This window comes from Paenibacillus herberti (assembly GCF_002233675.1).
Lineage (GTDB): Bacteria > Bacillota > Bacilli > Paenibacillales > Paenibacillaceae > Paenibacillus_O > Paenibacillus_O herberti.
Genome location: NZ_NMUQ01000001.1, coordinates 2,548,676 through 2,606,346, shown reverse-complemented (window position 1 = coordinate 2,606,346; position 57,671 = coordinate 2,548,676). Strand labels below are relative to the sequence as shown.

The 57,671-nt window shown below is 49.8% G+C and carries 51 protein-coding genes and 2 pseudogenes (2 of these 53 running past the window's edge); 35 read left to right on the top strand and 18 right to left on the bottom strand.

Annotated features, from left to right (window positions below):
• Both pyrH and CGZ75_RS11855 read left to right on the top strand, forming a co-directional pair.
• A protein-coding gene (pyrH, locus tag CGZ75_RS11860) for a UMP kinase (protein WP_176444817.1) crosses the window boundary here: on the top strand, positions 1-82 show its end. The gene continues 653 nt to the left of window position 1, outside the view; only the last 82 of its 735 coding nucleotides appear in the window; its start codon lies beyond the left edge, outside the window; it ends in the stop codon at positions 80-82.
• A 444-nt stretch (positions 83-526) separates the two neighbouring features.
• Positions 527-790, top strand: a pseudogene (locus tag CGZ75_RS11855) (bacitracin ABC transporter permease); the annotation flags it as partial.
• Positions 791-855: 65 nt separating this feature from the next.
• Here the strand turns inward: CGZ75_RS11855 and CGZ75_RS11850 are convergent.
• The 4 genes from CGZ75_RS11850 to CGZ75_RS11830 all read right to left on the bottom strand — a co-directional run bounded on the left by CGZ75_RS11850 (position 856) and on the right by CGZ75_RS11830 (position 4,702).
• Entirely contained in the window at positions 856-1,293 is a 438-nt protein-coding gene (locus tag CGZ75_RS11850) for an NUDIX hydrolase (RefSeq protein WP_089524344.1), read from the bottom strand.
• 9 nt (positions 1,294-1,302) lie between these two features.
• Positions 1,303-2,502, bottom strand: a complete 1,200-nt coding sequence (locus tag CGZ75_RS11845) for an MFS transporter (RefSeq protein WP_245850788.1) — start codon at positions 2,500-2,502, stop codon at positions 1,303-1,305.
• Positions 2,503-3,474: a radical SAM protein gene (locus CGZ75_RS11840; protein ID WP_089524343.1), complete on the bottom strand. Its 972-nt coding sequence runs from the start codon at positions 3,472-3,474 to the stop codon at positions 2,503-2,505.
• A 424-nt stretch (positions 3,475-3,898) separates the two neighbouring features.
• On the bottom strand, positions 3,899-4,702 hold the full coding sequence (locus CGZ75_RS11830) for a class I SAM-dependent methyltransferase (protein WP_089524341.1): 804 nt from the start codon (positions 4,700-4,702) through the stop codon (positions 3,899-3,901).
• 208 nt (positions 4,703-4,910) lie between these two features.
• On the opposite strand from CGZ75_RS11830, the gene CGZ75_RS11825 reads away from it, so the two are divergent.
• The 6 genes from CGZ75_RS11825 to CGZ75_RS11800 all read left to right on the top strand — a co-directional run bounded on the left by CGZ75_RS11825 (position 4,911) and on the right by CGZ75_RS11800 (position 13,790).
• Positions 4,911-6,686, top strand: coding sequence for a sulfatase family protein (locus CGZ75_RS11825; RefSeq protein WP_089524340.1), 1,776 nt, complete (start codon positions 4,911-4,913; stop codon positions 6,684-6,686).
• Between the two features lie 136 nt (positions 6,687-6,822).
• Entirely contained in the window at positions 6,823-9,309 is a 2,487-nt protein-coding gene (locus CGZ75_RS11820) for a glycosyl hydrolase family 95 catalytic domain-containing protein (protein WP_176444780.1), read from the top strand.
• Positions 9,310-9,470: 161 nt separating this feature from the next.
• The gene (locus tag CGZ75_RS11815) at positions 9,471-10,118 is read left to right on the top strand and encodes a response regulator transcription factor (RefSeq protein WP_089524338.1); all 648 of its coding nucleotides are present in this window, start codon (positions 9,471-9,473) and stop codon (positions 10,116-10,118) included.
• A gap of 25 nt (positions 10,119-10,143) precedes the next feature.
• Positions 10,144-11,496 (top strand): sensor histidine kinase, encoded by a 1,353-nt coding sequence (locus CGZ75_RS11810; protein WP_176444779.1) that lies wholly within the window; start codon positions 10,144-10,146, stop codon positions 11,494-11,496.
• A gap of 285 nt (positions 11,497-11,781) precedes the next feature.
• The gene (locus CGZ75_RS11805; protein WP_245850833.1) at positions 11,782-12,933 is read left to right on the top strand and encodes a glycoside hydrolase family 5 protein; all 1,152 of its coding nucleotides are present in this window, start codon (positions 11,782-11,784) and stop codon (positions 12,931-12,933) included.
• Entirely contained in the window at positions 12,933-13,790 is an 858-nt protein-coding gene (locus tag CGZ75_RS11800; protein WP_089524335.1) for a metallophosphoesterase, read from the top strand. The genes CGZ75_RS11805 and CGZ75_RS11800 overlap by 1 nt, the downstream gene beginning before the upstream one ends.
• A gap of 67 nt (positions 13,791-13,857) precedes the next feature.
• On the opposite strand, the gene CGZ75_RS11795 is transcribed toward CGZ75_RS11800, so the two are convergent.
• A complete protein-coding gene (locus CGZ75_RS11795; protein ID WP_089524334.1) occupies positions 13,858-14,655 on the bottom strand; it encodes a Cof-type HAD-IIB family hydrolase in 798 nt (265 codons plus the stop codon).
• 156 nt (positions 14,656-14,811) lie between these two features.
• On the opposite strand from CGZ75_RS11795, the gene CGZ75_RS11790 reads away from it, so the two are divergent.
• Together CGZ75_RS11790 and CGZ75_RS11785 are read left to right on the top strand one after the other, a co-directional pair.
• Positions 14,812-16,230, top strand: coding sequence for a S41 family peptidase (locus CGZ75_RS11790; protein ID WP_089524333.1), 1,419 nt, complete (start codon positions 14,812-14,814; stop codon positions 16,228-16,230).
• 432 nt (positions 16,231-16,662) lie between these two features.
• Entirely contained in the window at positions 16,663-18,369 is a 1,707-nt protein-coding gene (locus CGZ75_RS11785) for an RICIN domain-containing protein (protein ID WP_089524332.1), read from the top strand.
• A gap of 163 nt (positions 18,370-18,532) precedes the next feature.
• Here CGZ75_RS11785 and map read toward each other — a convergent pair whose 3' ends face one another.
• Together map and CGZ75_RS11775 are read right to left on the bottom strand one after the other, a co-directional pair.
• Positions 18,533-19,282, bottom strand: a complete 750-nt coding sequence (map, locus tag CGZ75_RS11780; protein ID WP_089524331.1) for a type I methionyl aminopeptidase — start codon at positions 19,280-19,282, stop codon at positions 18,533-18,535.
• A gap of 193 nt (positions 19,283-19,475) precedes the next feature.
• Complete coding sequence (locus CGZ75_RS11775; RefSeq protein ID WP_089524330.1) at positions 19,476-19,685, bottom strand: hypothetical protein; 210 nt, start codon at positions 19,683-19,685, stop codon at positions 19,476-19,478.
• A gap of 124 nt (positions 19,686-19,809) precedes the next feature.
• Between CGZ75_RS11775 and CGZ75_RS11770 the strand changes: the two genes are divergently transcribed.
• Positions 19,810-20,919: a M24 family metallopeptidase gene (locus CGZ75_RS11770; protein WP_245850787.1), complete on the top strand. Its 1,110-nt coding sequence runs from the start codon at positions 19,810-19,812 to the stop codon at positions 20,917-20,919.
• Between the two features lie 147 nt (positions 20,920-21,066).
• On the opposite strand, the gene CGZ75_RS11765 is transcribed toward CGZ75_RS11770, so the two are convergent.
• Complete coding sequence (locus tag CGZ75_RS11765; protein ID WP_089524329.1) at positions 21,067-21,537, bottom strand: cupin domain-containing protein; 471 nt, start codon at positions 21,535-21,537, stop codon at positions 21,067-21,069.
• A gap of 156 nt (positions 21,538-21,693) precedes the next feature.
• Between CGZ75_RS11765 and CGZ75_RS11760 the strand changes: the two genes are divergently transcribed.
• Entirely contained in the window at positions 21,694-23,274 is a 1,581-nt protein-coding gene (locus CGZ75_RS11760; RefSeq protein ID WP_176444778.1) for a stalk domain-containing protein, read from the top strand.
• Positions 23,275-23,439: 165 nt separating this feature from the next.
• Positions 23,440-25,230 carry a B12-binding domain-containing radical SAM protein gene (locus CGZ75_RS11755; protein ID WP_089524327.1) on the top strand — a complete coding sequence of 597 codons (1,791 nt, stop codon included), beginning with the start codon at positions 23,440-23,442 and terminating at the stop codon, positions 25,228-25,230.
• Positions 25,231-25,453: 223 nt separating this feature from the next.
• On the opposite strand, the gene CGZ75_RS11750 is transcribed toward CGZ75_RS11755, so the two are convergent.
• From CGZ75_RS11750 to mnmL, 4 genes and pseudogenes are all read right to left on the bottom strand, one after another.
• The gene (locus tag CGZ75_RS11750) at positions 25,454-26,428 is read right to left on the bottom strand and encodes a type I phosphomannose isomerase catalytic subunit (protein ID WP_089524326.1); all 975 of its coding nucleotides are present in this window, start codon (positions 26,426-26,428) and stop codon (positions 25,454-25,456) included.
• A 41-nt stretch (positions 26,429-26,469) separates the two neighbouring features.
• Positions 26,470-26,871 carry a VOC family protein gene (locus CGZ75_RS11745; protein ID WP_089524325.1) on the bottom strand — a complete coding sequence of 134 codons (402 nt, stop codon included), beginning with the start codon at positions 26,869-26,871 and terminating at the stop codon, positions 26,470-26,472.
• A gap of 36 nt (positions 26,872-26,907) precedes the next feature.
• The gene (gene mnmM, locus CGZ75_RS11740; protein ID WP_089524324.1) at positions 26,908-27,501 is read right to left on the bottom strand and encodes a tRNA 5-(aminomethyl)-2-thiouridylate-methyltransferase MnmM; all 594 of its coding nucleotides are present in this window, start codon (positions 27,499-27,501) and stop codon (positions 26,908-26,910) included.
• A gap of 146 nt (positions 27,502-27,647) precedes the next feature.
• Positions 27,648-28,601, bottom strand: a pseudogene (gene mnmL / locus CGZ75_RS11735) (tRNA modification radical SAM protein MnmL/YtqA); the annotation flags it as partial.
• 337 nt (positions 28,602-28,938) lie between these two features.
• Here mnmL and CGZ75_RS11730 point away from each other — a divergent pair.
• Together CGZ75_RS11730 and trmB are read left to right on the top strand one after the other, a co-directional pair.
• Complete coding sequence (locus tag CGZ75_RS11730; protein WP_176444777.1) at positions 28,939-29,133, top strand: hypothetical protein; 195 nt, start codon at positions 28,939-28,941, stop codon at positions 29,131-29,133.
• A 167-nt stretch (positions 29,134-29,300) separates the two neighbouring features.
• Positions 29,301-30,074 (top strand): tRNA (guanosine(46)-N7)-methyltransferase TrmB, encoded by a 774-nt coding sequence (gene trmB / locus CGZ75_RS11725; protein ID WP_089524321.1) that lies wholly within the window; start codon positions 29,301-29,303, stop codon positions 30,072-30,074.
• A 119-nt stretch (positions 30,075-30,193) separates the two neighbouring features.
• Here the strand turns inward: trmB and CGZ75_RS11720 are convergent, their stop codons facing one another.
• Positions 30,194-30,763 carry a phosphatase PAP2 family protein gene (locus CGZ75_RS11720; protein ID WP_089524320.1) on the bottom strand — a complete coding sequence of 190 codons (570 nt, stop codon included), beginning with the start codon at positions 30,761-30,763 and terminating at the stop codon, positions 30,194-30,196.
• A 532-nt stretch (positions 30,764-31,295) separates the two neighbouring features.
• Between CGZ75_RS11720 and CGZ75_RS11710 the strand changes: the two genes are divergently transcribed.
• The 5 genes from CGZ75_RS11710 to CGZ75_RS11690 all read left to right on the top strand — a co-directional run bounded on the left by CGZ75_RS11710 (position 31,296) and on the right by CGZ75_RS11690 (position 34,608).
• The gene (locus tag CGZ75_RS11710; protein WP_089524318.1) at positions 31,296-32,540 is read left to right on the top strand and encodes a glycosyltransferase family 2 protein; all 1,245 of its coding nucleotides are present in this window, start codon (positions 31,296-31,298) and stop codon (positions 32,538-32,540) included.
• Positions 32,541-32,844: 304 nt separating this feature from the next.
• A complete protein-coding gene (gene infC, locus CGZ75_RS11705; RefSeq protein ID WP_141136726.1) occupies positions 32,845-33,342 on the top strand; it encodes a translation initiation factor IF-3 in 498 nt (165 codons plus the stop codon).
• 28 nt (positions 33,343-33,370) lie between these two features.
• Positions 33,371-33,571 (top strand): 50S ribosomal protein L35, encoded by a 201-nt coding sequence (gene rpmI, locus CGZ75_RS11700; protein ID WP_089524316.1) that lies wholly within the window; start codon positions 33,371-33,373, stop codon positions 33,569-33,571.
• 43 nt (positions 33,572-33,614) lie between these two features.
• A complete protein-coding gene (gene rplT / locus CGZ75_RS11695; RefSeq protein WP_089524315.1) occupies positions 33,615-33,974 on the top strand; it encodes a 50S ribosomal protein L20 in 360 nt (119 codons plus the stop codon).
• Between the two features lie 217 nt (positions 33,975-34,191).
• Complete coding sequence (locus CGZ75_RS11690; RefSeq protein ID WP_089524314.1) at positions 34,192-34,608, top strand: hypothetical protein; 417 nt, start codon at positions 34,192-34,194, stop codon at positions 34,606-34,608.
• A gap of 16 nt (positions 34,609-34,624) precedes the next feature.
• Here CGZ75_RS11690 and CGZ75_RS11685 read toward each other — a convergent pair whose 3' ends face one another.
• Positions 34,625-35,074, bottom strand: coding sequence for a GNAT family N-acetyltransferase (locus tag CGZ75_RS11685; RefSeq protein ID WP_089524313.1), 450 nt, complete (start codon positions 35,072-35,074; stop codon positions 34,625-34,627).
• A 582-nt stretch (positions 35,075-35,656) separates the two neighbouring features.
• Here CGZ75_RS11685 and ilvB point away from each other — a divergent pair.
• From ilvB to CGZ75_RS25220, 15 genes are all read left to right on the top strand, one after another.
• On the top strand, positions 35,657-37,402 hold the full coding sequence (gene ilvB, locus CGZ75_RS11680) for a biosynthetic-type acetolactate synthase large subunit (protein ID WP_089524312.1): 1,746 nt from the start codon (positions 35,657-35,659) through the stop codon (positions 37,400-37,402).
• Positions 37,399-37,890: an acetolactate synthase small subunit gene (gene ilvN, locus CGZ75_RS11675; RefSeq protein WP_089524311.1), complete on the top strand. Its 492-nt coding sequence runs from the start codon at positions 37,399-37,401 to the stop codon at positions 37,888-37,890. The genes ilvB and ilvN overlap by 4 nt, the downstream gene beginning before the upstream one ends.
• Before the next feature lie 187 nt (positions 37,891-38,077).
• Positions 38,078-39,070 carry a ketol-acid reductoisomerase gene (gene ilvC, locus CGZ75_RS11670; protein WP_089524310.1) on the top strand — a complete coding sequence of 331 codons (993 nt, stop codon included), beginning with the start codon at positions 38,078-38,080 and terminating at the stop codon, positions 39,068-39,070.
• Between the two features lie 93 nt (positions 39,071-39,163).
• Positions 39,164-40,708 carry a 2-isopropylmalate synthase gene (locus CGZ75_RS11665; RefSeq protein ID WP_089524309.1) on the top strand — a complete coding sequence of 515 codons (1,545 nt, stop codon included), beginning with the start codon at positions 39,164-39,166 and terminating at the stop codon, positions 40,706-40,708.
• Between the two features lie 495 nt (positions 40,709-41,203).
• Positions 41,204-42,286, top strand: a complete 1,083-nt coding sequence (gene leuB / locus CGZ75_RS11660; RefSeq protein ID WP_089524308.1) for a 3-isopropylmalate dehydrogenase — start codon at positions 41,204-41,206, stop codon at positions 42,284-42,286.
• A gap of 135 nt (positions 42,287-42,421) precedes the next feature.
• Positions 42,422-42,970 carry a peroxiredoxin gene (locus CGZ75_RS11655; protein WP_089524307.1) on the top strand — a complete coding sequence of 183 codons (549 nt, stop codon included), beginning with the start codon at positions 42,422-42,424 and terminating at the stop codon, positions 42,968-42,970.
• A gap of 417 nt (positions 42,971-43,387) precedes the next feature.
• Positions 43,388-43,687, top strand: a complete 300-nt coding sequence (locus tag CGZ75_RS11650) for a hypothetical protein (RefSeq protein WP_089524306.1) — start codon at positions 43,388-43,390, stop codon at positions 43,685-43,687.
• A gap of 144 nt (positions 43,688-43,831) precedes the next feature.
• Positions 43,832-44,257: a hypothetical protein gene (locus tag CGZ75_RS11645; protein ID WP_089524305.1), complete on the top strand. Its 426-nt coding sequence runs from the start codon at positions 43,832-43,834 to the stop codon at positions 44,255-44,257.
• 39 nt (positions 44,258-44,296) lie between these two features.
• Positions 44,297-45,178: an RNA polymerase sigma factor SigI gene (gene sigI / locus CGZ75_RS11640; protein ID WP_245850786.1), complete on the top strand. Its 882-nt coding sequence runs from the start codon at positions 44,297-44,299 to the stop codon at positions 45,176-45,178.
• Positions 45,175-46,719: an anti-sigma factor domain-containing protein gene (locus tag CGZ75_RS11635; protein WP_089524304.1), complete on the top strand. Its 1,545-nt coding sequence runs from the start codon at positions 45,175-45,177 to the stop codon at positions 46,717-46,719. Before sigI ends, CGZ75_RS11635 begins: the two co-directional genes overlap by 4 nt.
• A gap of 211 nt (positions 46,720-46,930) precedes the next feature.
• Positions 46,931-47,350 (top strand): ATP-binding protein, encoded by a 420-nt coding sequence (locus tag CGZ75_RS11630; RefSeq protein WP_089524303.1) that lies wholly within the window; start codon positions 46,931-46,933, stop codon positions 47,348-47,350.
• A complete protein-coding gene (locus tag CGZ75_RS11625; RefSeq protein WP_089524302.1) occupies positions 47,350-48,732 on the top strand; it encodes an ATP-binding protein in 1,383 nt (460 codons plus the stop codon). Before CGZ75_RS11630 ends, CGZ75_RS11625 begins: the two co-directional genes overlap by 1 nt.
• Before the next feature lie 106 nt (positions 48,733-48,838).
• On the top strand, positions 48,839-50,371 hold the full coding sequence (locus CGZ75_RS11620; protein WP_089524301.1) for a leucyl aminopeptidase: 1,533 nt from the start codon (positions 48,839-48,841) through the stop codon (positions 50,369-50,371).
• A 106-nt stretch (positions 50,372-50,477) separates the two neighbouring features.
• The gene (locus tag CGZ75_RS11615; RefSeq protein ID WP_089524300.1) at positions 50,478-51,440 is read left to right on the top strand and encodes an aldolase catalytic domain-containing protein; all 963 of its coding nucleotides are present in this window, start codon (positions 50,478-50,480) and stop codon (positions 51,438-51,440) included.
• 44 nt (positions 51,441-51,484) lie between these two features.
• Positions 51,485-51,631, top strand: a complete 147-nt coding sequence (locus CGZ75_RS25220; protein WP_176444776.1) for a hypothetical protein — start codon at positions 51,485-51,487, stop codon at positions 51,629-51,631.
• Between the two features lie 50 nt (positions 51,632-51,681).
• Here the strand turns inward: CGZ75_RS25220 and CGZ75_RS11610 are convergent, their stop codons facing one another.
• The 4 genes from CGZ75_RS11610 to CGZ75_RS11595 all read right to left on the bottom strand — a co-directional run.
• Complete coding sequence (locus CGZ75_RS11610; RefSeq protein ID WP_089524299.1) at positions 51,682-53,256, bottom strand: hypothetical protein; 1,575 nt, start codon at positions 53,254-53,256, stop codon at positions 51,682-51,684.
• 214 nt (positions 53,257-53,470) lie between these two features.
• Entirely contained in the window at positions 53,471-55,063 is a 1,593-nt protein-coding gene (locus CGZ75_RS11605; RefSeq protein WP_089524298.1) for a hypothetical protein, read from the bottom strand.
• 38 nt (positions 55,064-55,101) lie between these two features.
• Entirely contained in the window at positions 55,102-56,691 is a 1,590-nt protein-coding gene (locus CGZ75_RS11600; RefSeq protein WP_089524297.1) for a hypothetical protein, read from the bottom strand.
• 59 nt (positions 56,692-56,750) lie between these two features.
• Positions 56,751-57,671 carry the 3' portion of a hypothetical protein gene (locus CGZ75_RS11595; protein WP_089524296.1) on the bottom strand. It continues 660 nt past the right edge of the window, so the window shows 921 of its 1,581 coding nt (coding positions 661-1,581); its start codon lies off the right edge, out of view — the gene reads right to left on this strand; it ends in the stop codon at positions 56,751-56,753.

Genomic DNA, 57,671 nt, shown 5'->3' with positions numbered 1-57,671 from the left:
TTCAATGAAAGAAATTTGCGAAGGGAAAAATAACGGTACGATCATTAACAGCGAATCAGTGTTGGAGTTAGGAGAATCATAACCTTACCTGCTGAAGGAGCAGCTACCGCTCAAACAAGCTGCTCCTGGATTGCCGAACGGCCGTGTTCTGTTCACTTAACGCCTGTTTTTGAATGGAGACAGTCTTTATGAAGATGATTCATATACTCCTCCTTTGTTAAACTGAACAAAATGAAATCATGATATTTTCCTCGGTTGAAATCGCCCGCAATCGTATAACATCATCCTGCCAAAAGTAATTACTGTAATCTACTTCTTGCACAGGTATCCCTCCACTTATTGAATGATTGATACAAACACAAACAAAAAAATCAATACGTACTACGTACCGGATTCAGCTACAAGCAAAGGCGGTTGTCGGCAAAAAAGAAATGAGATTAAATAAAGGGAGCGGGTATAGAGAAATTAACGGGCATATCAAATGAGCTTCTTAGCGATGCCCCTGAATTTGCCGATGTTTATCGGCAGTTTCTTGATTTTGCGCAAGCTTGGTTTTACACAGAGCAATCTGCTGCGCGGCATCCGCTTCAAACAGCTGTTCAACTTTGGCATTCCGCTCATAGTCGGGCTGTCGCACAGTTATTTTGCGGTTAAATCCGGTTGGTTTTTCTTCGGTACGGAAATGCTGTGGCCTATGCTGATCGTTATGGCTTTGTACACGGCGCTTTATTCGACCTTCGGCGTTCTGTCCGTCGCTTATTATAAGCGGGTTATTAAAGACTCTTTATAAAACAAAGGATGCAGCTGCTTATTTGACTGCATCCTTTGTTAATTGTCGTCAAGACGACGAAAGATCTAGAAATCCCAGCCCATTTCGAAGTAATTGATACCCTTTAAATAACTCTGAATGGCATCCTGAACGAGAGGCATTGTTTCTCTTGGTAAATCATTTATCGGATACCAAGCATAACAGTTGTGTTTATGCGGTTCATTATTTCGCAAATCTCCACTCCATGAATCGCTGGTGAAAAACAGGTCGATGTATTCAGAGTGTTCGAGTTTGCGGTGAACTGAAACAACCAAGTCTAATTGTTTAGGTGCTAATTGAATATTGATTTCCTCTTGAACCTCACGAATTAACGCTGATTTAGCTGGTTCTTTTCCTTCAACGTGACCACCCGCCACGCCGAACAAACCGTCAGAAAAACCTGTTTGTTTTCTTTGCAAAAGAAGTACTTTTTTACCCTGGAGCAGTATCAGATTTACTGCACAGTGAAGTGAAAAGCGATTCATAGTCGGTGATCACATCCTGATGTTATAGTGGTTATGCCTTTGATTTCTTAATTTGAATCGCACGATGGCTTGAATGATTATAGCGACTATAACCAAAATAATATTGTAGTAAAATGGGGCAGTAATATTAATCTTTTCAATTAAAATACCAGCTATAAGCGGAGAAATTATAGCGCCTAATTCAGATAAAGATACCAGATTTCCTAAAAAGGAACTCCGAGTTTCATTTGGAATAACGTCTCCTATATGGGAGAAAAACGAATCAAGATAGCTTGCTCCCCCGATTCCGCCGATAAACATGCCTACATAAATGACCCATTTTTCAGTAAAAAAGAGAAAAAAGACAATTTCGATCATAATTAAAAATAGACCTAAAATACAAAACAGGAGGCGATCTTTTAGTATATCCGATAATTTCCCAATAAAAGGAGCTGATAAAAATGTGGATAACCCTACAATTGTAAATGCAAGACTGATTTCAAAGGTGTCCCATCCTAAACGATATTTAGCATAAAGCGAAAAGTAGGTTAAAAAGATCGCATATGCACTCATTTCAATAAAGTGAACACTTGAGTATAAAAGAAGTTGACGGTTCAAGTTCTTTTTAGCGGGTGCTGTCTTCATGGTATTGAATAATGGATGGTTTGATTTAGGAAAGCTTATGTTTGAAACGGCGATAAGAGATAAAATAGCCAACCCTGCAACGATAAAAAAAGGCATTGATATCGAAAAATAGAGGATGATAACGCCGCTTAGAACCGGCCCCAAAATCATTCCGGCACCTTCGCTGCTGCTTATATATCCGTTTAATTTGCCGCGATTATTATCACTGCTTAATTGATTAATCGTAATCCGAACAAACACGCTTAAACCAATAGCTGCCAATCCCTGAATCAGCCTTAAAACGGCCAGCAGCCAAAAGTCATTTGCCAATGGAAAAGTTAACATACATATGATTTCAGCGCAAAGAAGTCCAATGCCTAATTGTTTTGCCCCGATTTTTTCATAAAGTTTACCGATGATCCCTCCGCCAAGGAACCTCCCCAAATAAAATAACGCAAACAGGATGCTCATGCCAAAAGCAGAGATACCGTATTTTTCGATATAAATTGCAAAAAGCGGGAGTATCATGCTCCCACTCATATTAGCAACAAGACTTATTATGATCATACAAAAGATATTACGGCTTAAACCATACTTCAATTCCACTTAAACACGCTCCTTCAAAAGCGTGCCGGGCATTGGTTCGCCTTTCATAAATGCTCCGACCCATAAAGGAATGAAGTTTTCAAGGTCGCCTTCGTTTTGAAGATATGGTTTTAAATCAATTCTTAGATCATTTCTTAACAAGCAAGGCTGGGCAAAACCCTCAGGATCTACGCAAATGGACCAAAAACCTTCAACGCAAGCTGAACGTAACGGGCAGGATTGACAAGTCCCAACATATGAACTACCAAGGGCATTATCCATGAGTTTAACGGAAGTATTTTCAAAATCAATGACTCTCAAATTCACACCGATTCCAGAGCTATTTACCTTTTCTATGCCTCCCTGCTTAATAAGCTCAGAGGCTAAATCATTTGTGCTTAGCCGTTTGTCGGTATATGTGGGTCTATTGTAATCCGTCCAAACTAATTCCAATATTTCAATATCTATTTGAATTTCACGTGCGAAGTTAATAATGTCCAATATTTCATGTTGATTTTCGGGCATGAGTAAAGTGTTTATTTCTACCTCTGGAAATAAGGTATGTGCTTTTCGGATACTTTCCTTTACTTCATCAATACATTTTAGTCTTTCGATTTTCCACATGGTATCATTGCTAAAGGCATGTAATGAAATTTTCACTTTATCAATGACTTTTTGTTTTAGAGAATTAATTTTTTTATTCAAGAGGACGCCATTAGTAGCTAGAACTACTTTAAACTCTTCTGCGCTATGATAGGGGATTGTGTTTAAAATCGGCTCAAGTTTTGGAGAAATTAAGGGCTCACCACCTGTAAAGTATAATCTGCTAATACCTAAACGTATTAGTCCTTTAACAAGCATAATATATTCTTCAGTTGAGCATATATGCTTTTTATGTTTCAGAGAGTTATCTTCTTCGACTTCAATTGGGGAAGCAGAACCTTCATTATGACAAAACCAGCATCGGGCATTACATGTTGTGGTAAGGGAAATCCTGAACCTTCCCGTCTTTTTCTTTAAAGAACTTGAACTCTTCTAAAAGCTCTGAGTTTTTCACAATTATCTCTCCGATCTTTTTAGAATGAGGAGCGACAAATGATTCTTGCTGCATAAGGATAACTGTATTCTAGAGTTCGAAACTTATGTTCTTATCTGAAAAAATAAGGTGGGAACAATGCGTGCGAATTTCCTTTACCGTCAACCGCGCATACAGCTTCTCGGTTTTGAAGCTGGGATCGGTCTGGCTCTAGCTGTCTACGATGGCCCGAATGTTTGTCAACAGGTTAGGAAGTTGGTAATCGTATTTCGACTCACCGAGAACATTCGTGCAACGAGTGTTGCTCCACCTCTTCTCAATGCTTTCGATAACTTGGCGAACAGCTTTCGTTTTTTTGCGCCGCTCAGGGAAGGCATTTTTCTATAGTTTTCTTGCCTTAATCACAAGGGTTACAGGAAGCATCTTTGCTTTTTTCGCAAAATCGTCGTTGATTGACTGCATAATCTCATCATCAGATTCTTCAATCATTTGCTCGATTAAAAATCTCGCTTTTGCCAGTGCATTCACAAAGGTCGATAGTTTACGATCCGATAACGATAGCGTACTTTCGCCAAGAGTTACCGAGTACCAAGATTCATCAAAATAGCATTTTTTAAAAACAAGCCGATCTTTTTCTGTACCAACACATTTGTGTATCGGGTGAGACCAACTGAAAATAAATACCCCGTCTTTTTTCAGGTAAGAAGCAATCCGGCGGAAAGTTCCCTCCAGGTCGGTCGTCCAGCCTATGGCATAAATGGAATAAACAAAGTCAAAATAATTTTCCGGTATGCCACATTCCTCTTCCATTGGAGAACAAACTAATGCAGCTGAAAGACCATGTGCGGTCAAAAGCTGTTTTGTCTTTTCGATTTGGCTTTCCGATAAATCCATGCCCCATAGTTCAGATGCATTGCGTTGCCCAAGATATTGCAAAGATTGACCGCTGCCGCATCCTATTTCTAGTATCGTTTTTCCCGAGACATCGCCAAAAAGCTGGCACTTTTCTTCGGAGACAAATGCTCCATAGAACGGAAGTGCGGTTGCTCCTAAAATATCGGTTCCTTTTGTATCCCAAAATAAGCTGTTTGTTTCATGAATACTGCGCTTATCCATGTCGACCGAGATGGCACCAATTTCACTACCGCCTATCATTTTCGTTCTATGAACAGTATTCTTGTCCATGCCGTCGTCCTCCCAAAATAAGATGCAATGTAAATAAATAATCCAAGATGCAGAACGCTTTCAAGGTGTTTTCATGTATAGAGATATTCTTTTATCTCATTAATGCTTTGAAATTCGATGGCCTTATAATTTGCCACTAGACATCATGTGCTTTTCAAAAATTAATCCACATAAACTAGCTTAAAAACCCAAGGGTGATTCCACCATTATGAATACTCAACGAACACCACAGAAATTTGCGAAGAAGCCTAACTTCCTTGTCATTTTAGTGGATGAGGAAAGGTATCCTCCGATATATGAAAGCCAAGAAATTCAAGCATGGCGCAAACAGAATTTTCTCGCTCAAGAGTTTTTGAAAACGCATAGTCTGCAATTCCACAGACATTATATCGGCAGCACGGGATGTTGTCCGAGCCGGTCTACTTTGTTTACCGGCCAATATCCATCTCTTCATGGCGTCAGCCAAACCGTTGGAGTCGCCAAAGAATCCTTTGACTCCGATATGTTTTGGCTGAATCGGAATACAGTGCCTACGATGGGGCATTATTTTCGCGCTGCCGGTTATCAGACCTATTACAAGGGCAAGTGGCATATTTCAAATGAGGATATCATTACGCCAGCAACGCATGACAGCATCCCAAGCTACAATTCGTTAACAGGTGTTCCTGACCCTACACGGGAACAATTATATTTCAAGGCTAATCGCTTGAATGATTACGGTTTTTCGGAATGGATTGGTCCCGATCCCATTGGCAATAACCCGCGCAATTCAGCTTCTTCCGCTGCTTTCGGGTTAAGCGGCAGAGACGAGGTATACGCAGCGGAAACCATTGAACTCATTAAGTCTCTGGATGACAGGCACAGCCAAAGCCAACAAAGGGATAATCAGCCTTGGCTCATTGTGTCTTCCTTTGTTAACCCGCATGATATTGCACTTTATGGAGATCTTAGCGCGCGACTTCCTACTTTTAAATTCGAAGTAGACCCAATGCCTGCCGTTGAACCTCCTCCAACTCGATATGAAACATTAATGACCAAACCGCGCTGCCAAGCGAGTTATCGGGACACCTACCCAGTAGCTTTTCAGCCTATTACCGATCAATCGTTTTACCGCCAGCTCTATTACCAATTGCAAAAAAATGCTGATCATCAAATGATGAAGGTGCTTGATGCTCTTATCCGGTCTTCCTTCTATGAAAATACAATTATTATTTTTACATCAGATCATGGAGATCTGCTTGGGGATCATGGAGATCTGCTTGGGGCTCATGGCGATCTTCATCAAAAGTGGTACTGTGCTTATGAGGAATCCACGCATGTTCCTTTTTTAATTCATAATAAACTTCTATTTCCGCAACCAAGGAGCCTTCAATCGCTCACCAGTCATGTAGACCTTTTGCCTACGATGCTTGGACTGGCGAATATTGAAATCTCTGAATTACAGAGCAGTTTGCAAAATAGCTTCAGTGAAGTCCGACCCTTTGTCGGCCGTGACCTTAGCCCGCTGATTGTTGAGACGAATCAAACCTTAGTGATGGAAACGCCGATTTATTTCATGACGGATGACGATGTAACCCGCGGTCAAAATCAAACAAACGTATTGGGAAGACATTACTCGTCTGTTGTCCAACCAAACCATGTCGAGACTGTGATAGCCCCGCTATATCGTAATAACAAACAAGAAATCTGGAAATTGTCCCGTTACTTCGACAACGTCGACTTTTGGAGCCAGCCGGGGGTAATGGATAACATCTCACAGCCCATTGGAGATCCGGCTTTAGGGCAATGGGAAACGTTAACGAAAACTCAGCCGGTGCCTGATGAATATGAGCTTTACAATTTAACAGAAGACCCGCTTGAGATGTACAATCTCGCTCATCCCACTCTTGCAACGCCGTATACGAGAAGGATCCAGCAGGGGATGATTCTTTTGCTTATCGAGCAGCGCAGTCAAAAACGGCTTTATCCTGCTCAGCCTAAGTAAAGCTCGGGAATCAGCCGTCGCTCTCCGGATTGGCTTATATCAAAATAAAGTATAATAATGCAAGAATATGACTCTTAATTATCCTAAAATTGCTGTTATGGTATAGATGAGACAAATTACAAAGGGAGGTGTTCCATTGGAAACACGCGGTATACATTCAAATTCTCCTGCGACTCAATGGAAGGACGGCATGGTTAGCGGTAATGGTCTGCTCGGCGTTATTGTTTATGGCGATGCCTTAAAGGACACCTATATTTATCAGAACACGAAATTTAACGTTCCTAACGATGGCGTTCGGCAGGCTCCTGATGTAAGCGCTATCCTTAAAGAGGTCCGTGATTTAACCTTGTCCGGAGAAGGCAAGTTAGCCGCATTAAAATCCTCCGCTGCAGCTTCGGCATGGCTGCGGCAGCATACGGGTAACGAAGAAGCAGATTGGGATATCGTGCACACGTATTCCTTTCACCCCGGTTATAAGGCAAGGCTGGATGTAACTTCAAGCGGCTCCATGACGCAGTATGACCGATGGACTAATTTTGAGACAGGCGAAATTGGCGTGGAATGGCAGGATGATCAAGGAACTTGGATTCGAAAAACCTTTGTCTCCAGAACCGATAATGTCATCGTAACTTTTATGGAGAAGCCAACCGGCACCGCTTCTTTTGATGCTTCCATTGGGATCGATGTGGAATCTATGCCCAATTTTGCGAAATCAAAAATCATGGTTAAAAAAGCAGTTGCCTTGGATGGAGATTATTTGGCGCTTAAAGGAAAATACACGTCCTATCCCAATTCGCCGCTCAAAAACGGCGGTTATGCAGGCGTGACTAAAATCTTGACGGACGGAAGCAAGCTAGCCAAAGATGGAATCGTTACCATAACGGGGGCGACACAGCTTGTTATGTTGACGGTTTTGGATCGTCTGGAAGACAATTTTGAATTAACGGACCCCGCTATCGTGAACCAGCTGCTTGAGGAGCTTAATGCAGTTGTTAGCAAATACACAACCAACGGTTCTTTTGACTATACGGCAATGCTCTCCTCTCACGCCGCCATACATGGGGAGATGATGAACCGCGTCTCTCTACATTTGGAAAGCGGTCCGAATGAACGCAGCCTCACAAGCGAGCAGCTTATAGCTCTGCAAAATGAGAACAACAAAGAGCTGAACCAGACTTTGGTTGAAAAAATGTTCGATTCCGGACGCTACGCCTACATCTCATCGAGCGGTTACAATCCTCCTCGACTGATGGGGCTTTGGACCGGAGAATTCATGCCGGAGTGGAGCGGAGACTTTACGACGGACGCTAACGTAAACCTGCAGATTGCTGGAGGTAACATTGGCAATACGCCGGAGGCGATGGAGAGTTATATCAATTTGATTATGCGCAATATGGATGACTGGGAATTAAATGCGGAACGTATTTTAGGCATTCCCAATGCGATTCTTGCGCCGCCTAGGACGGATGGCGACGGCGATCCATTAACGCATTTTTCTATAACGGATGGTTTTCCGGGTCAGTATTGGATCTCCGGCGCGAGCTGGCTCCTGCTTCCTTTTTATGAGTATTACTTAACCTTTGGCAATCAGGCCGTTCCAAACGGCAAAGGCGAGAAGGAACCGATTTTGGATATTCTTTATCGCACGCTGACTAAACTTGGCAACTTCTATGAAGGGTTCTTGACCGAAGACTACGTAGACGACCAAGGAAAATACATCTTTGTTCCGACATATTCGCCTGAAAATCGTCCTGCGAACAGAAACTCAACTCTTCAGCCAAATTCAACGATGGATATCGCGTCTGCGAGGGATGCGCTGCTGATGTTGATCGAAGTTTCTAAAACGGTTGATCCGGCCAGCGATGTGTCAAAGTGGCAGCGCTTATTGGATCGATTGCCCCACTATCGGTACAACACGGACGAATCCATCCAGGAATGGGCGATGGAAGGGATTGAGGATAACAACTACCACCGTCACATTAGCCATTTGTATCCTGCATGGCCGTCATTGGAATCGAATAGCACGGATGATGCAGAGCTCAAACGGGGCATTATTCAAGCGTTGGACAACCGAATTCAAAATGGAGACGAAAGCGCCGTACATGGACTTGTGCATAAAGGCCTTGTCGAAGCGCGGGTTCATCGGGGAGAAGGCGTTTATGAATCGCTGCTGCCGTTGTTCACGGAAAGTTATATTTTCAGCAGCTTAATGATGTCGCATAATGATCACTTTTCCTCTGTCTACTGTACGGACGGACCCATTACGATTCCAGCAGTCCTTATGGAAGCGTTGGCTTATTCCGACGCTAATTCTATCGTGTTTTTGCCTGCGCTTCCGGCTGCATTTGCCAAAGGAGAAATCAAAGGGCTTCGAGCAAGAAATCGAACAACAATTGCTACGTTGAGATGGGATATATCCAACCGGACCATTCATGCCGTGTTACGTTCGGATATCGATCAACAGATCCGCGTATCCAGCTTATTCGGGATCGGTGAGATTCAGGCCTCCGGAGCATCCATCTCCATCGTTCCTGACAAAGCTAATACGCGTTTGCTTTCCTTGCAGGCCCATCAAGATGCATCGATTTTGATTTCTTGGCCTGTTCTTCAAGTGCAGAGTTAAGCTGCTCTCAAATTAATTGTTCACTATAGTTCGACGGAGTCCGGTTCGCTGATAAACAGCGGGCCGGACTTTTAAGTTTTAAAACTCATTTCCCTCGATTATCGTCCTAAAAGAATGCGCATTCTAACCTTAACGCAAGAATATATTGGAGGAAGCTGAACATGAACGTTCTCATTGCGGACGACGATCCCGACATGCTGGGCATCGTGTCCGCTTATTTTCGCAAGGAAGGCTTTCGCGTTCTTCCTGCCCGAAACGGGCAAGAGGCGCTGGAGCTGAGCGAGGAGCATAAAATCGATCTGGCCATATTGGACTGGATGATGCCGCAGCGAAGCGGAATTGAGGTATGCCGGGAGCTGAAAAGGCAGCAATATGCCAAGGTCATTCTTTTGACAGCCAAAAGCGCCCAGGACGACGAGCTCAAAGCGCTTGAGAGCGGTGCGGATGATTACGTGCGCAAGCCGTTTGAGCCGCGGATTCTTATTTTGCGCGCCAAAAAACTGCTGCATCTGGAGGACGCCGTAACGCTGGGAAGCTTGCGGGTCGACTTGAGAGGCGGCAAAATCTACAGGGAAGGCGCGGATTTGGAGGCCACAACAAAGGAGTTCCAAATCCTGAAATGCCTGATTGAGCATAAGGGACAAATTCTCAGCCGCAAGGCGCTGCTCGATCAGGTGTGGGGGTACGATTATTTGGGAGAGGAAAGGACGGTTGACACCCACATTCGCAGGCTGAGGGAAAAGGTGGGGGAAAGCCTCATCAAAACGCATCGGGGCAGCGGATACAGCTTGGGCATGCCGGATGAGTAGGCTGGGGCGAAAGCTGTTTTGGCGAATGGCAGCCATGCTGGCCGTTGTATTTATTGTTTCCGCACTGATCAATACGTACTTTTTGCCAAAGTATTTGCTGTATGAGAAAAAAACGGCTCTGGCGGAGCTAGCTGACATTGTTACTCATAGCGGCCCAACCGAATTGAAGCGGCAGGAGCAGGAGCTGGAGCGGCAATATGGCGCGACCATTGTCAGCGCGGAGCTTCAGACGAATCTGGACGAGCTGAACGATCGGCTGCTGCGGTTGCTTAATGCGGATGGCGTATCGTTATCCAGGTTTTGGCTGGCGGAAGAAGGGCTGGACCAACTGCTGCAAAACAAACCGGTGTATAGGCTTTATAGCCAAACTAAGCTGAACACGAGCTTTCTCGTTACCTTTCTGCGGACGGATGACCGGATTGTCGTCATTGGCTCACCCGTAGCGCATTCAAGTCAATCTCTGCATGCCGTCAACAGCTTCAACGCCTGGATTGCCGCTGGAGGAATGTTATGCGCTCTTGGATTGGCATGGCTCATAGCCAGAGGAATCGTTCGCCCGTTGGAGAAGCTGTCTCGCAGCGCCGAAAGCATTGCCCGGCTTGATTTTCAGAAAACCGACGTTCGTACAGGGGATGAAATTGAGTTGTTGGCGGACAGCATCAACGGGATGAGCGATAAGCTGAAGGAGGCCCACGGTGCGCTGGAGGAGCGGAATATCCGGCTGCAGGGATTTATTTCGGATATTTCGCATGAGTTCAAAACTCCGATTGCGCTCATCAAGGCTTATGCCTCCGGCATTCGGGACGGGCTTGACGACGGCACTTATCTGGATGTAATCGACCGGAAAGCGGATGAGATGTCCGGGCTCGTCGACCGGCTGCTTCTGCTGGCCAAGCTGCAGCATGAGCCGTACCGGATCACGGCGTTTTCGTTCCGGGAGCTGCTGGATGAGGCGCTGGAACCTTATCGAGCTGCCGCTGAGCAAGCCGGAATTCGATTTAACGTAGAGGCCCAGCCCATTTCTCATCCGACAGTGATGGGGGACCGAGACAAAATCGCCGTTGTGCTCGACAATTTTATTAGCAACACGCTTAAATACTCGGCAGGACCTGATGTGCGCATCGAGCTAGTCGATGAAGGCGAGCGCCTTTATTTTACTATTCGCAATGCTCTCGGAAGCTGGAACGGTCAAGATCCTGGCTTGCTCTGGCAGCCTTATTACGTGTTGGAAAGCTCCCGCAACAGAGCGCTAAGCGGCACGGGACTGGGGCTTTCCATCGTCAAAACGATTCTGGAAAAACACGGCGCTCCGCATGGAGTGCAGGTGGAGGACGGGGAGATCCGGTTTGATTTTTCTCTGCCGTACGATAGGGGATGAGAAGAGGCATGGCGGCTATTTTTTCCTTCATGCCTTTTTTGTCAAACTGGCGTAACAATGGAGGGGTAAGATCATATCCGAGGTGATTCAATTATGTTATTTACGACTAAAAAAACCGGATGGGCCTTAGCCAAAAACAGTGTGCTGGCGTTGTCCCTCCTGGCTATCGCAGCGGGCTGCGGCACAAACAACGGAGCCGGAATCAATTCCGGCAGCGTGCCGAATCCGGCGGAGACGAAAGCTCCTGTGGAGCAAAGCGCCGATAAAGAGACCGTTTCGGAGAAAATGGCTTTTTGGAACGAGCAGCGCAAAGGCGCCAACTTTATGAATTCAACATCGCTGCCCGGCAACTATGCCGCAGCCAAAGAGCAGGGACTCGAATTCATTCGGGTCGCGCCGGACAAATGGAGCAAGGAAAGGGAGTTTTTATTCGAAGACAAGCCGGACAAAACGCCGGATGTCGATTTTTTGATTGGCAGCTCGGATAAGTACGAAGGGCTTGTCGAGGAGGATTTCCAGAAGTTGAAGGCGGATCTGGATGCGGCAGAAGCGAGCGGCACGAAGGTGGTGCTCACGGTGCTTAGCCTGCCCGGCAATCAGTGGAGACAGTTCAACGGCAGGAAAAACGACGACCGGATGTGGAAGAGCCTGGAGTATCATAAACAGGCGGCACAGTTTTGGAAGGATCTTGCCGAACGGCTGAAGGATCATCCTGCGATTGTCGGATACAATCTCATCAACGAGCCGCATCCGGAAACGGCGACAGGCTTTGATGATTTCTGGGTGGAGGATTACGAGGCATGGTATGCCAAACAAGAGAACACAGCGGCCGATCTGAATTTGCTGTACAGCGAAATCGTCAAAGCAGTGCGCACCGTAGACAAGGAAACGCCGATTATGCTGGATTCCGGTCTCTACGCTACTCCTTGGGCGTTTAAATATTTGAAGCCAATCGACGATCCTAATATGCTGTATGCCTTCCATATGTACGAGCCGTATGAAATGACTAGCCAGAACAAGAATAAGGGGTTCACCTACTCCTACCCTGGGACGGTCAAAGTCGGCGGATCAGAGAAGGAAATGAACTTTAACCGCGAGGCGCTGGAGAAGTTCCTGGAGCCGGTCGAGCAATGGGCAAAAGAGAACAATATTCCGACAAGCCAGATTATCGCCTCGGAATTCGGAATCAATCGGATGGTGAAAGGAGCCGATCAGTACATGGCCGATCTGATCTCCATTTTCAACGAGAAGGGCTGGCACTGGTCGTTCTATGCTTTCCGCGAAGATACATGGGATGGCATGGATTATGAGATGGGAACAAAAAGTCCGAATTGGAAGTATTGGGAAGCGATTGAAAAGGGCGAGCTGCCCGAGCGCAACCCGAAGGATGCAGACAACCCGATCTGGAACGCCATATCGGATGATTTAGCCAAATAATGGGCCGGAAAATCGCTTTTATCTTTGCTCTGACTCTGTTCCTCCTGGTTGGCACCGGCTTTTACGCTTGGAAAATCGAGCCTAAATCCTTATCCGTGACGGAGATTGAAGTAACCAGCAAACAGCTGGGCGATTCTCTGAATGGAATTCGGATCGTTCAGTTTTCGGATACGCAACTAGGCGAATCCTTTACGGCGAAACAGCTTGGCAAGCTGGCTGAACGCATTAATTCCCTAAAGCCCGATCTCGTGGTGTTTACCGGCGATTTAATTGACCATTACACCCAATACGGATTGAATAATCGTAAGCAGGCTCAAAAGGCGCTGGTCGCCATTCAAGCTCCGCTCGGTAAGTTTGCCGTGTATGGAAACCATGATCGGGGCGGGGGCGGAAGCGGGAGATACGAGCGATATATGGAAGAAGCGGGTTTTAAGGTGCTTGTGAACGAGGTTTATCCCATTGTCACCGCTGATGGCGACAGGCTGGTATTGGCTGGACTGGACGACTTTCTGCTTGGCAAGCCCAAACCGGAGACTACGCTGGAACAGCTCCGTAAGGATGACTTCAATCTCCTATTGGCACATGAGCCCGATCCTGCGGATCGGTTCAGCGAATATCCGATTGATCTTCAGCTTTCGGGACATAGCCACGGCGGACAGGTGCGAATTCCGTTTCTGGACCCGCTTGTTACAACCTCGTTGGCTGAAAAATATGTGGCAGGCCAGTATGAGCTTCCGGGCAAGTACCGCCCGATGACGCTATATGTCAACCGGGGCATCGGAACGACCCGAATGCCGCTGCGTTTGTTCACCAAGCCGGAATTGACAGTGATTCGTTTGTCGGCGCAGGGTAATTGAATGACTAAAAGCGCGAGCAACAGGGGGAATAATCCTGAGCTCGCGCTTTTTCGCGTCGATTAATGATTTATTTATTCAAAATAAATTTCTCTACAACATGCGCAATGCCGTCCTCGTTGTTGGACAACGTAATATAATCAGCAATTTCCTTGAGTGATGGTTGTGCGTTGCCCATCGCTACGCCGAGGCCGGCGGCCATCAGCATTTCGCGATCGTTCCAGCCGTCGCCCATGGCGATCGTCTCTTCCATCGTGCAGCCGATATGTTCCGCAATGAAGCGCAGCGCATGCCCTTTTGTGCCTTCTTTGTGCATGAACTCAAGGTAGTGGGCTTTAGACTTGGTCATATGCAATCGGTCGCCGATCAGCGGCTGAAGCTCGTCAATTGCCGCATCGAGACGATCAGGATCGTCAATAATGAGCATTTTGAGCAGCGGCTGTTTCAGCAGCGAAGCAAAATCCGGCTCTACGTTATAAGGAATATTGGATTGTCGCGCGTAGTCACGGACCTTCTCGTTGTCCTCGCGGACATAAAGCTTGTCATCGACATATAGCTGCAAATGCAGGCCATTGTCCAGGCAGTATTGATTGAGCTCGACAGCGGCATCGCCCGGAACGGCGCGCTCGTACAGCACTTTGCCGTCCAGCAGCGTTTTGACTAGCGAGCCCTGATACGTAATGATCGGCACGTTGAGCTGTAGTCCTTCGGCAACTTGCCGAGCGGAAGCAAACATGCGGCCTGTCGCCAGTGTGACCGTCACTCCGCGGTCTAGTGCGGCCTTCAGTGCGGTGCGGGTTGCAGGAGTTACTTCTAGATTATCGTTTAGCAAAGTGTCATCTACGTCAATTGCAATCAGCTTGTACATGTCTCTCTCCAATCTTCTCTCTGTTGATCTAGTGGTCAGGTTCATTGTACCGGACGAAGCGTAGGGGGAACAAGCCTGCCTTAAATTGAATGCTCCCTGCAAATAGGATAAAGTAGGTAAGAGTAAGGCCTACGGGCGGAAGCGGAGAGAACAGTCATGAGAGAGCGCAGTACAGCTGCAAGGCAGCGGTTAATTACATGGTGTGTAGTTGGAGCAGCAGCGGCGCTGATTGTCGGATTCACGGCAGGAAGGCTTTCTATGCTCTTTCAATATCCGGTTATGAAGGAGAAGGTGTTCAGCAACTTCAATGCCGCCTATAAAGAGATTAAGTCCGAGTATCTGTTTGATACGAAGCCGGATGCACTCATGAACGGCGCGACGAAGGGCATGCTGGCCTCATTGGAAGATCCTTATTCGGTCTATTTGCCGGGAAGTGAAGGCCAAGACTTCGTACAGAGTTATCAGCCTGAGTTTGTCGGCATCGGTGTACAGGTCAGAGAGGAAGAAGGACGCTTCCTTATTGACACGGTCATTAAAGAAACACCTGCGGATAAGGGCGGCGTGCTGGCTGGCGACGAGTTAATCAAGGTGGATGGTACCGCACTTGAAGGCTTCAGCATGGAGAAGCTTGTGGCTATTTTACGTGGGGAAAAAGGGACGAAGGTCAAGGTCACCTTGGCTCGCGCCGGAAACCCGGAGATGACGATCGAGCTGACGAGAGCTCCGATTCCGGTCACAACGGTGACGCATGCGATGCTGAAGGACGGAATCGGACAGATTACGATTTCCAGATTCGCCGAATCGACGGCCAAGGAGTTTGATAAGTCGTTGAAGGCGCTCCAGGACAAAGGGATGAAGGAGCTCGTCGTGGATTTACGTTCAAATCCAGGAGGTTTGCTCAACCCGACGATCGACATTGCGAGCCGTCTCATTCCGAAAGGAAAACTTATCCTTGAGGTTGATTATAAGGATGATAAAAAGGTGCAGAAATACAGCTCCAAGCAGGAAAAGAAATTTGATCTGCCGATAGTTGTGCTTGTAAATAGCCAGACGGCTAGTGCAGGCGAAGTTCTCGCGGCGGCGCTCAAGGAGTCCGGCGGCGCGACCATTATCGGTACTACGACGTTCGGCAAGGGCATCGTGCAGAGCTTTGGACAATTCAAAGACAAATCCGTGCTGAAGCTGACTGAGGCGGAGTGGAAAACTCCTGCTGGTAAGTCGATTCACAAGAAGGGCGTTGAGCCGGATCAAAAGGTCGAGTTACCAGCCTATGCATCGCTGCCGATGTTGCCTACCGGTGAGGAGATGAAGCAGGGCGACTATGGCGATTTTGTCAAAACGCTTCAAACGATGCTGGAAGCGCTCGGCTACGGAGCTGCGCCAGTACCTGGTGTGTTCGCCGAGCAGACTGCGGAGGCAGTGCGTAGTTTCCAGAAGAGCAGCGGACTCGAGGCCAATGGCATCGTGAGCGATCGCACCTCCTATGCGCTGATGGAGCAGCTGCGTGAACAGCTGCAGAAGGATGATCCGCAGCTGAAGGCTGCTCTCGCGAAGCTTGGTGAAGCCGGCAAGTAGGCTCCTCATTGGCGAGTCTTGCCGGAGCAGAGCAGCATAAGGCAGACCAGCTGGAGCGAAGCTGCCGGATTAAATTATAAAAACCGTAACAGCGGGCATTTCCGCTCGTTACGGTTTTTTTTGACCTCATTTCGGGTTAGAAAAGGCTTTTGCTCCAGCTCGGTCATTGAACGTTCGAATTCAATACGACAAAATTATTGTCGAAAAAAACAAAATGTTTGTCGAAAAAATTATACCTTTTATATATAAAAACGAATTAAGATAAGTATGCGATATGTAAGCGTTTGCAAATTGGCAATCACACGCATATCTCAAATCACTAGGGAGAAGTGAAGGTATGACTAGCTTAATGAGAGGTGGGAGATGACATAGTAACACTCGTAAAGTTTGCTAGCGTAGGGGATCATTTATGAATGTATAGGAGGCGTTATAATGATGGTAATAACGAAATCAGAATTCAAGTATTCAAAGAAACTGTTGGCCGTGTTCATGTTTTTGCTATTCGCCGCATCTTCATTAATATTCGTCCAATCTGCCCAAGCCGCACCCGTTGAAATCGTTAATAATTCCAACTGGTTGGATACGGACGGAAATCAGATTTTGTCGCAAGGCGGCTTTGTTTTTGAAAAAGATGGCACCTATTATTGGTACGGTATGGATTACTCCGGTTACCCCGGTATTAAAAAAATAAACATGTACTCCTCAACGGATCTTAAAAATTGGACTAAACATGCGAATATCGTTGATTTCACTACCATTAACGCAAAGCTGAATGCCATTGGCGATACGACTACGAAGCAATTCGCGAATAGCCAATGGATTGGAAGGCCAATTGTCGCGTATAACACTGTGACTTCCAAGTATGTGCTGATGGCTGAATGGGGCAGCTCGGACGGGAACCGCAATAAAATTACTATTTTTACAAGTGATACGCCAAATGGGCCGTTTACGTATGAAAAGCACATTACCAAGCCAGGCGGTTACAATATGGGTGATCTTGGTTCCATTTTTACGGATGATGATGGCAGTACCTACATTACCTACACGATTGATTATAATAGCTGGGATGTTAATGGTGGACTTCAAATCAGTAAACTGTCACCAGACTTTATGAATTTTGATGAAATTACGAAAACGTTCGTATCAAACGGACCGTATAAAGAAGCTACAACATTGTTCAAACGCGGTTCCACGTATATCATGTTGGCTTCTACTACGCATGGATGGGCTTCCAGTCAGACCTGGTGCTATTCAGCGAGCAGCTTATCTGGAACTTGGGCAGCGCCTTATATTTGCGCAACAGCTCCGAACTCAAGTGATTCTTTCGACACGCAAGTGGATCAAGTATTGCCCATTCACGGTACGGAAGAAACCATGTATATGTATATTGGCGACAGATGGAACAATTTTACGGGAGGAAGCACGGGAGTTGGAACAATTCAGTGGTACCCGCTTACATTCAGCAGCTCAGGAGCGCCTACCATTAACGGTTATAGCAAGTGGTCGTTAGATGAGGCGGCAGGGACTTGGTCCATTCCTCCCGTTAATATTGACGTTACAAAAACATATTCCATCATTAACCGTCTTACCGGGAAAGCTTTGGGAATCGTCAATAACGGGACAACAGATGGCGATAAGGTAGAGCAGCGCACCTACACAGCAGCAGCCAGTCAAGCTTGGAAACTCGTAGATGTAGGCGAAGGATATTATCAATTAAGAAACGTGAATAGCGGATCAAATATAACAGTGGGAAATGCTTTAGCCGATGGAGCACAGACCTCGATATGGACCAGCAGCCCGTCCACATCTCAGCAGTTTAAGTTGCTTAATGCGGGCGACGGCTATATAAAACTCATGAACAGATACAGCAGTAAGGTGCTTAGCATTACCGGCGGTTCCACAGCGGACGGCGCGTTAAATATTCAAACGTCGGTATCGAATGGGCTGTCCCAATATTGGAGTTTCATAGAAGTTCCTCCAGTAGTAATTACGCCAATCGTTTACGAAGCGGAGTTGCTATCGGCAACCACATCATCTGGGGATTTACAGGGGAACTTTAACGATACGGCTACTGGGAAAAATGTTTCATCAAGTAACTATAATCTGGCCTATGATTCGATTAAATTAGTTAAAAACTGATTTCCCATGACAGACAGAGCGATGAGAACTGCGTGTATGGGCGAAACCACAGGAGCGGGAAATAAAAAAACACTAAGTATTAACTTAGTGTTTTTCGTTATACAACGGAAACCTCAATTGCCCTCAACAATCCACTTGCTTAGTTCTTTGCCTGTCATGCAGATTATTGCTGTGTCAAAATGAGCGCACCGCCTTCGCGGACAACAAGCGTATGCTCGTACTGTGCGGAGCGCTTGCCGTCAAACGTGCGGCAGGTCCAGCCGTCGGAGTCGATGAACATTTCGAAGGTGCCTTCGTTGATCATCGGCTCGATTGTCAGCACCATTCCCTCTTTCAACCGGAAGCCCTTGCCGGGCTTGCCTACGTGAGAGTAGCTCGGCTCCTCGTGCACTTCCGCGCCGACGCCATGGCCGAGCAGGTCACGCACAACGGAGAAACCATTGCTTTCCGCATGTTTTTGCAGCGCGTGCATGACATCGCCGATGCGATTGCCGGGCACTGCTGCAGCGATGCCGATGTCCAGGCATTCCTTGGTCACCTGCATCAACTTGCGGGAGCCATCTGGGATGTCGCCGATTGCATACGTCCAGGCCGAGTCCGAGACCCAGCCGTCGGCTTTAGCGACGATATCGATGGTGGCGATATCGCCGTCTGCCAGAGGTGTGTCGTTCGGAAAGCCGTGGGCAATAACATCATTGACCGATGCACATGTGGCGTATTTGTAACCCTTGTACCCAATCGTATAAGGGGTGGCGTCCTGGCTGCGGATATAATCTGCGACTAGTCGCTCAATATCCATGGTAGTCACGCCGGGGCGAATCATGGCGGCTATTCTACGATGGCATTCCGCCACAATTTCTCCTGCGCGCCTCATCTCGGATATTTGCTCCGGAGAATATAGTTTGATTGACATAACCTTCCTCACTTTCTGTTCCTTGCTTTACTTGCTCCTCTCCCTAACTTACTCCTGAGGAAGCTGTCCGGTCAATATGGGCTACTCAGCTTATTGCCAGCAAGCGAAAAGCCGGACATAAGTCCGGCAGGGGTATTGCAGAGACGGCTGAGTAAAAGGTAGTTTATATAGCCGAGTCAATGCAATGGGAAAATCAACGGGCTTTCCCGTCCTCGCTTTCATCTTTTAAGGGGGAGGGGGTAAGCTTCCGAGTATGGTCATCGCTTAGATAGCTTTCGTTCTTGCGGTCTCCGCGGCGTCTGCCCCATAAAACAAGCAGGACGAGAAGGAGAATGATAGCAATGATTCCGACATTGAAAAATCCGCCCAGAAACAGGATCACATTTTTGACAGATTCATTCATAATTAATTCACCTCAATTTGTAACTTACCCTCTGGGCACGGGTTCTACTCGTAAATCGATGTTGATATGTTACAATTATTGGACATCATTCACGGCCTTCATGGCTGTCAGGAGGAGCCTCATTATGAATCATTCCCCATATAAACACAGATTTCTGCACATCATGCAAACGGTAAAGGCATCTGGTTCCAATAGAGCCATTTTCACTTCACCAGCCACCATATTTTATTTAACAGGTTTTTACTGCGAGCCGCATGAGCGCTTCATGGCATTAGTTGCTGAACCGGGACGGGATGGTTATGTTTTGTTTGTACCGGCACTGGATGAGGAGAGCGCTCGTGGCGCCGCATGTGTCGAAAAGCTACTGCCCATTCGCGATACGGACCAGCCTTACGCGATTTTTGAGAGTGCCTGCGGGGACCGCGATTCAACACAAATCGGCGTAGAGAGTTCCCATCTTAGCTACGCTAATTACATACAGTTTGCGGCGGTTTATCCGGCTGCAAAGTTCCGTGATGCGGGAGCGCTGGTGATGAGCTTGAGGCTTGTGAAAACGGCGGATGAGATTGAACGCGTCAAGGTCGCGGTCAGTCTGGCGGAGCAGGTCATGGAGGCGGCAGTTGCCAAAGCACGTCCCGGCGTGACGGAGCTTGAGCTGAACGCCGAAATTGAATACCGGATGCGCGTGCTCGGTGGAGACAAGCCAGCATTTGAGACCATCGTGCTTGGCGGTGTTCGTACCGCGTTGCCGCATGGCCGTTCCAGCAGCTACAAACTACAGGAGAACGACTTCCTGATGATCGATATGGGTGTATTCAAGGACGGATATTGCTCCGATATAACCCGAACTTTCCTCATCGATGAAGGTACTCCTTCTCAGCATCGTATCTATGAATCCGTGTTGAAAGCGAACCGGGCTGGCGTTGCCGCTGTCAAAGCTGGCAGGCCTTTGAAGGAAGTCGACCTTGCCGCCCGCTCGGTTATTGAAGAGTATGGGTTTGGTTTGTATTTTAACCATCGGACGGGTCATGGCATGGGCTTAGAAATTCATGAGCAGCCTTCCTTGCACGGAGAGAACGAGCAGCTAATGCAGCAAGGATTGTTGTTCACAATCGAGCCCGGCGTGTACATCCCTGAGCTGGGCGGCGTGCGGATCGAGGATGATGTGTATATTGGAGAAAACGGCGAGGCGCAGGTGCTGACCTCCTATTCGCGGGAATTGACCCGGTTGTAGAAGTAAAGTAATGAGATGTGGCTGATTGAGAAACCGGGGTGATTTCGATATCAAGCTATTGTACTGATCGGCCCCAATAATTAAGGAGCCGTCTCGAAGTCATCTAACGATGACTTCGAGACGGCTCCTTTTTAATACATATAATGTCTAGCTGTCCGCTTCCACAACCAGAGAGAAGTCATCATAGTGGAAAGCAGGAGCGACGATGCAGGTGACAAATACCGGCTCGTCACCCAGTGGACGGGCCATTTGCCAAGCTCCGGCAGGAATGAGCGCCTGAGGGGCCTGATCATTTGCGATATCGAGACCAAGCACGAGCTTTTGTTGCGCCTCTGGCTTGTCGCCAAGGCCACCGATAGTCAGCTCTAGCGGGCCGCCTGAATGGAACAACCACAGCTCGTCCGAAAGCACTTTATGCCAAGCGGATTCTTCGCCGGGATGCAACAGGAAATAGACTGAGCTGGCAGCTGCACGTGCTCCGGAATAAGGAGCTCCGAGCACTTCATGCGGAATCTCGTAGGAAGCCTTCCACATTTCCTTGAACCAGCCGCCTTCGATATGCCGTTCCATGCCGAGCAGTTCGACGAACGGAGAGAGAGAAGATGAAGATTGAGTCATGGAATGATTCTCCTATTCTAATGGGGTGTAACAACTATAGCACGGGCTAGCAGCGGTTTCCAAACCCGGATTGGTTTGGTGGACAACACAAGACGACAGATGGTAAGATACTGGAAGTTTAGAATTTTGCTAGATTTGAAAAGAGGGAATTATCCATTGACTATTATTAAACCGAATGAATCTTTTATTCGTAGAATGGGCACCATGCTGGCAATTCCATTACTGGCCGGAGCGCTAGTCGCTGCACCTGTCGCTTCCGCAGCGGCAACCACTGCGAAGCCATACGCTAAGTCAACCTCGACGGCGTCTGCGACGGTCAAGAACGGAGCAATCACCGTCATTATGGACGGTAAGAAGCTGGCCCTCAAGTCACAGCCATTGCAGAGCAAAGGCAAAATTTTGGTTCCGATGAAAGATATTTTCAAAGCGTTGGGAGCTTCTGTCACCTGGGAGCCGACTACACGGACGATCATTGCAACTAGCGGCGGATATATGACGATGACGCTTCAAGTTGGAGCTTCGCAAGCAGCAGTGAACGGCAAGAGCGTCAAACTTGATGCCCCGGCTACTTTGCGCAATGGTGTTACATACGTACCAATTCGCTTCGTCGCGGAGACGCTCGGGGCGCTCGTCAAATGGGATTCCGCAGCCCGCACGGTCAGGATTCAATCGGCCGAGGCACAGCAGCTGGAAGCAATGGAAAAGGAAGAGCGGGAGCGCTTGGAGCGCCGCCTGTCAACGGCAGCCATCGTGGCGCTAAATGACGACAGCGTCGTTATGATCCGCACGGATTATGGACAAGGCAGCGGAGTGGTCGTCGGCGACCGTTATGTGCTGACGAATCTGCATGTGATGAAGGAGGCCAAGTCCGGCAGTATCCTGACTAACGATGGACGGACTCTGGATATCGTTGGCGTAGCTGCTTTTGATGAAAAAAATGATCTGGCCTTGCTCTTGACCAAACAGGATCTGGAGCTCGATTCCGTCGAATTCGGCAGCTTGGATGATATGCAGAAGGGCGATCCGGTCGTGGCAATCGGCAGCCCACTCGGCGTGCAAAATACGGTATCCGAAGGTGTTATCAGTAATTTCGGCTACGACAACGGCAGCATTTATTATCAGGTAAGCGCGCCGATCGACCATGGCAGCTCAGGTGGAGGGTTGTTCAACCAATATGGTGAGCTAATCGGCCTGACTACATCGGGTTACGAGGATACAGCGGCCAATATCAACTTTGCCATTGCCTCTGAGGATGCGATTGAATTGATCCGTACGGCTGATTTTGATCCTGCCAAAGTAACGTTCCTGAAGTCTTCCTTGCCAGATACGCTGGAGGGCGTTTCCCCCGAGGAAATGACTAAGCTGCTACAGAAGGAGTTCGGCAGTGTGCCAGGCAGTGATGGCGAGCTGGAGCTGAGCGGTTGGAAGGTAAGTCGGGACGCGTCGGGATGGCTTCAGCTTACAGCGAACGCCAATACCGATTTCTACGACTATTATGGCTCCAAAATGCAGAAGGATCTGCGGGTTTGGGCGGCCAATACTGCGCTTGAGCTTAAACGGATGCTTCCTAATGACAAGATCCAGGTACAGCTTTTCTATGACAAAAAGGTAAGCTTCGAGCCGCGCGGTTATGATGCTGGCACGGTTGTCGCTTTGGCTGATGGCAAGTGGCAGGTGCGATTCGCCATCTTGGATGTCCAGTTCAAGGAAGAGATGTTGATCCGAGTTAACCCTTAATCGTACAGCCATTATCTATTGTTCATACAGCATAGCCGTCGGAGTTAGCCTCCGGCGGCTATTTCTTTTCCGGTAGGATTGGAGTATTATTGAGCTTACTTGACCGTGCTCCGAGGGAGTAGCGGCCAGCAACAAATTGAATTTCTAGCAAAGAGGGACATGCCAATGAAAGTCGTTCTAGCGACGCTTAATGCTAAATACATCCACACCTCGCTCGCCCTGAGATGCCTAAAGGCTTACAGCGAGAAGGATTTTCTGATCGAGATCGCCGAGTATACGATCAAAGATCCCGTCATGAATATTGTTTCCGATCTGTACGTCAAGGGCGCGCAGGTAATCGGATTTTCCGTGTATATCTGGAATATTGAAGAGACGACCAAGGTCATCCGCATCTTGCGCAAAATCGCGCCGGAGGTCCGCATTGTACTGGGCGGTCCCGAAGTGAGCTACGATACCGGCGAATGGCTGGAAAAGCTGCCGGAAGTTGACTTTATCATCCATGGTGAAGGTGAAGAAGCGCTGCATCATTTGCTTACGGAGATTCAGGGCGAGGGTAAGTTCCATCGCGTTTTTGGAGCTGCCTATCGCAAAGTGCGGGATGGAGTAACGGAGGTCATCGTCAATCCGCCGCGTCCGAAGCTGAATCTGGCCGAGCTGCCGAGTCCACACCGATTCGACGAGGATCGTGAGTCGCTTGGCAAAAGGGTTGTCTACTTCGAGACAAGCCGCGGTTGCCCATTTAGCTGCTCTTTTTGCCTATCCAGCATCGAGGTCGGCGTCCGTTATTTTGATATCGAGCGTACCAAGGCGGATTTGCTTTATCTAATCGAAGCAGGAGCGAAAACGATCAAGTTTGTTGACCGCACCTTTAATATTAAGCGCGACTACGCGCTGGAGATGTTCAGGTTTCTGATCGACAACCACGGCGGCTGCGTATTCCAGTTCGAAATTACGGCCGATATTATGCGTCCGGAGGTTCTGGATTACTTGGCAGAGCATGCTCCGCCGGGCGTTTTCCGCTTCGAGATCGGGGTCCAATCCACCAACGACATAACCAATGAGGCCGTTCAGCGCCGTCAGAATTGGAATAAACTCGTCCGTACGGTTACCAAGGTCAAGGATTCCGGTAAGATTGACCAGCATCTGGATCTGATCGCGGGACTGCCACATGAAGATTATGATACATTCCGCAAAACGTTCAACGACGTGTTTGAACTGCGTCCGGAGGAGCTGCAACTCGGCTTCCTAAAGATGTTGAGAGGGACCGGTTTGAGACGGGATGCCGCTAAATACGGTTATGTATATGCTGAGCAGGCTCCTTACGAGATTTTGGGCAATGATCTGATACCGTTCTCCGATCTGATCCGCATCAAGCGGGTGGAGGACGTCCTGGAAAAATACTGGAACGCACATCGGATGGACCATACGTTGCTGTTCTTGATCGACCGGGTTTTCGGCTCGGCATTTGATTTCTTCCAGCAGTTCGGAGATTTCTGGGAGCGTCAGGGCTGGGAGCGCATCGGACACCAACTGGAGGATCTGTTCTCTCGGCTGTGGGCGTTCCTCACGTCGGGAGAAGCTCCGGAAGGCCTCGATCTCGAAACCGTGCAGGGATTGATGAAGCTTGATTATTTCCTCGGACATAATCACAAACCGCGCAAGGTATGGTGGGAGTTCAGCATGGACAAGCCGGAGCTTGCAGGCTGGATGAAGCGGCTTGGGGACCAGCCGGAAGCGGTAAGCGGCGGATTCGCGGGGCTCGGCCTCGGCGAGAAGGAGCTGCAAAAGCATGCCGTTATCGAGCGCCTGCCGTTCGATCTGGAGCAGTTTTTGGCAGACGGCACGATCAGTCGGGAGACGGATACGCTGCTCGTCGTGCTGTACGGCATAGATGGCAAGCGCGGCGGAACCGCCTACAGCTTGCGCTTGTCCGAAGGCGCGGCAACTTTGGGCTGAGGCTGAGACTGAGACTGAGACTGAGACTGAGGCTGAGTTGAGGCTAAAGCTGAGACTAGTGTTGAGGCTAAAGCTGAGACTAGTGTTGAGTCTGAGGTGTTCCACTCTCCATTTTCGGAAGCGGGATTAGTGTAAAGAGAATTGAAAAAGCGTATCCTGGGCCGCCAAACGGCTCAGGGTACGCTTTTTTTTGAGGCAGCGGGAACAAGTCCCGCCGGGAAGCTTAAGGAACGAGGCTGCGGATGACGGTCATCTCGCCGCCGAGCGAGTAGGAGCCAAGCGTTGCTGGCAGCAGGAAGCATTCTCCAGCTTTCACGCTCTGGGATTCACCCTCGCCCCAGCTGATGGAGCCGCTGCCTTCGGCAACGACCAGAATCACAAAGCTATCCGCGGAGGTGCTAAGCTCCCATGGACCGCGTACAACGCCTTTGTCTACGACGAAGTAAGGCGACTCAGCGATGGTCAGCCAGCTTCCGGCTTGCGCATCGTCGGTGTTCATCCGCGTCGCGCCTGCACCTTCGTAAGCGATGACGTTCAGCGAGTCCTCGACATGCAGCTCGCGGAGCCCACCATCGAGGCCGGGACGGTTGTAATCGTAAAGGCGGTACGTCGTGTCGGAGTTTTGCTGGATCTCGGCGACAACAACGCCGGCGCATAGAGCATGAACCGTGCCAGCCGGAATGTAGAACGCATCTCCTGCCTTAACTTCAACCTCTTGCAGTCCTTCCATGACACGTCCTTCATCGATTGCCTGCTGCAGCGCGGCGCGATCAATGCCGTCCTTGAGACCATAGATGATTTTGGCGCCTGGCTTGGCGTCGAGGATGTACCACATTTCCGTTTTGCCGAGCTCTCCGGCTGGAAGGCGGTCATAGGTGTCGGTTGGATGGACCTGAACCGAGAGATCATCATTGCAGTCGAGCAGCTTGATGAGCAGCGGGAAGCGGCCATTTTTCTCGGAGAAGCCCTTGCTGCCAAACCACTCACGTCCATATTGCTCGCGGATCTCGTCCAGGCCGAGACCGTCCAATGCGCCGCCGGCAACCTTGGTTGTACCGTTAGGATGATCGCCGATCATCCAGCCTTCGCCGATATGGCCTTGGGGCAGCTCGAGTCCGAACTGTTCAAGGGCGCGTCCGCCCCAGACACGTTCTTTCATTTCAGGTTTAAATTTAAGAGGGTAAGGTTTGACAGTCATCGCTAGTTCCACTCCTATTATCTTATGATTATTGCAGAGGTTTACAGCCCAGGAGCTGAACCAGGCTGGAAAAGCTCAAGCCGTTCGCCGTCCGGGCCGCTGAAAAAGAAATAACGGGCTCCGTTTGACAGAGAACTTAGCTCGCTGTCGAGCTGCGGTAAGCCCATACGCTTGAGGCGCTCGTACTCTTCCTCGATATTGTCCACGGTAAAAGCGATGTGATGGACTTTGCCCTCGATGGGAAGCTCGGAATTATAACCCTCGACGAGCTCAATCTCCGTCTCTTGAGAGCCGGGGAAACGCAGGAATGCAAGACGGATAAGGCCATTGGGATGGGGAAGGTTGTACGTATGCTCCATGCCCAGAACTCTTTTGTAGAACTCGATGGAAGCTTCCAGGTTTGCCGTCATGATGCCGATATGCTCAATCTTGCGAACAGCCATATGAATGAAATCCCTCCTTAAAATAATTGCCTCGACTTAACGGCCGCTTACCCGCGCCTCGATGCCTAGAGCATAGGGCGCTCCTGGCTTCTGGACCATCCGGTAAACGGCAGCCTGGGCCGCCTCCTGTGGGAGTGAGGCCGCCCAGCGCATCACCTCGTCGGCTTCCTCGGCTCCGCCGAGGTGGCCGGGATAAAGCACGCAGGCCAGAATGCCGCCCGGTCGCAGCAGGCGAAGCGCCGCCCCCATAGCAGGCAGCGTTGTCTCTGGCAGCGTGATAACCTCCTGATCGGCTCCCGGCAGGTAGCCGAGGTTGAACATCACTGCGGCCAGTCGGCCATGCAGCTCCACCGGCACCGCCTGGGCAAGCTCGCTGTGCGAGCGCAGCTGCAGGCTTGTCCGGCCCGGCAGCCGGCCCTCCGCCGCCAGCGGCTCCAGCCGCTCGCGAGCACGGCGAATCGCTTCCGGCTGGATATCGAAGCCGAGCAGCGTGCCGCGCGGACCGACCAGCTCCGCCAAGAAGCGGGCGTCAACGCCGCCGCCGAGCGTGGCGTCGACAACGGCATCGCCAGGCTGCACGCGCTGGCGAACCCAGCTATGGGCCATGCCGATGACAGACAGCAGGCCCATTAGCTCTTCGCCTCCGGCGAGCAGTCCGGCGCTTCCGCTGCGGCTGCTTTCATGAGGGCGGCATACTTGGCCGCCGACAGCTTTTTGCCCGGCTTAGTCAGCGCCGGAGCGGAGACAGGCTCCGGCAAAAAGCCGGGAGCAGCAGGCTGCCAGAGCTTGCCCTGCCAGGTGTCGCGACGCTTCAGTTCGTCGTCGAACGCGTTCAGCACTTCCCATTTGCGCAAGCTCCATGTAGGCCCAATCAGCAGGTCGCGCGGAGCATCACCGGTGAGCCGATGCACGATCATCTCCGGCGGCAAGAATTCCAGCGTGTCCACGACTAGTTGCACATACTCGTCCATCTCCAGGAAGCGGAGAAGTCCATCCTCGTATTGCTTGACCATAGGCGTTTTATGCATTAAATGAAGCAGGTGGATTTTGATGCCCTGCACATCCATTGCAGCGACGGCGCGGCCGGTGTCTAACATCATCTCATGCGTCTCTTGAGGCAGCCCGTAAATGATATGGGCGCAGACTCTGATACCACGAGCTCTAAGGCGCGTTACAGCATCGATATAACAGGCGGTATCATGCGCGCGATTAATGAGATCGGAGGTGGATTCGTGGACCGTCTGCAATCCCATTTCGATCCAGAGATAGGTTCGCTCATTGAGCTCTTCCAAATAATCCACTACATCGTCTGGCAGACAGTCGGGGCGGGTCGCGATCGATAGGCCGACAACACCGGGCTGGGCCAAAATAGCTTCATAATAGAGGCGCAGCTCTTCGACGGGAGCATACGTATTCGTATAGGCCTGGAAATAGCCGATATAGCGGGCGTCCGGCCATTTTTGGTGCTGGCGGTCGCGGATCGTATTGAATTGCTGAATCAAATCCTCCCGGCGGCTGCCGGCAAAGTCGCCAGAGCCCCGAGCGCTGCAAAATGTACAGCCTCCGGTAGCAACGGCGCCGTCCCGATTGGGACAGGTGAAACCGGCGTCAAGCATGACCTTGAACACCTTGCCGCCGAATTGCTCTCTCATCTCGTAATTCCATGTATGGAACCGCTTGTCCGCCCATAAAAGCGGGGCAATAGCGGTGTTGGTTGTTGGTGCTTCCATTGTGGCTCCTTCCTTGCACTAGCGCCGGAATCGGACAATCTGATGCTGCCCAGGCGCGATTCCTATTCATCTTATAAGAAATCGCATCGGAATGCCATCGGCCAGAGGTCTTGCAGAGGCTTGGACCCCGATTTTTATAGGCCGGACAAGCCTCAAAAAATAAGCAATGAAAGCGGTTAATTTAGGCTTGATAAACCTTACACGATGTGTTAAATTAAAAGTATAGAAAGTCAGTCGAATCAAGGGTTTTTCATCCCTCCAATGTTGCCATAACCCTGGTTTTCATAAGCGCCTGTTGTCCTGGGAATGCTGTAAAAAAATCGATGAGGTGATGAATATGAACACAGTTAAAATTCCGCAAGGCGATAATACGGTAACGGTTGAACTTACGGTCAAGGAACTAATGGCTCTCGCTGGCATCCGTTTCCATGGCAATCACCGCCTCGAAATCGAAGCTCGCAAGAAACTCAATCATGTACTTAGCGAGACTTATGCCTTGGAGCAGCCGATTCCCTATCAGATGCTGACTTAGTCGCCGGCGCAGCCGGAATACATTCAATCAAGCGGTCACCGAAGGGCAGTTTGCCTCGGGGAGCCGCTTTTTTTCTTTACAAGGGCGCTTAACTTGGGCAAAATAAGACGGGATGATTGGGCTATTTTTGTTTCACAGATATACGATTATTGGAGGAAAGTAATAAGATGCGTTTAAGAGGTAGAAAAGGAATCCGCGAGGAACTAGAGGCGCTGCCCCAGTTAGTTGTCCTGGATGCGGCGAAGCACAAGGGCAAATGGAAGGATTTTTTTGGGAATGACAAGCCAATTCATGTTGAACTGGGCATGGGCAAGGGCAGATTCATCAGTCAGCACAGTGTATTGAATCCGGATGTAAATTACATCGGAGTTGATCTATATGATGAGCTGATTCGTCGTGCCAGCGAAAAAGCGCTGCTCGCTCGCGAAGAGCTGGGACTCCAGGGCTATCCGCCGAATCTAGCCCTGCTGCGGGCGAATATCGAGGGTATCGCAGATATGTTTGCCCCAGGTGAGTTGGAGCGTATCTACTTAAACTTCAGCGATCCTTGGCCAAAGTCCAAACATGCTCGTCGCCGTTTGACGCATCCACGTCTTCTTGAGCAGTATGCGGTCATTCTCAATGAAAATGGCGAAATCCATCAGAAAACGGATTCCCGACTGCTGTTCGAGTTTTCGCTTAACAGCTTCGCGGAGACGGAAATGCAGATGAAAAATATTTCGCTGGATCTCCATCGGGATGGCGCGCGCGAGGATCTGGTGCTTACGGAATACGAAAGTAAGTTTATCGGGCAAGGGATGCCGATTCATCGCTGTGAGGTTGTTGTTGGAGCGGCAGCTCTGGCAGCCTACCGTGAGGAAAAAACGGCTCGTCGCAGTCACGAGGCGGCTAAGGAACGCGAAGATATGGAAAAAACAAAGCTTCATTCTGGACAAGCTTAAGCTGGTTGCGTTTTGAGCCAAAATGACTAGAGAGTTTCTAATCCTGGACTCGGCTCTGATCCATGTTGAAGGGCAAAACAGCCCGCTATCCCTTACTAAGGGCGGCGGGCTGTTTTGCGTTAATTGCCGATTAAAGAGATGGATAGGAGCGCGGTTGCCGTACCGAGCAGGGCACCTGCAGCAACATCTGAGGGGTAATGAAGGCCCAAATACATCCGGGACCAGCCGACAGAGCCAGCGATTACGACTGCAAGCAACAGCGTCGGCGGCAATAGGGCCGGGAGATGGATAGCTACCGTATAAACAAGCGGCACAATCCAGGCAAAAATCGCTGTTGTATGTCCAGAAGGAAATGAGGAATCCGCCAGTGGGCTTTTGCCTGTCCGTACTCCCTTCAGAGCTTGGTAGGGACGCAGACGCTTCAAGGTACGCTTGACGATCATAACCGGAATGTGGCTGATGACGACGGCAACCAGGCTCTGCCAACCAACGGTTATTTTCCAAGGTCCGGCGGACAGAAAGATCAGCAGGATGGAGGTGCTGAGCGTGAAGGTTGCTCCCCCCATATGCGTGACAGTCGACAGCCAGCGTCCAAATAAATCATGCAGCCGCGCGTTGACCGGTCCACGATTCAGCCACAGGAGCAGCCGCCGCTCCTTCATGCGAAGCCAGCCGATAATTGCGCTCATAGCTATTCCTCCCCAATCGCTTGTACCCCTATCATAACCTTCGCTGCTAAGTCTGAATATTATTTCCCTTATTCTAAATTGCAATTGTTAAGGGAGAATAATCAATTTGAGCGTTTTATTGCCGCTGAGTGATGGTAATGATGGGAGAAAGGACGCATCTTGGAAGATGCTCCCTTGTTTTGTTCACCGAATCGACATATGTGGCATGTCGGATAAAGGGAACTTTTTGGATAGTTGGATCGTTAGTAAGGACGAAAGCATCAAAACGTCAGCAAATGAATGGGATAAGCGGTTAACGGAAGCAAATGAGGGTATCCTAGTCGTTAATAGCTGATGCAAGCGTTTTTCCAGTTGCTTTACGGCGAATGGAACGGTTTTCTGCTTTTGACAAAGCTTATGGAACCATGGAAAATCAGAATGGTCATTTTACACAACGTCCACACTGGGCAACGCTGGAACAAAAACAGAGAAAAAGAACCCGCAGCAAGTACAGAGAGAATATTAAAATCGGGGTCTCAAGGGGGCAAGACGAATGTTAGCCAATTCCATTATGATTGCTTTGCAAATCTTTTTGGCGTTCATAGGGGTGTACCAGTTCGGTCTAGCGCTTTTCGGTATCATCCGCAAGAAAAAAGCTATCGAACACAAACCGCAAAAATCATTCGCCATTTTGGTGGCAGCCCATAACGAGGAAAAAGTTGTGGGAGCATTGATCGAAAACCTTAAAAATTTAGATTATCCTAAAGAGCTTTATGATGTGTTCGTTATTTGCGACAACTGCACAGACGGCACGGCTGCTATTTCCCGCAGCATGGGTGTCAACGCCTGCGAGCGTTTCAACAACCAGCTTAAAGGTAAAGGTTACGCCATTGAGTGGATGCTCAAAGAACTGTGGGCGATGCCTCGTCAATACGACGCAATCGTCATGTTCGACGCTGACAATCTGGTGAAGACGGACTTCCTGACTCACATGAATAACGACCTTTGCAACGGCCATCAGGTCATTCAAGGTTACCTCGACACCAAAAACCCAGATGATTCCTGGGTTACGTCTTCGTACGCCATCACCTACTGGTACTGCAACCGACTTTGGCAGCTGTCTCGCCGGAATCTTGGCATGGCCAACTTCCTTGGCGGAACGGGGATGTGCTTTGAGAGCAATCTGATGAAGGAGATGGGTTGGGGAGCGACAAGCCTCGTTGAGGATCTGGAGTTTTCCATGCGCTGCGTACAGCGTGGCGTACATCCTGTCTTGAACTACGACGCAAAAGTGTATGACGAAAAGCCAGTTACGTTTAAGGCGTCTGCCCGCCAGCGTCTGCGCTGGATGCAAGGTCACTTTACGGTGGCCCGGCAGTACTTCTTCCCGCTTCTGTGGGCGAGTATTAAAGAGCGCAACTTCATCAAGTTTGATGCGGCGCTGTATTCCTTCTCTGTTTACACCACGTTGCTTGGCTTTGTAGGAACAGTAATCATCTGGATGGACAATGTCCTGCCGGCTGAAAATCTGTTTACGTCCATCTACCAGTTCCTTCCGTTCTGGGTTCCGGTAGTCGCTATTTCGGCCACTGCGCTGATGTTCCCGCTCGTTATGATGCTGGAAGGCATTAAGTCCGGCAAAATGTACGCGAATCTGCTTTCCATGATCGTATTCCAGCTTAGCTGGTTACCGATTACGTTCTATGCGTTCTTCACGCAGAACAACAAACAGTGGAGCCATACGCAGCATACTCGCGTCATCCGCTTGGAAGAAGTGCAGAGCAAACAAGCTTCTTAAGGTAGTTGACAGGCATAATATTGCCATGGTATACTCCTTTAAGTGTTTTCATTAAGGTCTGAATTTTGAATAGCTAGTCGCACAAGCAGAGGCACCCGCTTCTCACCTGACCGATTCCATCGGCTGGTATGCGATCGCATGTTAACCACTCTTCCCATTTATGGAGAGACATTCGGTTCATATTGCGTATCACGCGGGTCCTACTGCAGGACCCGCTTTTGTTTGTTTATAAGTAGTTGAATACTCATGGACTGCAACAACCAATTTCATTCGGAGGTGGACGATTATTAGCCGAGATCACCAAATCAACGACGATATCCGGGCGAGAGAAGTACGCCTGGTCGGACCCGAAAGCGAACAGCTTGGAATCAAGCCGATTCGTGAAGCTCTGCAGATGGCCATTGACGCTAACATGGACCTTGTGAATGTTGCTCCTCAAGCCAAACCGCCGGTTTGCCGGATCATGGACTACGGCAAATTCCGTTACGAGCAGCAGAAGAAGGATAAGGAAGCCCGCAAAAACCAGAAGATCGTTGATCTGAAGGAAGTGTGGTTCCGCTCCAACATTGATGAGCATGACTACCAGACGAAGCTCCGCAATGTCATCAAGTTCATCGGTGAAGGCGACAAGGTCAAAGCATCCGTCCGTTACCGCGGCCGCGAGATTGCGCATGCTGCTGTCGGCCAACGTGTCTTGGAGCGCTTGCTCACAGAAGTGAACGACATTTGCAATGTAGAGCGTTTGCCGAAACTGGAAGGACGCAGCATGATCATGATTTTGGCACCGAAGAACAACAATTGATTTCTAATTATTTAAGGAGGATATCGACATGCCTAAGATGAAGACCCACAGCAGTCTGAAAGGCCGCTTCAAAATTACGGGAACCGGCAAAGTGATGCGCTATAAGGCTCACCGCAATCACTTGCTGTCCCACAAATCCGCTCGCGCGAAGCGCGTTCTGGGAACTCAACCGATCATGGCTCCAGGCGACGTTCGTCGTTTGGCTCAAGGCCTTGCTCAACTGAAATAGTACATTTAATTTCTGATAATAGAACCTACAGGAGGCTTTCATCATGGCAAGAGTAAAGGGTGGATTCGTGCGCGCTCGTCGCCGCAAACGGATTCTTAAACTCGCAAAAGGTTATTTCGGTTCCAAGCATCGCCTATTTAAAACAGCGAAGGAGCAGGTTAACAAATCCCTGCTGTACGCGTACCGTGACCGTCGTCAACGGAAACGTGACTTCCGCAGACTGTGGATCGTTCGTATCAATGCGGCTGCCCGCATTAACGGCTTGTCCTACAGCAAATTCATGTTCGGCCTGAAACAAGCTGGCGTCGAAGTGAACCGTAAGGTTCTTGCCGACCTGGCCGTGAACGACATTGGTTCGTTCAACAGCCTGGCTGACGTAGCCAAGCAAAAACTGAACGCTTAGTTTTTAACAGGGAGAATTCTGCTGCAGAGCAGAGTTCTCCCTGTTTTTTTATGCATAATAGCCTTCGTAGCCGTTACATACTTTCCCTCCTTGTTATCCCAAATACCCTCCCTCTGAATGGTAGAGAAGCCCGTTTCCTTATGCGTATGGACATCTGTACACGCCGAAAACAATGCGCTGAATAAACTGAGAGGAAAGGGAAGGGAGGGAAAACAAGTTGTCTACAATTTCTAAGGCACAAGTTCAGGCAATGGTCGGACGGCGGGTTTACATCAAGCTGAGAGACGGTTCAGCTGTCAATGGCAAGCTGGAAAGGTTTGCAAACGAACGGCTTTACCTGCGAGTTCAGGAAGAGGCAGGAAAGGTCCAAATTCGTGCCTTCATCATACCGCTCGCACTGTTCTCTGTCCTTGCCATTGCACTGACGCCGTTTGCTGGCGGTTTCGGTGGAGGTTGCGGTCCATGCGGACCTGGCCCATACGGCCCCGGTGGATGCAGTCCATGCGGCCCAGGGCCATACGGACCCGGCGGACCTGGCCCATACGGACCGGGCGGACCTGGCCCATACGGACCTTATGGTCCTGGTGGGCCCGGTCAGTTCGGCCCCGGGTATGGTGGCAAGGGTTTTTACTAGTCGGGCGTAAAAGCGTTTAGAGCGGTTTTGTAAAAAGTGTGACCTTCAGCTCGGGGTGATGGCGCACCGGTTCATATCCTTCACGGGTATAGAACCGGCGCGCTTTTTCGTTGACATCGTCCACATATAACACCGACATTAAATTTCTGGCGTATTTGCCGTTCTGTTCGGCTTGTTTCAGCAATTTCAGACCGATGCCGGAACGGCGATGCTGCGGATTCACAACCAGCATGTCGATATGCAGCATACCTTGCAACTGGCCGTAGTGGATAAAACCAAGAAGCTTTCCTCCATTTTTTGGGGAGGCTACAATCGTTGCTCCACTGCGAAAGCGATCCGGCAGTCCAGCGATGACAGTGGCATCATCGGGGCTCACGGTGTAGGACATCGGAATTAACTCGGTCCGGATCAGCCGGACTAGCTCCTGCATATCAGCTGGCATGATGGAGCGATACTGGATATCCATCTTTCAACCCTTCTTCGCTTGTAGGTATTAGGCTCGTTTCAGTCACGGCCTTATGTCGACCGCCAGTAAGCCCGCTTCATAATGTATGCACGAAGGTTTCGAAGCGATAGAATTACAAGAGAATACATAACTTTTCAGTTTACTGCATAATCTAAGTATTGACGGATGGTAAGGTCAAACATATAATAAGTTCTAAGCTTATACCAAACGGCATTGATGAGGACGAAGTGTTAAGGGCTCTACTGTCCAGAGAGCGACGGATTAGCTGCAACCGCCGCCAGCACCCCTTTCCAACGAGCTCACCTCGGAGCTGTTTTCCTGAACGGAATTGTATAATTCCTATTAGGGAGAATCGCATGGCATGCGTTAACCTGCCGAAGTAAGACCGTAGAGGCATGCATCTGTGTCTTACTTCATGAGGCATCGTATTGCAAGATACGGCGCAAACCTGGGTGGTACCACGGAAGATAAACCTTTCGTCCCTATGCTTTGGCATAGTGGGCGGAAGGTTTTTTTGTTTCACACATAGAGGGCGAAGGCGGAACGTCGACACCGCCGCCGTCACGAAGGGAGGAACACATGATGGTTATGCAGGGCGAAGTTAAACGATCCAAAGAAGAAATCATGGAAAGAATGAGGAAGCCGGAAGTGGTCAGCGGCTCTGAAATTCTTCTCCGCAGCCTGGTGCTCGAGGGTGTGGAATGTGTATTCGGCTACCCCGGCGGCGCGGTACTGTTCATCTACGATGCGATGCACGGGTTCAAGGATTTCAATCATTTGCTTACCCGCCACGAGCAGGGGGCAATTCATGCAGCAGACGGTTATGCGAGGGCATCCGGACAAGTTGGCGTTTGCATCGCGACATCGGGTCCGGGAGCGACAAACCTTGTAACGGGAATTGCTACAGCTTATATGGATTCGGTTCCTCTGGTTGTCATTACCGGCAACGTTGCAACCAGCTTCATCGGTACGGACGCCTTCCAAGAAGCGGATATTACAGGTATTACAATGCCGATCACGAAACACAGCTATCTGGTTCGTGATGTAGAGGATCTGCCGCGTGTTATCCACGAGGCATTCCATATCGCTAATACCGGACGCAAAGGCCCGGTGCTGATCGATATTCCGAAGGACGTATCTGCGGCGAAGACGCTTTTCAAACCGGTGACGGAAGTTAATATCCGCGGTTATAACCCGACGGTAACACCACGCAAGCCGCAGCTCGACAAGCTGATCAAGGCGATCAGCGAAGCGGAGCGTCCGGTTATACTGGCAGGCGGCGGGGTCGTTTACTCCGGCGGTCATGAAGAGCTTTTGGAGTTCGTCACCAAAACGGGTATTCCCGTTACGACGACGCTGCTCGGTTTGGGAGCTTTTCCAAGCGCTAACGATCTGTGGCTCGGCATGCCAGGCATGCACGGAACGTATACGTCGAACAAGGCGATCCAGGATTGCGATCTGCTAATCAATATCGGAGCTCGCTTCGATGACCGGGTGACGATGAAGCTGGAGGGTTTTGCGCCAAAGGCTAAAGTAGTCCACATCGACATCGACCCTGCCGAAATCGGCAAAAACGTGCCGACTGAAATTCCAATCGTTGGTGACATTAAGACGACGCTAGCCCTGATCAACGCCGAGGTTGGATATGCAACAGGAGCGGATGCATGGCGACAGCAGATGCAGCAATGGAAACAAGAGCAGCCGCTGCGTTATGTTGACTCTGAAGTAGAACTAAAGCCTCAGTGGGTAATTAGTATGATTCACGAGACGACTAACGGCGAAGCGATCGTAACGACGGACGTTGGCCAGCATCAGATGTGGGCGGCTCAATATTATCGCTTTAACAAGCCCCGCTCCTGGATCACTTCCGGCGGCCTCGGTACGATGGGTTTTGGATTCCCGTCCGCAATCGGTGCTCAGATGGCTAATCCGGATAGATTGGTAGTAAGCATCAACGGTGACGGCGGCATGCAGATGTGTGCGCAAGAGCTTGCGATCTGTGCCATCAATAATATTCCGGTCAAGGTGGCTATTATCAACAACCAGGTGCTCGGAATGGTGCGCCAGTGGCAAGAGATCATTTACGACAACCGGTACAGCCATATTGATCTTGCTGGAAGTCCAGATTTTGTGAAGCTGGCTGAGGCATACGGAGTCAAAGGTTTCCGGGCAACAAACAAGGAAGAAGCGGAAGCAGCTTGGAAGGAAGCGCTCGCGCATCCGGGTCCAGCCGTTGTGGAATTTGTCGTCCGGAAGCACGAGAACGTGTATCCCATGGTCACACAGGGCAACACGATCGACGTCATGCTTATGGGGGATGAAGAATGAATCGCAACTATACGATAGCAGTTCTGGTCAATGACCAGCCGGGTGTTTTGCAGAGAGTGTCGGGCCTGTTCGGTCGTCGTGGATTCAATATTGAGAGTATTACGGTAGGAGCCAGCCAGGAAGCGGGTCTTTCGCGAATGGTTATCGTGACTGCCGGAGACGATAAATTGCTGGAGCAAGTATCCAAGCAGCTATATAAGCTCATCGACGTCATCAAAGTTGTCGACGTTAGCGCTAGTCCAATGGTTGAACGGGAGCTTGCTTTGATCAAGGTTAGTGCAGATCCATCTGCTCGGCCGGAAATTCTCGGTGTTGTTGAAACTTTCCGCGCAGCTGTCGTAGATATTGGTCCAAGCACGCTGATTGTCCAAGTTGTCGGCGGACCTGAAAAGATTGATGCAATGATCGAACTGCTGCGACCATACGGCATTCGCGAGATTTCCCGCACGGGAGTAACGGCAATGAACCGTGGCACTGTAAAGTCATAGTCAGAATTATTTGATAAGTTAGACAACGCACCTATAATGCTATAACTTTTACCTATAAAGCTTATAAAGCCCGCTTTTGAGCGGGAGTTTAAAGAGAATGACGGCTGAAGCACACAGTTACTTTAGTGCGTTGTCTCTTTAAACGCCCGCTCAAAGGGGTTCAAATCAAAGGAGGCATCATCTTATCATGGCAGTTAAACTTTTCTACGAAAACGACGCGGATCTGGGCGTTCTTCAAGGCAAGACAGTTGCAGTTATCGGTTATGGCAGCCAAGGACATGCTCAAGCGCAAAACCTGCGCGACAGCGGAGTGAAAGTTGTTATCGGACTTCGTGAAGGCAAATCCGCTGACAAAGCGCGCAACGATGGTTTTGAAGTCCTTTCCGTTGCTGACGCAACTCGTAAAGCTGATGTTGTACAAATCCTGATGCCTGACGAAACACAGGCTCAAGTATACAATGATGAGATTGCGCCGAACCTGAAAAAGGGCGCTGCGCTTATGTTCTCCCACGGTTTCAACGTTCACTTCGGCCAAATCGTGCCAAGCAAAGACACCGACGTTTTGCTGGTCGCTCCTAAATCCCCGGGCCACATGGTTCGCCGCACTTACGTGGAAGGCTTCGGCGTTCCTGGACTGATCGCAATTGAGCAGGACGCAACGGGCAACGCTCAAGCAATCGGCCTTGCTTATGCAAAAGGTATCGGCTGTACTCGTGCAGGAGTATTCGAGACTTCCTTCCGCGAAGAAACCGAAACGGATCTGTTCGGCGAGCAAGCTGTACTTTGCGGCGGTACTTCTGCACTGGTCAAAGCTGGCTTCGAAACGCTGGTTGAAGCAGGCTACGCTCCAGAAATGGCTTACTTCGAGTGTCTGCATGAGCTGAAGCTGATCGTTGACCTGATGTATGAAGGCGGACTCGCTTCCATGCGCGATTCCATCTCCAACACAGCGGAGTACGGCGACTATGTTACCGGCCCACGCATCGTGACGGACGAAACTAAAAAAGCGATGAAGGAAGTTCTGTCCGACATCCAACAAGGCAAATTTGCTCGCGACTTCATCCTGGAGAACAAATCCGGACGTGCGATGCTGACGGCCACTCGCCGTAATGAATCCGAGCATGCCATCGAAAAAACCGGCGCTGAGCTGCGTGAACTGATGCACTGGATCAAAAAGTAATTTGCTAGTGGACGACGCGCTTCTTCCTCCAGGAATGAGGCGCGTTTGTCGCTTCATAAACTGACAACATGAACTCGAAATGGAGGTGTCGGTATGCGTAAAATCTATATTTTTGATACAACGCTCCGCGACGGCGAGCAATCGCCGGGGGTCAATCTGAATACCCGAGAAAAGGTGGAAATCGCCCTCCAGCTGGAGAAGCTGGGCGTCGATCGGATTGAAGCCGGGTTCCCTGCTGCTTCGCCGGGCGATCTGGCTGCCGTGCAGGCGGTTGCTGGAGCGGTTAAGTCCGCTACGGTCATCGGGCTTGCCCGTGCCGTGGAGCGCGACATTGACGCGGCATGGGAAGCGCTGAAGGATGCTGCTGATCCTTGCATCCATATTTTCCTCGCGACTTCGCCAATCCACCGCAAGCATAAGCTGAAGATGGAGAAGGAGCAGGTGCTTGCGACAGCCGACAAGGCGATTCGTTATGCCAAGCAATTCTTCGACAAAATCGAATTCTCGCCGGAGGATGCTGGCCGTACCGAGCTTGATTTCCTCTGCGAGGTTACGGAGATGGCTATCAAAGCTGGCGCAACGGTCGTCAATATTCCCGACACAGTCGGTTATATGACTCCGGCTGAGTTCGGCAACATTTTCAAGACACTCAAGGAAAATGTGCCGGGCATCGAGACAATTCAGCTGAGTGCACACTGTCATGACGATCTGGGCATGGCCACGGCTAATGCGCTGGCGGCGATCCTGAACGGAGCCGATCAAATCGAAGGCACGATCAACGGCATCGGTGAGCGCGCTGGTAACACGGCGATCGAAGAGGTTGCGCTGGCTCTTGAGACTCGTGCTGCGCTTTTTGGCGCTAAGACTGGCTTGCATCTCAAGGAAATTGCGCGCACAAGCCGCCTTGTCAGCAAGCTGACTGGCATGGTCGTACCGGGCAATAAAGCGATTGTTGGCGCCAATGCCTTTGCTCATGAGTCGGGCATCCATCAGGATGGCATGTTGAAGGAGAAAACGACGTACGAGATCATTTCTCCAGAAACGATCGGCATCAAGGAATCCAAGCTCGTCATGGGCAAACATTCCGGCCGTCACGCTTTCCGCGAGAAGCTGCTCGATCTGGGCTATGAGCTGGCCGATGATGCGCTTAACGTAGCGTTTGCTAAATTCAAGGATTTGGCTGACCGAAAGAAAAACGTCACCGACGACGATCTGCTCGCCATCCTGGAAGAGAAGCTCGTTGATACGCCGGAGATTTACACTCTTGAAACAGTGGAAGTCCATTACGGCAACCGTTCGACGCCTAAGGGTACGGTCACGATCAATGTGGCTGATAAGGGCGTTTTGCAGGGCATGGCCGAAGGAAATGGCTCGATCGACGCGTTGTTCAACGCGATTGACAGCGTGACCTCGGAGACGGTCGAGCTGGAGGACTACTCCATCAAATCCGTTACCCAGGGCAAAGATGCACTCGGCGAGGTACATGTCGTGCTGCGCCAGGATGAGACTTCTGCACAAGGTCGCGGAGTCAGTACCGACATTCTTGAGGCAAGCGCTCGCGCCTATGTCGATGCTCTCAATCGACTGATCGATAAGCGCAAGTCGCCAGGCCGGCGGGATAAAATGAGCCTGATTTAGCCTGTGGAACAGGCCGGGATTAATAGGCCGTGATGAACGGGCTTGGATTAACCAGGCTGGAGCCCTTCAGACCAGCCAAGATTAACCAGGCTGGAGTCAAAAAGCATTCGCCGCGGCGAATGCTTTTTTGTTCTATTTTTCGGAGATGTTCTGAGCTTTCGGACCATCCCGGACTAGGAGCCGCTGTAGGTTGAAGCTCAATGCAGTGTCAGAATTCTCAGGAGCTTAGAAGTAGAAGTGAAGCTCCATGTATTGTAACAAATCAGCTGTTTAGGACTGGCAAGAAGCTCGTATGAAGCTCAATGTAGCGCTAACGAATCCTGTGGAGCTTAGTTTACAGCTAAATTCGCATCAAAGAATTGAAGTCTGAGCCCTCTATAGGTGCAGCCTATGAGAGCAATAGCTTTCCTATCTTGGGCATTGAAGCGGAAGTATGGTACAACTGTGGATAGCTATTATCATTCGAAACGAATATGTAGACGGGAGTGTTCAACTATGGCAGAAACTAAAAAAATCGCTGTAATCGCCGGTGACGGTATTGGTCCGGAAGTTGTTGGAGAAGCTATCAAAGTCATTCGCAAAATCGAGGAGCTCTATGAGTATAACTTCGAGTTCCAGCATGGGCTGTTTGGTGGTATCGCAATTGATGAAAAGGGCACGCCGTTGCCGCAAGAAACGTTGGAAATCTGTCAGAATGCCGATGCTGTCCTGCTTGGAGCAGTAGGCGGCCCGAAATGGGACAATAATTCGAAGGAATTGCGTCCAGAAACGGGATTGCTTGGCATCCGCAAGGCGCTCGGTTTGTTCTCTAACATCCGTCCAGCTACCGTTTTCGACTGTCTGAAAGATGCATCCACGCTGAAACCGGAAGTGCTTGAGGGCACGGATCTGATCGTTGTGCGTGAGCTGACCGGCGGCATCTACTTCGGCGAGAAATTCCGTCGCGAGGGAGCAAACGGAGAGGAAGCGGTTGATACTTGCGTTTACAATGTGCAAGAGATTGAGCGCATCGTCCGTCAAGCGTTCGAAATCGCCATGACGCGTAGCAAGCGCCTCGCTTCCGTTGACAAGGCCAATGTACTTGAGACCTCCCGCCTATGGCGCGAAGTTGTGAACCGGATTGCACCAGAGTACCCAGAGGTTGAGCTGGAGCATGTGCTTGTCGACAACTGTGCGATGCAACTGCTGCGTCGCCCGTCGAGCTTTGATGTTATCGTGACGGAGAACATGTTCGGTGATATTTTGAGCGATGAGGCTGCTATGCTTACTGGCTCAATCGGCATGTTGAGCTCGGCTTCGCTTGGCGAAGGTAGCTTTGGTTTGTACGAACCCGTGCATGGCTCTGCGCCTGACATTGCTGGCCAAGGCATTTCCAATCCCATCGCAACGGTTCTGTCCGTAGCGCTCATGTTCCGCCTTACGTTCGGTTATGCCGATGCAGCTCAAGCGATTGAAGACGCCGTTAAAGAAGTGCTCGACGCGGGTCACCGCACGGGAGACATCGCTGTTGACAAGTCTAAGGCAATCGGCACCGAAGCGATGGGTGAGCTGATTGTCAACGCTATCCGTAAAATCTAACTTTGACTGTCAGATGATAATCATTTCAATTTAATATTGACTCTGTTCTATGAAAAATGATATGATCTCATGGAACGTCACAACAGGTGACAGCATATTCGAACGCTTAAAGCGTCAAGGAGGTAATTCGGTATTATGGCAGAACGTTTGGTAGGCCGCTTGGCCCCGGATTTCACGATGGAGACAGTTGACGGTCAAGGTAAAGAGTTCGGTAAAGTATCCCTTTCCGACTACCGTGGCAAATGGCTTGTATTCTTCTTCTACCCGCTGGATTTCACATTCGTGTGCCCAACGGAAATTACTGCTCTCAGCGACGCAGCTGAAGAGTTCAAAAAACTCAACTCCGAGATTCTTGGTGTCAGCATCGACAGCATCCACAGCCACAAAGCTTGGATCAATACGCCGAAAAACGACAACGGTCTTGGTCAATTGAACTTCCCGCTTGCTGCTGACATCACGAAACAAGTATCCCGTGATTACGGCGTTCTGATCGAAGACGAAGGTATCGCTCTGCGCGGCCTGTTCATCATCGATCCAGAAGGCGAGCTCAAATACCAAGTTGTTAACCACAATGATGTAGGCCGTAGCGTGGAAGAAACGCTTCGTGTTCTCCAGGCTCTGCAATCCGGCGGTCTTTGCCCGATGAACTGGAAACCAGGCGACAAAACTTTGGTAACTGCATAAGCAAGCAATACGCCCCACCGTCCATTAGACGGTGTACGTATGCGGAGGAAATACGAGAAGGATGCCTATGGGAATATCTTTCTAGTATGACAAGCAATACACCCCACCGTCCATTAGACGGTGTACGTATGCGGAGGAAATACGAGAAGGATGCCTATGGGAATATCTTTCTAGTATGACAAGCAATACGCCCCACCGTCCATTAGACGGTGTACGTATGCGGAGGAAATACGAGAAGGATGCCTATGGGAATATCTTTCTAGTATGAGAATGAAGCAAATAATGGACAAGCCAGAGCATCTGCTCTGGCTTTTTCTTATTCCCGTTTTTCTGTGTTTTTCGGGCGCAGCCTGTGTCTTACTGTTGGCTATTGGTTAAGGATAAGAAAATCAGTCAACGGAAGAGGAGGCTGCCCGGATGAATGCAGAAATGGATTATCCACAAAGGCAAGAAGCGAACATGGAAGGGCCGAAGCCAGAAATAACGCCGCCAGCGTCGCCTGAGATCGAGCAACCGGCCAAGCCAGAAATAACGCCGCCAGCGTCGCCTGAGATCGAGCAACCGGCCAAGCCAGAAATAACGCCACCTGCGTCGCCTGAGATCGAGCAGCCAGCTAAGCCGGAAATTGCCCCTGAGCCGTTCCGGCCCGAGATCGCGCCGAACCCGGCGCCGGAGCTGCCTGAACTGCCTCAGTGGCCAGAGATTACGCCCAGTTAGCTGGACAAACTTAAATTTACATATTTTGGATTGATGGTTCGAGTAGTCGGTAAAGCAGGAATTTGAGAGTTTGGCAACGAATATACTCTCAGGAAGATGTAAGGTTAAGGTGGCAAATAGGCTTCTACAAGGAGGGAACCAGGGATGAGTTTTTGCTGCGGGGCAAGCATGATCGGTACAAAAGGCACGCTCAGGCATTATCGGACTCACATTCATAACGTCCCCATTTTGTTCTGTCCGGTTTGCCATCGTGTCGATATTCATTATATGATAGAGAGCGAATATGAAATTTTAGCTGAATATGCACATGGAGACGGAGTGTCCGAAGTTGATTTTCAGGATTATGTGGATCAGCGCGGCAAATCTCTCTTTGAGAATTGCGTGAACCACGACAACGAAGATCCGATGGATGTGGTTATGAGTCAGATCGATATGGCTCTTGATCTGCTTGGATTTGCCAAACATCTCGGAGACTCGACCTGGGAAGCAGAGCTTAAAAAAAGGTTGGGAATATTGAATTCTCGCCGCAACAAGCTGAAGGCCAAACGAACCTCCGAAGGTCTCTGTTAGCCATTAGGATGCCTCCTGATCCAGGAGGCATTTTTTATTTTGGCTTACTCCCGCAAATGGAGAACAGGTTGCGAATCGTATAGGAAGCGAGGTGCTGTTTTGCTGCTGATGTTGTTCAAAAGATGGTTGGGACGCTTCAGCGTCAAGCAGAAGCCCATAGACGGCGCAAAGCCGCTCGGCCTGACCATAGAGAAGATCCAGCAAGGCAATGAAAGCTTGCGTGAACAGCTTATTCAGGACTATAGGCCTTTTATACTCAAGTCCACAAGCCGCTTCTGCAAGCGATACATAGATCCAAGCCGCGATGATGAATTCAGTATCGCAATGATTGCATTTAATGAAGCGATTCATCAGTTTTCACCGGAATCAGGGCGCTCCTTCACGAGCTTTGCGGAAACCGTAATTCGGCGTAGGCTAATTGATTATGTCCGGCGCGAGAAACGTCACTGGAAATCGCTGCCCGCCGGGAATCTCAACCAGGACGGGACGCTGGATGAAGGCCTGCAAACAGCTTGGACAAGACAGGCGGTGTCTCGTTTCCAGCTCGACCGGGATGCAGACAACAGACGTCTGGAAATTGAAGAGTATGCCAGCGAACTGGAGGGCTACGGAATCAAGTTTACGGATCTGGCCGGCAAATCCCCAAAACATGAGGATTCCCGAATTTTGCTGCAAGGAATCGCGTTTAAGCTCGCTACCGAGGATTCCCTGTGGGGCGTACTTGTCCAGTCCCGTCGACTGCCAGTCAAAGAGCTGATGGAGTTAGGCGGCGTCTCACGCAAGACGATTGAGCGTAATCGCAAGTATTTGATTGCAGTTGCTGTGTTGCTGCGGGGTGATTACCCGTATTTGTCGGATTACTTGCAGCTCCGGAAAGAAAAGGCGGAGCAGGAGCTAACAGCAGGGGGGACAAGGCTGTGAACGGGAAGGGCATCGTGCTGGAGGTCAAGGGGAGCAAGCTCATCGTGCTCACTCCTGATGGCCGTTTCCGCAAAATAAGAAGCAACGGGGGAGAACTGATGGGCCAGGAGGTGTGGCTGGCTCCGGAGGGACGGTTTCGCCCAGTAAAAATGAGCTGGTGGTTGCCTGCAGCGGCTGCCGCGCTGGCACTGCTGATCGCCATTCCCGCTATGTTGGCCGTAAGAGTCGAGGCTCGTCCCGTTGTCGCTTATCTCAGCATGGACATCAATCCCAGCTTTGAGCTCGGGGTTGATGAAAAACTTAAAGTCCGATCGCTGCGCGCGGTCAACAAAGACGCAGCTCCTTTTGTCGAGGCGTTGGAGTATGAAGGCAGGCCGGTCTCTGAGGTGATGGACCGTCTAGCGAGCGAACTGGCGGACACTTCCTATTTGCAAGGAGAACAAGCTAATATCGTATTCGCTGGCGTCCGGCTGGATGGAGCGGAAAAAGAGCTGCTGAGCGATCTTAATTTGCAAGCGAAGGCTGCATTCCAGAAAGCTGCGGCACAATCGGGCGATGCGAATGTAAAGATCACGCAGATAGAATCTACTCCCGGTGTGATGGATGAGGCGGCGTATCTAGGACTTTCGACGGGTCAGATGACCGTTTATTTGCTCGCCAAGGACAAAGGTTATTCGGTCAGTCTGGACCAATTCCGCACGAAGCCGCTTCATGCTGCAGCAACTTGGAAGGGTGGTATAGGCGCACTGGTAGGGGATGCTGAGGAGCTGAACCAAGACAAGCTGAACCGGCTGTTGGAGGAAGAGAAGCAAGAGAGAGCTTCGGAGGCTTCAGGAGCTTCATCGGCTCCGTCTCCAACTCCTAAGCCTAAAACCTCGTCGCTTGGAGCGGGAGGTGCGGGCTCTGCATCGTTCAAGCCATCAGCGGCTGTAGAGACGAAGCCTGCCGTAGCGCAGCCATCAGCCCCATCTACAAAAACACCTCCACCATCTCAAAAGCATCTTCCGAAGCCCAAGGTTTCGGCCGTTGAGTCGCATCTGACACCACTACCTGACTTGGAGCGCGGCCAATCTCGTGAAGAGCTGTCCGAACGTGAGGAAGAGCTGGCTGATCAGGCCGGGGTTCTTAGTGAGGAATGGAAGAAATATAGCAAACAACAAAAAGAAAACTGGCTCAAAGAGAAAAAGGCGGCAATCGAAAAGCTGCGTGAGGAAGCGGAAAAAGCTCGCAAGGAGCTGGAGCGGAGGGCTCGGGAAGCCGAGGAGCGCTTAAAACAGACTGAAGAAAAATGGAAAAAAGACGCAAAGAAGCAGGCTGAGGAACGTTTAAAGGAGCATGAAACGCAGCTCAAGCATGAACAGGGAAAAGAAGAGAAACAGAAAGAGCAGGAGGAGAAGCGGCTGGAGGAAGCCGAGGAGGAGTGGGAAGAGGCCGAAGAAGAATGGGAAGAAGCCGAAGACGAGTGGGAAGAAGCACAGGAAGAATGGGACAATATCGAGGAAGAATGGGAAGAAAAGCTGGAACAGCATTTCGGACATTAACCTCATTCGACAGCGGACAAGTTTTTGCCGCTTTTTTTTACTTCCGTCGTCCCGGTTACTCCTGAATCGCCTATCGCCCAATCGCTTTGAAAAATGGCATAATTCGACATTATTTCCGATTGACACTTGTTGACAGCGAATCCTATGATTAGTTTACGAATCGACGGCTTGACTGCGATCCTGACAGGAAGGAACAGGGGGCGAAGCTCGTATGGGGATGGAACTGTTCAACATTAGCAATGTCAAGGATGCCATAAGAGCTCGCCAAACAGGTAGAGTATTGGCAAGAGAGCTGGGCTTCGGAATTATTGATCAGACTCGTATCGCCTACGCTATTTCAGAGCTGTCGAACTGTTTTGTGGAGATGCATCAGCGAAGCCAATTGTTGATAGGCGAAGTACGCAAGAATACCGGGGAAGCGGGCCTGGAGTGGTCTCTGATCGGCAGCTGCAGCTTCTCCCATGAGCTTGAGGAGGAATGGAAATCGCTTTGGTCGGAGGAATGGGATATTGCAATCACACGCCGAGTAGGGACATGCATTACGTTCCGCAAATGGCTGCCTCCCTCCTACTACATGAATTCGACCCCAATACAGCTCCAGCTGTTTGCAACCGGAGAGGAGCAAGGCTAATGCAGTCAATTCGAAAGCGCTATTTCCCGGCGCTTGCCGAATATATACGCAGCGGAAGCGAGGCATCCCTGTACCAGGCAACGGAACTAGGGAAAATGTTTCATAGCATTGGACCTGAGGAAATTATCGCGATACATGAGGAAAGTATGCGAAACATCATTCTGAATGTGGATTCGGAAGAGGCGCTTGAGCTATATAACCGCTCCTTCCTTTTCCTTATTGAGCTGATGGTTGCTTATCGCTTCCGCTACCAGCCCGAGCGACCGGCAGACGAACGCTATACGGAGATGCGGGAACTGCTCAGTCGCTCCTATCGCTCCTTCGAACGGGTAAAGAGTAAGTACGAGAACGTCCTTCAGCACATGGACAGCGGCATTGCATTGTTTGATACAGAAGGCGTCGTTACCTTCATGAACCTGCAGATGGCTAAGTTCCTTGATACGCCTCGTAAAACACTTGTCGGCTGCAGTATCCTTGAAATTCTTCGTCATTCCCAGTTGACGCGACAAACCAAGCGGCTTTTAATCCGCTTGTACCGGGAGATTATCGTTCGTCGTAATAAGTATTTCGAGTTCCAAGACAGTAGTGGACGTCATCTGCTCATCACAGCTACCTATGGTGATCAGCTGGACGGTGATTATCTGATTAGTATGAAGGATGTTTCCGAGTACAAACAGATCGAGCAGACCGCTTACCAAAATGACAAGCTGGCCATGCTTGGCAAAATCGCTGCTGCCATCGCACATGAAATTAGAAATCCGCTTACATCGATCCGGGGTTTCATCCAGTTGCTTCGCCCTGCTTTGGTCGATTTGGGTAAGGAAGAATACGCCAAGATTATGGTAGCCGAAATCGACCGGGCCAACGACATCATCTATGAGTTTTTGAACTCTTCTAAGCCGACAGCCCCGATGAAACAAACGATCCAGCTCACCTCACTGCTCAAAGAAGTCAGCATGCTCAGTGAAAGCGAAGCCTTGATGCATAATTGCCAAATTTACCTGGAATCGTATGAGGCTGATTTGCAGGTTTCTATTGACGTCAAACAGATCAAACAGGTTGTGCTCAATCTGTTCAAGAATGCGATGGATACGATTGCTGAATTGGACGGTGATCGGGCCGGGCGGATCGACGTTATTTTGAAGCGCAAGGCTGACTTCGCAGAAATTACGGTAAAAGATAACGGCAAAGGCATGGATCGGGCCACGCTGAACCGGCTTTTCGATCCTTTTTTTACGACCAAGGAGTCTGGAACCGGCCTCGGCCTATCCGTAAGTTATCGCATCATACGCAACCACAGCGGGACAATCCGAGTGACGAGCGTGGCAGGGGAAGGCACATCGTTTATGATCTATTTGCCAATCGCAGAGCAAAAAGTTTAAAATCGGGGTGGTGCATCCCGGTTTTTTTTTTGCATTACAAGCGCAAGTACATACCGGGTCAAATACGGCGAAGCCGTTTTGTTTTCTAAGAAAGGAAGATGACGATATGAAACTAACCTTTATTCATACACCGGTGGAGGAGGCTGCTGCTTATGATCTGCTTATCCGTGCGGTTACGGCGGCTGAGCTTCAGCAGGAGCATGGAACGGGGACCAGTGATCCGGCGGATCCGCTGGCCCATTCCGCTGTAAAACAGGCGCTGCAGGAGCGCTTCCAGCGAGGCAACTTCAAAGCTTCGGCGGAGCAAGTGTTAACGATGCCACTGTTAGGGCTGATGCCGGCACGTTCGGTATCGTTCATTGGTATTGGCGGCGGTGCTGACTCTACGGATGAACTGCGCCGGCTGGGAGCGGCTGCTGCTCGTGAGATTCGCAGCCAGAAGGCAGTCACAGCTTGCCTGCTGCTGTCAGATGAGCTTTACTCCGGCACTAATGGCGTTCGTACCGTCGATGCCGCAGCTGCACTGGTGGAGGGCTTAGTGCTCGGCGGATATAAGCGGAGCAAAACGCAGTCTGGCGAGCCAACACCGAAACATGCTGCGGAGGTGTCATTCCAACTGAGCGGGAATGCGTCTCAGGAGCATAAGGCGCAGTGGACCGAGGGAATCGGCCGCGGCGTCATTATGGGTGAGGCGACGATTTGGGCGCGGGATCTCGTGCATTTGCCTGGCAGCGTACTTACGCCAGAGTCACTGGCCGAAGAGGCGGAGAAACTGGCATCCCATTATGAGCTCGACTGTGAGATTCTAGACGAGTGGACCGCTCAGGAGCTCGGCATGGGCGGACTGCTGGCGGTAGGCAAGGGCAGCGCGCATCCTCCGCGCATGATCGTACTGCATTATGAAGGCGATCCGGGCAGCGAGGAGAAATGGGGCCTGATCGGCAAAGGAATTACTTTTGACACCGGTGGTTATTCGCTCAAGCGCGCCCCAGGCATGCAGGATATGATCGGCGATATGGGAGGTGCAGCGGCTGTGTTGGCGGCAATGCGGATTATCGGTAGCCTGAAGCCGAAGGCCAATGTGATCGCGGTCATCCCTTCCGCTGAGAACATGATTTCCGAGCGGGCGTTCAAGCCGGGTGATGTTATAACCATGATGAACGGCCTAACGGTAGAAATTGTGAACACTGACGCGGAAGGACGTTTGGTGCTTGCGGATGGCTTAACGACCGCGCTGAAGCGCGGAGCGACGAAGCTGGTAGAAGTCTCAACGCTTACTGGCGCAGTAGTTGCAGCTCTCGGGGAGGAAGCATCCGGCTTCATGGGCAATGACGAATTGCTGCGTCGGCAGTTGGAGGCGTCGGCGGTTCGGACTGGAGAACGTGTCTGGCCTTTGCCGGCTTATCCGGAATACCGCAAGCAGCTCGACAGCGATGCGGCTGATCTGAAAAATGGAGCTGGTAGAGACGGCGGCGCAAGTATTGCGGGCATGTTCATTGGAGCTTTTGCAGAGGAAAAACCTTGGCTTCATATTGATATTGCCGGAACAGCATGGATCAGTCGCGCCAGAGGCTGGGAGAGCAAGGGAGCGACGGGCGTGATGGCGCGAACGCTGGCAGATCTTGTTCTGAAGGACTAAGCCCAAGGATGCTGGCGGCAGGCTCGACAAAATTCTTTGCGTTCTTCATCCGTTTCCCGTATTATAGGATGAACGTAACCTTATAAATGTAAGGAGTTCTGCAACCATGTCTGCAAAAAACAGCACTAGCAAGATCGTCGATTGTACCGTCCGCGATGGGGGCCTTGTTAACAATTGGGACTTCAGCATTGAATTTGTCCAAGATCTGTACCGCAGCCTTGATGAGGCTGGCGTTGAGTATATGGAGATCGGCTACAAGAACTCTCCGAAGCTGCTCAAGGGTGCGGAATCCGCAGGTCCTTGGCGCTTCCTGAACGATGACTTCCTGCGCAAGGTCATCCCGAACAAAGGCAAAACGAAGCTTTCTGCGCTAGTTGATATCGGCCGTGTGGACGAGAACGATATTCTCCCGCGCGCTGAGAGCATGATTGATCTGATTCGCGTCGCTTGTTACATCCAGGATGTGGACAAGGCTCTGGAGCTTGTCACTCTGTTCCATGAACGCGGCTACGAGACAACGCTGAACATCATGGCTCTCTCCAACGTGATGGAGAACCAACTGGTGGAAGCGTTCGAAGCAATTCGCGAGAGCGTCGTAGACGTTGTTTACGTCGTTGACTCCTACGGAAGCCTCAAGCCAAGCGACTTCGGTTACCTGGTTGACAAGTTCAAGCAGCATCTTCCGAACAAGAAGCTTGGCGTGCACACGCACAACAACCAGCAACTGGCGTTCGCCAATACGCTGCTTGCCGTTGATAAGGGCGTAGAGTTCCTCGACACTAGCGTTTACGGTATGGGTCGTGCCGCCGGTAACTGCAACACAGAGCTTTTGGTAGCACATTTGCCGAACACGAAGTACAATGTCCGTCCTGTACTTGAGATGATCGAGAAGCATATGCTGCCGCTGCGCGAGAAGGAAGAGTGGGGCTACATCATGGAATACATGGTGACCGGCCTGCTCGACGAACATCCGCGTTCTGCGATGGCAATTCGTGGCTCCGAGAAACAGGACAAGATCGTTGATTTCTACGATCAGCTGACAACGCCTGAGATTCTGCACAGCAAATAAGCGAATTGCATTCCGTACACCAACATAAGGGGCTGGCTGACGTCATGAAGATGACGCCATCCAGCCCCTTTTTGCGCTTAATCGAAATTGAGCTCGATAAAGATGCCTCCGCTTGTTCTGCTAAAACCTCGCTGTCGATCCTTCCGCCATCAATCGGAGAATTGAAATTAATCGCCTTTGCTCATGGATAAGGGCCAGTCGTAGGTCATGAATCTGACTTGCGGATGGTCCTTATATTCCGTCAACCTGAACTAGGCGTGACGGATATGCCGCCGCTCGCCCAGCCAATTACCCCGCCAGTTGTTGGTCCGGAGCTCAGGGGAGTAAACACCATAACAAAGCGGTCCCCATCGTTGACCGGGATGCTGAGTCCGGTTACGATGCGATGAATGCCAGGGGAAGTTGTTGTATATGTTCCGAACTGCAAAAGAGGAAGTGTAAATTGCGATACAGTTATCGGAGTAGCTACACTGGTTGAAGCTGAATACCGGTACACTTCTACAAAGATCGAAACGGGTTGTTCCAGCGTTTGATTGCTTTCAACACCGAAGTAAGCCGCAACTGAAGTAATTGTTCCACCACCCTGGTTGGCAGAGGTGAATTTGATCATTTGTGGATCTACAAGGATCGACGCTCCAAATGATTGGAACGGTTGGTTATCGCTGAACCCAAAGCCGATTATTCCAGAGGTGGTTGGTTCGCCTTGAGTAGTAACATTCAGATTTAACGGCAAATGGCTGGCAAACGGAATAATGGGTCCAGCTGAAGTGGGAGGCGCATTTACGGGTTCAATCGTGATCGTACCGCCCCCGGTACCCAGGATGGTCGTAGGATCTGCACCTGAGTTGGCGCTCGATGTGACTGTGAATAAAAGAATGACGCGATCTTCCTGACTGAGGGAAATATTGAGTCCGGTTAGGCTGCCTCCAAGTCCAATTCCGTTGACATTTCCTGATAAGTTTGGAACTAGTTGTATTACGGTTCCTGGAATAGTAACAAATGGACTATAAGGAGACGAGCCGGGAAGGGATCGGCATAGCTGAGCCACGATCGTAATAGGAGGACCGTTTACAACAAGGTTATTTGGGAAGAAGCTGGCGGACATCGCCGTAATCGTTCCTGCCCGGGGCATAGAAAAAGCATAATTGTTTCCCCCGAGATTGTCGGCTAGTACAATCGAAGTATTTACGGTGGGAATACTCGTGGTTACGGGGATACTTTTGGATACAAAGCCGGTTCCTGCTATCGCCCCTTCCGTTGGAAGACCCGTGCGGCTATTGAAGAGTAGAGCCATAACTTGATTGCCACCGTCAAAGAAAAGGTTCGTTCCAGAAATAGCAGGAGGGACGAAGTTCTCAATTCCAGCCAGATTGGTTTCGGCGAGTCTAACTCGAATGACCCACCCATCCTTGACGGTACTGGAGACACATGCGACCAGGCTGAGGCTGTACAGATCTGTCAGCACCACCTGAGTCGAAGCTACAGCGGCGGAACTCCACCCGTCCGATTGCTGATAGGCGTTAATAGCCAGCTCCGTGGCCGCAAGCAGATCGGCCTGAGCGCTCAGTGTAAGAGGCAATTCAACAATCAGATTTTGCAGTACTTTCAGTACAGCTGGGAGCGGTCCTGCTGGCGGAATAAACGAGTTTGATATAGCAGTCGCCAAATTATCGAGCAACCCCTCAAAAATATCCGCTTGAAGAGGCGTAAAAGTGACGAGGCAGGGTTTTCTCGTTTTTTGGCAAGGCTTGCAAAGATCAGCGTTATGCGGCCTATATGATAGTAGAGCATCTTTATTTAAGTTGATACGGTCCATAATCTTCTATACCTCCCCGTGAAGCAACTATATTATTTGTATGTATTCCGGGCTTGTTTAAAGACGCGTATGAGTCAAATTCGCGAAAGAATAGTCGGCATCGTCGTGTGTGCCGCAGCTGATATTGCTTGCAAAGCAAATAATAGCTGCATGCGAAGGGGCCTGCCTTAAGTCGTGAAGCTGACCTAAGGACCTAAGGCTGACCCGTATGTTGTCAAGGAAAAGGAGGCGCGAGAGAGATACCTCCGCTCGCCCAGCCAGAAATCGACACACCACTTGTTGCAGTAAGATTTTGTGCGGTAAACACCATAATTAAGCGGTCCCCGGGGTTGACGTTGACGCTTCCGAATGGGAGTACGGTAAAGATAAAATGCAGACCGGGAGAAGTTGTCGTAAATGTTCCTGCCTGCAGAGCAGAAAGCAAAAATACTGTATCTGGAATCGGAGTAGCTGTGCTGTTTGCAGGCGTATACCGATACAACTGGACAAAGATATTAATAGGTTGCTCTAATGTTTGATTACTTTCAACACCGAAGTAAGCCGCAATTGACGTGATCGTTTGCTCTTCTGTAATGGGAGAGGTAAATCCGTTAATTAATGGGTTTACAATAATCGGCAGCCCAAACGATGTGAACTGTTCATTACTGCTGAATCCAAAGGCGATCACTCCGGCGTCGATTGGAGAGCCAGTAGCGTCAAAATTTAATGTTACGGGCAAGTGACTGGCCAGTGGAATAATAGGGCCGAATGAATCAGCAGGCAGATTTACCGGTTCAATTGTGAGCGTACCGCCCCCAATGCCCACAATGGTTGTAGGATCGGCGGTCGTGCTTGTTGTGGCTGTAAATATTGTAAATAGAAGAACGAGGCGATCCTCCGGATTAAGGGAAATGTTGAGTCCGGTCAAGCTGCCTGAAACTTCAATTGCGGAAACATTTCCCGATAAGGATGGAAGCAACTGGACGGAGGCCCCTGGAATAGCAACAAACGGAGTATAAGGAGAATCATTGGGAAGGGCACGGCACAGCTGGGCCACAACCGTAATAGGCGGACCGTTAACAACAAGGTTATTGCCTGTATTGAAATTGGCGGTCATCGAGGTAAGTGTTCCTGCCCGGGGCATGGAAAAAGCATAGTTGTTCCCCCCAAGATTATCGGCCAGTACAATTGAAACATTTGCGACGCCACTGGTCGTTGTAACGGGGATACTTTGGGACACAAAGCCGGTTCCTGCTATCACCCCTTCAGTTGGCAGACCCGTACTGGGGTTGAAGCTTAAAACCATAGTCTCATTACCACCGTCAAAGGAAAGGGTCGTTCCTGAAATAACAGGAGGAACGCCGCTTTCAATTCCAGCCAGATTGGTTTCGGCGAGCCTAACTCTAATGACCCACCCATCCTTGACGGTACTTGCGACACAGGCTACGAGGCTGAGGGCGTACAGGTCTGTGAGCACGATCTGGGTCGAAGCTACAGCGGCCGAACTCCAGCCTTGCGACTGCTGATAGGCGTTAATAGCCATCTCTGTGGCTGCAAGCAGATTGGCTTGAGCGTTCAGCGTCAGAGGCAATTCTACAATCAGATTTTGAAGTACTTTTAGAATGGATGGGAGCGGTCCTGCTGGCGGGACAAACGAGTTTTGTATGGCAGCTGCCAGATCATCCAGCAGGCCCTCAAAAATATCCGCCTGAAGGGGCGTAAAAGTGACGAGGCATGGTTTTTTTGTTATTTTGCAAGGCTTGCAATGATCGGCGTTATGAGGCCTGCTTGATATTAAAGCATTTTTACTTGAGTCATTACGGTCCATATTCACCTATACCTCCTCTTGAAGCAGCTGTATTATCTTTAAGTAAAACTAGGCCCGATGGATATGCCCCCGCTTACCCAGCCTGCAATTGACACACTACTAGTTGCATTAAGTCTTAGAGCGGTAAACACCATAACTAAGCGGTCCCCCGGGTTGACGTTGATGGCTATGTTTGAGGGTGTGATAAAGAGACTATGCAAGCCGGGAGAAGTTGTCGTGTATGTTCCGGCCGACAGAAGAGGAAGCATAAATAGCGTTGGTGCAATCGGAGTAATCATGTTATTTGCAGGTGTATATCGATACAGCTGGACAAAGATGTTGATCGGTTCAAGTAGAGTTTGATTGCTCTCAACTCCGAAGTAAGCCGCAATTGTCGCGAGCGTTCCCTCTTCTGTAATGGGTGAGGTGAATTCGGTAAATATCGACGGAACAGTGATCGGTGATGTAAACGATGAGAACGTTTCAGTATTGCTGAATCCAAAACCTATTATTCCCGCGGTGACTGGAGCGCCAGTAGCGTCAAAATTAAGCTTTACGGGTAAGTGACTGGCCAACGGAATAATATTGAATGGAATTGGAGGTAGACTTACTGAATCAATCGTGATAATGCTGCCTCCGGTACCTGCAATGGTTGTAGGATCTGCTGCAGCGCCTGTTATGGCTGTAAATATTGTAAATACAAGAACGAGGCGATCCTCCGGATTAAGGGAGACGTTAAGTCCGTTCAGGCTCCCTGAACAAACGATTCCGGACACATTTCCCGATAAGGATGGAACCAGCTGGACGGTGGTCCCTGGAATTGCAACAAACGGCGTATAAGGAGAATCGTCAGGAAGGGCGCGACACAGCTGAGCCAGAATCGTAATAGGCGGACCGTTAATAACAAGGTTACTGCTTGGGGTGAAATTAGCGGACAACGATGTGAGCATTCCCGGCTGAGGCATGGAAAAAGCATAGTTGTTCCCACCGGAATTGTCGGTCAGCACAATCGAAATATTTTCGGCGCTGCCAGTTGTGGTAACGGGGATGCTTTGGGATACAAAATCGGTTCCTACTATTACCCCTTCAGTTGGCAGCCCCGTACTTCCGTTGAAGCTTAACCTCATCGTTTGATTACCGCCGCCAAAGAAAAGGCTCGTTCCTGAAATAACAGGAGGAACGCCGCTTTCAATTCCAGCCAGATTGGTTTCGGCGAGTCTAACTCGAATGACCCACCCATCCTTGACGGTACTTGCGACACAGGCGACCAGGCTGAGGGCATACAGGTCTGTGAGCACAATCTGGGTCGAAGCTACAGCGGCCGAACTCCAGCCTTTCGACTGCTGATAGGCGTTAATAGCCATCTCTGTGGCTGCAAGTAGATCGGCCTGAGCGCTTAGTGTGAGGGGCAGGTCAACAATCAGATTTTGAAACACTTTTAGTACAGCCGGGAGGGGGCCTGCTGGCGGGACAAACGAATTTTGTATGGCAGCCGCAAGATCATCCAGCAGTCCTTCAAAAATATCTGCCTGAAGAGGCGTAAAGTTGACGAGGCAAGGCTTTCTCGTTATTTTACAAGGCTTGCAATGGTCGGCGTTATGAGGCCGGTTTGATATCAGAGCCTTTTTACTTGGATTGTTACGATCCATAATTTTCTACACCTCCTCGAAGGAACTCCTTTATTTGCATCAATTCGGCCCTTAAGTTGTCAAGGTTGAACTAGCGCGATGGATATGCCTCCGCTCGCCCAAGCTACAATCGATCCACCATTTAATGTCGGGTTTGTTTGAGCGGTAAATACCATAACTAAGCGCTCTCCCACGCCGACTGTGATAATTTGGGTTGGGGTAAAGATTCGATGCGTGCTAGGGGAAGTTGTCGTATATGTTCCAATCGGCAGAACAGGCAGCGTAAATTGCGTATTTGCAATCGGAATAGCCGTGCTGTTTGCAGTCGTGTATCGATACAGCTCGACAAAAACAGTTAGGGGTTGTTGCACGGCTTGATTGCTTTGAACACCGAAGTAAGCAGAAATTGAGGTGATCGTTCCCCCTTCTGCAAGAGGAGAGGTAAATCCGTTAATTAACGGATTTACAATGATCGGTGATGTAGACGACTGGAACGGTTCATTATCGCTGAATCCAAAGCCGACTATTCCAGCGCTGGTTGAAGTGCCTGTATTGTTGAAATTTAGGCTGATCGGCAAGTGACTGGCAAGTGGAATAATAGGGACGTTTGCAGTAGGAGGAGCGTTCACCGGTGCTATCGAAAGAACACCGCTTCCGCTACCCAGAATAGTTGCAGGATCGGCTGTAGCTGTTCCGATTGTAAATACTGTAAATAAAAGAATGAGGCGATCCTCCGGATTAAGAGTAATATTCAGTCCGTTTAAACTGCCTGCACAATTGATACCGGACACATCTCCCGATAAAGAAGGAATAAGCTGAATCGTGGTATCTGGGATTGGAACAAACGGAGTATAAGGAGAATCACTAGGAAGGGCGCGACACAATTGAGCCAGAATCGTAATAGGCGGACCTTCAATATTAACGTTAGCCGGGAAGAAACTAGCTGTCATTGCGGTGAGTGTTCCTGCCCGGGGCATGGAAAAAGCATAATTGTTCCCCCC

Bases quoted from the DNA above. Each gene is read 5' to 3' on its own strand.
- CGZ75_RS11730 (WP_176444777.1), top strand. From the start codon at position 28,939: ATGAACACAGTTAAAATTCCGCAAGGCGATAATACGGTAACGGTTGAA.
- CGZ75_RS11815 (WP_089524338.1), top strand. From the start codon at position 9,471: ATGAACGTTCTCATTGCGGACGACGATCCCGACATGCTGGGCATCGTG.
- ilvB (WP_089524312.1), top strand. From the start codon at position 35,657: ATGGTTATGCAGGGCGAAGTTAAACGATCCAAAGAAGAAATCATGGAA.
- trmB (WP_089524321.1), top strand. From the start codon at position 29,301: ATGCGTTTAAGAGGTAGAAAAGGAATCCGCGAGGAACTAGAGGCGCTG.
- mnmM (WP_089524324.1), bottom strand. From the start codon at position 27,501: ATGGGCCTGCTGTCTGTCATCGGCATGGCCCATAGCTGGGTTCGCCAG.
- CGZ75_RS11685 (WP_089524313.1), bottom strand. From the start codon at position 35,074: ATGGATATCCAGTATCGCTCCATCATGCCAGCTGATATGCAGGAGCTA.
- CGZ75_RS11625 (WP_089524302.1), top strand. From the start codon at position 47,350: ATGCAGTCAATTCGAAAGCGCTATTTCCCGGCGCTTGCCGAATATATA.
- CGZ75_RS11810 (WP_176444779.1), top strand. From the start codon at position 10,144: ATGGCAGCCATGCTGGCCGTTGTATTTATTGTTTCCGCACTGATCAAT.
- CGZ75_RS11850 (WP_089524344.1), bottom strand. From the start codon at position 1,293: ATGAATCGCTTTTCACTTCACTGTGCAGTAAATCTGATACTGCTCCAG.
- CGZ75_RS11770 (WP_245850787.1), top strand. From the start codon at position 19,810: ATGAATCATTCCCCATATAAACACAGATTTCTGCACATCATGCAAACG.
- CGZ75_RS11750 (WP_089524326.1), bottom strand. From the start codon at position 26,428: ATGACTGTCAAACCTTACCCTCTTAAATTTAAACCTGAAATGAAAGAA.
- CGZ75_RS11615 (WP_089524300.1), top strand. From the start codon at position 50,478: ATGTCTGCAAAAAACAGCACTAGCAAGATCGTCGATTGTACCGTCCGC.
- ilvC (WP_089524310.1), top strand. From the start codon at position 38,078: ATGGCAGTTAAACTTTTCTACGAAAACGACGCGGATCTGGGCGTTCTT.
- leuB (WP_089524308.1), top strand. From the start codon at position 41,204: ATGGCAGAAACTAAAAAAATCGCTGTAATCGCCGGTGACGGTATTGGT.
- CGZ75_RS11645 (WP_089524305.1), top strand. From the start codon at position 43,832: ATGAGTTTTTGCTGCGGGGCAAGCATGATCGGTACAAAAGGCACGCTC.
- CGZ75_RS11630 (WP_089524303.1), top strand. From the start codon at position 46,931: ATGGGGATGGAACTGTTCAACATTAGCAATGTCAAGGATGCCATAAGA.
- CGZ75_RS11745 (WP_089524325.1), bottom strand. From the start codon at position 26,871: ATGGCTGTTCGCAAGATTGAGCATATCGGCATCATGACGGCAAACCTG.
- CGZ75_RS11655 (WP_089524307.1), top strand. From the start codon at position 42,422: ATGGCAGAACGTTTGGTAGGCCGCTTGGCCCCGGATTTCACGATGGAG.
- CGZ75_RS11665 (WP_089524309.1), top strand. From the start codon at position 39,164: ATGCGTAAAATCTATATTTTTGATACAACGCTCCGCGACGGCGAGCAA.
- map (WP_089524331.1), bottom strand. From the start codon at position 19,282: ATGTCAATCAAACTATATTCTCCGGAGCAAATATCCGAGATGAGGCGC.
- CGZ75_RS11825 (WP_089524340.1), top strand. From the start codon at position 4,911: ATGAATACTCAACGAACACCACAGAAATTTGCGAAGAAGCCTAACTTC.
- CGZ75_RS11805 (WP_245850833.1), top strand. From the start codon at position 11,782: ATGGCTTTTTGGAACGAGCAGCGCAAAGGCGCCAACTTTATGAATTCA.
- CGZ75_RS11755 (WP_089524327.1), top strand. From the start codon at position 23,440: ATGAAAGTCGTTCTAGCGACGCTTAATGCTAAATACATCCACACCTCG.
- CGZ75_RS11710 (WP_089524318.1), top strand. From the start codon at position 31,296: ATGTTAGCCAATTCCATTATGATTGCTTTGCAAATCTTTTTGGCGTTC.
- CGZ75_RS11650 (WP_089524306.1), top strand. From the start codon at position 43,388: ATGAATGCAGAAATGGATTATCCACAAAGGCAAGAAGCGAACATGGAA.
- CGZ75_RS11790 (WP_089524333.1), top strand. From the start codon at position 14,812: ATGAGAGAGCGCAGTACAGCTGCAAGGCAGCGGTTAATTACATGGTGT.
- CGZ75_RS11775 (WP_089524330.1), bottom strand. From the start codon at position 19,685: ATGAATGAATCTGTCAAAAATGTGATCCTGTTTCTGGGCGGATTTTTC.
- CGZ75_RS11800 (WP_089524335.1), top strand. From the start codon at position 12,933: ATGGGCCGGAAAATCGCTTTTATCTTTGCTCTGACTCTGTTCCTCCTG.
- CGZ75_RS11785 (WP_089524332.1), top strand. From the start codon at position 16,663: ATGATGGTAATAACGAAATCAGAATTCAAGTATTCAAAGAAACTGTTG.
- rplT (WP_089524315.1), top strand. From the start codon at position 33,615: ATGGCAAGAGTAAAGGGTGGATTCGTGCGCGCTCGTCGCCGCAAACGG.
- CGZ75_RS11830 (WP_089524341.1), bottom strand. From the start codon at position 4,702: ATGGACAAGAATACTGTTCATAGAACGAAAATGATAGGCGGTAGTGAA.
- CGZ75_RS25220 (WP_176444776.1), top strand. From the start codon at position 51,485: ATGAAGATGACGCCATCCAGCCCCTTTTTGCGCTTAATCGAAATTGAG.
- CGZ75_RS11600 (WP_089524297.1), bottom strand. From the start codon at position 56,691: ATGGATCGTAACAATCCAAGTAAAAAGGCTCTGATATCAAACCGGCCT.
- CGZ75_RS11795 (WP_089524334.1), bottom strand. From the start codon at position 14,655: ATGTACAAGCTGATTGCAATTGACGTAGATGACACTTTGCTAAACGAT.
- CGZ75_RS11620 (WP_089524301.1), top strand. From the start codon at position 48,839: ATGAAACTAACCTTTATTCATACACCGGTGGAGGAGGCTGCTGCTTAT.
- ilvN (WP_089524311.1), top strand. From the start codon at position 37,399: ATGAATCGCAACTATACGATAGCAGTTCTGGTCAATGACCAGCCGGGT.
- CGZ75_RS11765 (WP_089524329.1), bottom strand. From the start codon at position 21,537: ATGACTCAATCTTCATCTTCTCTCTCTCCGTTCGTCGAACTGCTCGGC.
- rpmI (WP_089524316.1), top strand. From the start codon at position 33,371: ATGCCTAAGATGAAGACCCACAGCAGTCTGAAAGGCCGCTTCAAAATT.
- CGZ75_RS11610 (WP_089524299.1), bottom strand. From the start codon at position 53,256: ATGGACCGTATCAACTTAAATAAAGATGCTCTACTATCATATAGGCCG.
- CGZ75_RS11720 (WP_089524320.1), bottom strand. From the start codon at position 30,763: ATGAGCGCAATTATCGGCTGGCTTCGCATGAAGGAGCGGCGGCTGCTC.
- CGZ75_RS11605 (WP_089524298.1), bottom strand. From the start codon at position 55,063: ATGGACCGTAATGACTCAAGTAAAAATGCTTTAATATCAAGCAGGCCT.